This is a genomic window from Mycolicibacter kumamotonensis (assembly GCF_002086285.1).
Classification (GTDB): Bacteria; Actinomycetota; Actinomycetes; order Mycobacteriales; family Mycobacteriaceae; genus Mycobacterium; species Mycobacterium kumamotonense.
Genome location: NZ_MVHU01000025.1, coordinates 1 through 54,773, shown reverse-complemented (window position 1 = coordinate 54,773; position 54,773 = coordinate 1). Strand labels below are relative to the sequence as shown.

Below are 54,773 nucleotides of genomic sequence, written 5' to 3'. Positions count from 1 at the left end.
GTTCGGCAGCGTCGACATCCTGGTCAACAACGCCGGCACCAATCCCGCGTTCGGTCCCCTGATCGACCAGGATCACGCCCAGTTCGCCAAGATCTTCGACATCAACCTGTGGGGGCCGCTGCTGTGGACGTCGTGCGCGGTCAAGTCGTGGATGGGTGAGCACGGCGGCACCGTGATCAACACCGCGTCTATAGGCGGGATGAGTTTCGGGCCGCTGATGGGAATGTACAACGCCACCAAGGCTGCGCTGATCCACGTCACCAAGCAACTGGCGTTGGAACTCTCGCCCGGCGTGCGGGTCAACGCTATCTGCCCGGGCGTGGTGCGCACCAAGATGGCCGAGGTGCTCTGGAAGGAACATGAGCAGGCGCTGTCGACGACGACACCGCTGGGCCGGATCGGCGAGCCGGTCGACGTGGCCGGCGCCGTCGCGTTCCTGGTGTCGGATGCCGCGAGCTGGATCACCGGGCAGACCCTGGTGATCGACGGCGGTCAAATCCTCGGCGACGCAACGGGATACAGGGCGGGCTTCGGTGGCTGACGTTGTCGGTGTCGATTCGGCGATGGTGGCGCGCTGGATCGCGCAGCTGGGTATTCCGGTCGCCCGCCCACTGACATTCGAGCGGATCGGGATCGGGCAGTCGAATCTGACCTACCTGGTTTCCGACGCGGCCGATCACCGCTGGGTGCTGCGCCGCCCGCCGCTGGGAAAGTTGCTGGCCTCCGCCCACGACATCGCCCGCGAGGCCCGCATTCTTACCGCCCTGGAGGACACCGAGGTGCCCACCCCGCGGGTGTACGGGCTGACTCACGACCCCGACGGCACCCCGCTGCTGCTGATGGAGTTCATCGACGGGGTGGTGCTGGACCGGATGCCGGTGGCGGAATCGTTGAGTCTGGAGCGGCGCCGGCAGATCGGGCTGTCAATGCCCAAGACACTGGCCAAGATTCACGCCGTCGACATCAAGGCCGTGGGCCTCGATGACCTGGCCAGTCACAAGCCGTACGCCCAGCGTCAGCTCAAACGCTGGGCCGGTCAGTGGGAGAAGTCCAAGACGCGGGAGCTGCCGGCACTCGACGACCTGACCCGGCGGCTGGTTGCAGCGGCTCCACCGCAGCAGGAACTCACCCTGGTGCACGGCGACTTTCACCTGCGCAACGTGATCACTTCGCCGCGCAGCGGTGACGTGGTCGCCGTGCTGGACTGGGAGCTGTCCACTCTCGGCGACCCGCTGGCCGACATGGGCAGCCTATTGGGCTACTGGCCGCGGCCGGGCGAGGAGGACATCGCCGGAGAGTTCGTCATCAGCACGCTCGACGGCTTCCCGGAGCGCGACGAGTTGGCCCGGGTCTACCTGGAAGAGACCGGCCGCGACGCCGCGAGTCTGCAGTACTGGCATGCTCTGGGGCTGTGGAAGCTCGCGATCATCGCCGAGGGGATCGTCCGGCGGGTGCTGGAGAATCCGGCGAACAAGGCCGCCGCCGGCACCCCGATCACCGCATGGATCGACGCGATCGTCAACCGGGCCCGCGAGGTGGCCGAGGAAGCGGGCATCTGAGACCGGAGCCCGACCTCGTCGACGGGGTACCGCGCAGGCGGATAGTGGTGGCGTCGCTGATCGGCACCACCATCGAGTTCTACGACTTCTACGTCTATGCGGCCGCGGCGGTCACCGTGTTCCCGCACCTGTTCTTCCCGCCGGGGAACGCGAGCGCGGCGCTGCTGGCGTCGCTGGCAACGTTCGGCCTGGCGTTTGTGGCCAGACCCGTGGGGTCGATCCTGTTCGGCCACTTCGGCGATCGGCTGGGCCGCAAGACCACGCTGGTGGCCTCGTTGCTGGTCATGGGTGTTGCGACGTTCTTGATCGGGCTGCTGCCGACCTACCACCACATCGGCGTCGCGGCACCGGTGTTGCTGGCGGTCCTGCGGTTCAGCCAGGGTTTGGCCCTCGGCGGCGAATGGAGCGGAGCGGCCTTGCTGGCCACCGAGACCGCCAAGCCCGGCAGGCGGGCCTCGGCGGGAATCTGGCCTCAGTTGGGGGCGCCGTTGGGTTTTCTGCTCGCCACCGCGATCTTCCTCTTCTTGCTGCGATGGCCGGGGCAGTTCCTCACCTGGGGCTGGCGGATTCCGTTCCTGCTGAGCGCGGTGATGGTGGCCGTTGGACTCTATGTCCGGGTACGGCTTACCGAGACACCGGTCTTCGCGCAGGCGATCGAGAGCGGCCAGCGCGTCCACGCGCCGATCGCGAGCGTGATCCGGGGCAGTTGGCGCCAGTTGATCATCGGGACCCTGGTGATGGTGGCGACGTACACGCTGTTCTACACCGTGACCACCTGGACGCTGAGCTACGGCACCGCCAAGCGCCCGCCCGAGGGCGCCGGGCTGGGGTACAGCTACGCCGAATTCCTGGGCCTGCAACTGGTGGCGGTGGCCTTCTTCGTGGTCGTGCTGCCGGTGTCGGGAGCGTTGGCCGACCGATTCGGCCGGCGCCCGGTGCTGCTGGTGTTCACCGCCGGAATCATGGGGTACGGAACGACCTTCGGTGCCTTCTTAGACCCGAACGGATCCACCGGCGCGATACTGGCCTTTCTGGTCATCGGGATGACGTTGATGGGCTTGGCATTCGGCCCGATGAGCGCCGTCCTGCCCGAGCTGTTCCCGACCAACGTCCGCTACACCGGCTCCGGCGTCTCCTACAACGCGGCGAGCATCTTGGGGGCGGCGGTGGCGCCGTTCATCGCCACCTGGCTCGCCGCCGAGCACGGGGTGCGCTGGGTGGGCGGCTATTTGTCGGCTGCGGCCGCGCTGTCCTTCGCAGCGCTGCTGGTGATGCGCGAGACCCGCGACACCGCGCTGGAAACGGTCACCATCGCCGACCACCTCGGCGATGCCCTGCACCCCGGCTGACCGGGCCACCGAGGCGCAGACGCCTAGCCCAGCGCGCTGCCGAACACCTGCCGCATCGCCGCCCAGTGCCGGGCCGCGGCGTCGGCGTCATAGGGCGGGTTGTCCGGGACGGCGAAGCCGTGCTGGGCCGGATAGAACTCGACGGTGTGCTCGACACCTGCCGCGGACAGCGCCTCGTCCAGGATTGCGGCCTGTTTCTTGGTGAACGAACCGTCGTTCTCTGCGCCGGCCACGTAGATCGTGGCGCGTATCTTCTCGGCCAGCAGGTGTGGGCTGTCGGGTGCGTCGGTGACCAGGCCGCCGCCGTGGAAGGACGCCGCCGCCGCCACCCGATCGGGAAGGCGCCCGGCCACCACCACCGAGGTGCGCCCACCCATGCAGTAGCCGCAGACGCCGAACTTCGCACCGCGCACTTCGGGCCGGCCGGCCAGATAGTCGAAGAACGCCGCCGCGTCGGTCGCCATCCGGTCGAAGGTGACGCTGCCCAGCATCGACATGAGCCGGCCCCGCTCCTTGGTGTCGCTGAACGCTGTGGCCATGTCGAACGGCGCCCACTGGCCGTGCCGGTAGTACATATCCGGCAGCAGCACCGCGTAGCCGGAAGCGGCGAGCTCGGCGGCCATCTCGGCGAACGTCTGCCGAACCCCGCCGGCGTCGGGATACATCACCACCCCGGGCCAGGGGCCGGGGCCCTCCGGAGTGAACAGCTGCACCGGGCAGCTGCCGTCGGGCGTGGTGATGAGGTCGGTTGTTGCGGGCATGGCTTCCGTTGTACTCCGTCGCCGCGGCGCTAGGCTGGGCGGCGTGCCGATCGCCACACCCTATGAGGATCTCCTGGCCCTGGTGCTCGAGCGTGGGACCGCGAAGGCCGACCGCACCGGCACCGGCACCCGCAGCCTGTTCGGCCACCAGCTGCGCTACGACCTGTCGGCGGGATTCCCGCTGATCACCACCAAGAAGGTGCACGTCCGCTCGGTGGTCTACGAGCTGCTGTGGTTTCTGCGCGGCGACTCCAACATCGCCTGGTTGCAGGAACACGGCGTCACGATCTGGGACGAATGGGCTTCGGCGACCGGCGATCTCGGTCCGGTGTACGGAGTGCAGTGGCGCTCCTGGCCGGCCCCGACCGGGGAGCACATCGACCAGATCGCGCGCGCGGTGGAGTTGCTGCGCACCGATCCGGATTCGCGCCGCATCATCGTCTCGGCATGGAACGTCGGTGAACTGGACAAGATGGCGCTGGCGCCGTGCCACGCCCTGTTCCAGTTCTACGTCGCCGACGGGCGGCTGTCCTGCCAGCTCTACCAGCGCAGCGCCGACCTGTTTCTCGGGGTACCGTTCAACATCGCCAGCTATGCGCTGCTCACCCACATGATGGCCGCGCAGGCCGGGCTGGGCATCGGGGAGCTCGTCTGGACCGGTGGGGACTGCCACATCTACGACAACCACGTCGAACAGGTGCGCCAGCAGCTGTCCCGAGAACCGCGCCCCTACCCGAAACTGCTCTTGACGCAACGGGATTCGATCTTCGACTACACCTTCGACGACATTGCGATCGTCGACTATGATCCGCACCCGGCGATCAAGGCGCCCGTGGCGGTATGAGCGCGCTCGCGTTGATCTGGGCCCAATCGGTGTCCGGGGTCATCGGGCGCGCCGGCGGCATCCCGTGGCGGTTGCCCGAGGACCAAGCGCGATTCAAGGAACTCACGCTGGGGCATCGGGTGGTGATGGGCCGGCTGACCTGGGAATCCCTGCCGGCCGCCGTGCGGCCACTGCCGGGACGCACCAATGTGGTGGTGACCCGCGACCCGGACTACCGCGCCGACGGTGCCGGGGTGGTTTCGACGCTGGACGCGGCGCTGACCGACGCCGAGACCTGGGTGATCGGTGGCGCGCAGATCTACGCGCTGGCGCTGCCGCTGGCCACCCGCTGCGAGGTGACCGAGGTCGAGATCGACCTGCCCCGTCAAGACGCGGACGCGGTCGCGCCGGTGCTCGACGAGTCCTGGAAAGGCACCTCGGGGCCCTGGCTCACCAGCGAGGGCGGCTTACGGTACCGGTTCCACAGCTACCGCCGCTGATGGTGACGCTGAGCGCGGCGCAGGCGCGCCGGATCGCCGTTGCTGCACAGGGATTCGGAGCGCCAAAACCAACCGCTGCGGTGAACCGGGCGCATCTGAAGCGCCTGATATCCCGCATCCAAGTGCTGCAACTGGACTCGGTGTCGGTGGCCGTGCGTGCCCACTACGCCCCGGTGTTCAGCCGGTTGGGGCCCTATGACCGCACCGTGCTGGATCGCGCCGCGTGGAGTCACAGCGATCGCTCGCCGCGGCTGCTGGTCGAGTACTGGGCGCACGAGGCGGCCCTGATGGCGGTCGATGACTGGCCGCTGATGCGCTGGCGGATGCGGCAGTACACCCACGGTCGGTGGGGCAACGTGCCGCCCAACCCGCGACTGGCCGACGGCATCGTCGCCGCGGTCGCCGAACTCGGGCCGGCAACAGCCGGGCAGATCGAGGCGCACCTTGCGGCCGGGCCCAAGCGCGGTAAGGGAACCTGGTGGAATCGCAGCGACACCAAATGGGTGGCTGAGGCGCTGTTCGCCGCCGGAGTGCTGACCACCGCCACCCGGGTCGGGTTCGCCCGGCACTACGACCTGGTGCACAACGTGCTGCCGCCGAACGTGCTGGGCCGCCAGGTCGACGACGCCGAGGCGGTGCAGGAACTGGTACTGCGGGCCGCCGGCGCCCTGGGGGTCGGCACCGAGGCCGACCTGCGCGACTATTTCCGGCTGTCGTCGCGGCAGGCAAAACCGGCGATCGCAATGCTGGTCGCCGCCGGCGAACTGGAACCGGTAGCGGTGGCCGGCTGGGACGCGCCGGCCTATCTACGTGCCGGGCAAGCGATTCCGCGGACCGATCGGGGGACTGCGCTGCTGTGCCCGTTCGACCCGCTGATCTTTTTCCGGCCCCGCACGCAGCGACTGTTCGACTTCCACTACCGGCTCGAGATCTACACCCCGGCGGCCCAGCGCAAGCACGGCTACTACGTGTGGCCGTTCCTGCTGGACGGACGGCTCGTGGGCCGGGTGGACCTCAAGGCCGACCGGGGCGCCGATGCCCTGCACGTCATCGCCGCGTTCGCCGAAGAGGGCGCCTCACCCCCACAGGTGGCGACCGCACTGCTCGCCGAGCTGGAGTCGATGGCCTCCTGGCTGGGTCTGGGCCAGGTGAGCGTGGGGGAACGGGGGAATCTGGTGAGGCAGCTGCGCCGGGCCGGGCTACGGCGATGAACCGTGCCCCGGCGGTCGTGCCCGGCTCATCGGTGCAGGTGCCGGCGGGCGTTGTGGGCGAATGCGGTGGCGCTTTCGCGGGCCGCGTGCGCCAGCTCGGTTCCGCGGTCCGCGGCGACCTCGGCCAGATGCGCTCCCCGCTCATCGGCCACCTCGAGTAACGGCCCGGCCTTCTCACTCACCCTCTCGGCGAGCTCGCGGCCGTGTTCGGCGCCGGCCTGCAGGCCCGCGCTCACCTTGTCGCCGACCGTGTCGAGCACCGCATCACCGGAGCTGGTGGGCAACGCCGTGGCCGCGCGTCGATAAGCGTGCCGGGCGGCGCGGCGAGCCCGCCAGCCCAGCGAGGGCTTTCCTGCGGTGTCGAAGGCCGCGATCATCAGCCCGCCGATCAGGCTGATGTCGGTCAGCAACGCCTGGCGCTGTTCGGCCCTGCGCTGCGCGTCAGGCTCCGTCCAGAACAGGTGGCCCCCGGCGCTGCCCGGAATGACGGTGCCCGCCAGCACCGCAGCGGCAACCCGCGGCAGCCTGCCGCTGGCCAGCAAGAGGCCACCGCCGATCTGGACCAGCGCGTTGGCTTTGGCGAACGTTTCGACGTCAGACGGCACCTTGGCCGCGATCTCGTCGGGCATCCCTTTGAGTCCCTCGAACGCCGGGCGCGCCGTCCGGCCGGCTTCCTGCGGCCGGCGCAACGCCTCGACACCCTGACCGATGAACGCCGCCGCGAGCAGCGGACGGGCAATTCTGCGCATCAACACGGGGCCTCCTGGAGATAGGGTGTCTTTCGGCGGCTATGGCACGGTGCCGGCGAGTCGGAACTCGCCGGCACCGCAACGCCGGTCGGCTTACTGTTCGGCACGCTCGCGGGCCTCATCCGCAGCGGCCTTGGCCCGGGCCTTTTCGGCCTCTGCCTCCTTGGCGGCCACCTCGCGCTGGGCCTCGGCCTTGTCCTGCTGCGCCTGGCCTTCTCGCTTGAGCGAGTCGTTTCCGGTCACGGTGCCGACGGCCTCCTTGGCCTTGCCCTTGACGTCTTCCACGACGCCTTTGATGCCGGCTTCGGGCCCGCTGTCCTGGTCACTCATGTGTGCCTCTCCTGTTCGACCAACCTGGGCCGACGCCTGGCGACGTGCCGGCTGTCCACCCAGCAGCGACCGGGGTGGCCGCCGATACGCCCGAATACCCGCCGGGCTTACAACGTAAACCTCGCACCGCCTGCAACCCGTTGCCCGGGAACCCAAAAGCGTTCGACCTCAACGGTGTTGGGGCAGAACACGGCGGTCGCGGCGGCACTTTCCAGATTTCGTTAACCTTGGCGATAACTGATCGGTGCCGCCCTCGACTGGCGTGCCGGTGCATAATCTGGTCGGAAACACGGGATGTGATCGCGTGCGGGGTTCGGTTTCGTTGGGTGTCGTCGTTGTGGGCTGCGTACTGGCCGCCGGTTGCGGCAACAGCGGGGGTACGGCAAAACCCAGCGCCGGTGCGCCCACACCGACCACCACGACCGCTACCATCGCGCCGGTCGCCGAAGACGGCCTGCGGGCCGTGCTGCTCACCCCCGACGAGATCAACCCGATCATGGGCGTGAGCGACATGAAGGCACACGCGCCCCACGATGTGCTGCCCGACGACAGCGCCACCATGCAGCCCGCCGAGTGCCTGGCCGTCGACGGAGTCGCGCAGGAACAGGTGTATGCGCGCAGCGGATTCAGCGCGGTGCGCGAGCAGAGTGTCAGCGACGGCGAAGACAACGCCCACTATGTCGATCAGGCGGCGGTGCTGTTCCCGACCGCCAAGCAAGCCCAGGCGTTCTTCGAGGCCTCCGCCAAGCAGTGGCCGCAGTGCCACGACTACACCCACACCCAGAGCGGCTCGGAGTGGACCGCCGGGGCGATATCGAACGTCGAGGGCGTGCTGAGCACCGTCGCGACCCAGCAGAACGCCGGTGAGTCGGCCTGGCAGGCCTGCGGGCGGGCGCTAACCGTGGCCAACAACGTCGTCGTCGACGTCAACACCTGCAGCACCGACCCGAAGGACTCCGCAATCCTCATAGCCCGGCAAATCGCCGCGAAAGTCCCGAACGGCTGACGCCGGGCCGGCACACCTTAAGGTGAGTGCCGTGGCCGAGACGGCGCCGCTGCGCGTGCAACTGATTGCCAAGACGGAGTTCACCCCGCCGCCGGACGTGGCGTGGAGCACCGACGCCGACGGCGGGCCGGCGCTGGTCGAGTTCGCCGGGCGCGCCTGCTACCAGAGCTGGTCCAAGCCCAACCCGCGAACCGCCACCAACGCCGGCTACCTGCGGCACATCATCGATGTCGGGCACTTCTCGGTGCTCGAGCACGCCGTCGTGAGCTTTTACATCACCGGAATCTCGCGGTCGGCCACCCACGAGCTGATCCGGCACCGGCACTTCTCCTTCTCCCAGCTGTCACAGCGCTACGTCCCCGAACCCGACTCGCGGATCGTGGTGCCCCCCGGCATGGAGGACGACCCCGAGCTGCGGCAGATCTTGACCGAGGCCGCTGACGCCAGCCGGGCCGCCTACACGCAGCTGCTGGCCCGGCTGGAAGCCAAATTCGCTGATCAGCCCAGTGCTGTCCTGCGGCGTAAACAGGCCCGCCAAGCCGCCCGCGCCGTGCTGCCCAACGCCACCGAGACCCGCATCGTGGTGACCGGCAACTATCGGGCGTGGCGGCACTTCATCGCGATGCGCGCCAGCGAACACGCCGACGTGGAGATTCGCCGGTTGGCCGTCGAGTGCCTGCGACAGCTCACCGATGTGGCCCCGGCGGCATTCGGGGACTTCCAGATCAGTGCCCTGGCCGACGGCACCGAAGTCGCGACCAGTCCGCTCGCCACCGAAGTCTGAGCAGCTTTGCGGCGCCAGGTAATCTTAGGGCCGTGAGCAGCAGCGGATTCGATGCCAGGGCGCAGCTGGGCACCGTGCTGACCGCCATGGTGACCCCCTTCGGCGCGGACGGTTCGGTGGACACCGACGCCGCGGTACGGCTGGCCAACCGCCTCGTCGACGCCGGCTGCGACGGCCTGGTGGTCTCCGGGACCACCGGCGAGTCGCCCACCACCGCCGACTACGAGAAGTTGACCCTGCTGCGTGCCGTGGTCGAGGCGGTCGGTGACCGGGCTCGCGTCATCGCCGGTGCCGGCAGCAACGACACCGAACACAGCGTCCGGCTCGCCGAAGCCTGTGCCGGGGTCGGCGCGCACGGCCTGCTGGTGGTGACGCCGTACTACTCGCGTCCGTCGCAGGCCGGACTGCTGGCGCACTTCACCGCCGTCGCCGACGCCAGCCCGCTGCCGGTGATGCTCTACGACATCCCGGCCCGCTCGGTGGTGCCGATCGCCCCGGACACCATATTCGAACTGGCGGAGCACCCGAACATCGTGGCGATCAAGGACGCCAAGGGCGACCTGCACGCCGCGGCGCAGATCATGGCCGAGACCGGGCTTGCCTACTACTCCGGTGACGATGCCCTGAACCTGCCGTGGCTGGCGATGGGCGCCACCGGGTTCGTCAGCGTCATCTCGCACTTCGTGGCCGGTCAGCTGCGCGACATGCTGGCCGCCTACGCCGCCGGCGACGTCGAGACCGCCCGCAAGATCAACGTCGCGATCGCTCCGCTGTCCAACGCGATGGCCCGGACCGGCGGGGTGACCTTCGTCAAGGCCGGTCTGCGGCTGCAGGGCTTCGACGCCGGCGACCCTCGGCTGCCGATGGTGCCCGCGACCGCGGCCGAGATCGACGAACTGGCCCTCGACATGCGCACCGCGTCGGTGCTCGGGTGAGCACGGGTGAATGAGGACCTCACACCGCCGGGACCGCTGACCGCCGGCGGACTGCGCGTCACCGCGCTCGGCGGCATCAACGAGATCGGTCGCAACATGACCGTGTTCGAGCACCTCGGCCGGTTGCTGATCATCGACTGCGGCGTGTTGTTCCCGGGCCACGACGAGCCCGGCGTCGACCTGATCCTGCCGGACCTGCGTCACATCGCCGAGCGGCTCGACGACGTCGAGGCGCTGGTGCTGACACACGCCCACGAGGACCACATCGGGGCCATTCCGTTCCTGCTCAAACTGCGGCCCGACATCCCGGTGGTCGGATCGAAGTTCACTTTGGCCCTGGTCGCCGCCAAATGCCGCGAACACCGCCTCAAGCCGGTGTTCGTTCAGGTCGCCGAGGGCCAGCGCAGCACCCACGGGGTGTTCGAGTGCGAATACTTCGCGGTGAACCACTCCATCCCGGATGCGCTGGCGATCGCGGTGCATACCGGCGCGGGCACGGTGCTGCACACCGGCGACATCAAACTCGATCAGCTGCCGCCGGACGGGCGCCCCACCGACCTGCCAGGCATGTCGCGCCTGGGCGACAAGGGGGTGGACCTGTTCCTGTGCGACTCGACCAACGCCGAGATTCCCGGTGTCGGGCCGAGCGAGAGCGAGGTGGGTCCCACCCTGCATCGGCTGATCCGTGGCGCCGAGGGCCGGGTGATCGTGGCGTGCTTCGCCTCGAATGTGGATCGGGTGCAACAGATCGTCGATGCAGCGGTCGCGCTGGGCCGCCGGGTGGCGTTCGTGGGCCGCTCGATGGTCCGCAACATGGGCATCGCCAAGGAGCTGGGCTTTCTGCGGGTGGCCGACACGGACCTGGTGGACATCGGGGCCGCCGAGATGATGGCGCCGGAGAAGGTGGTGCTGGTCACCACCGGAACCCAGGGCGAGCCGCTGTCGGCGCTGTCACGGATGTCGCGGGGCGAGCACCGCTCCATCACGTTGACCGCCGGTGATCTGGTGGTGCTGTCGTCGTCGCTGATCCCCGGCAACGAGGAGGCCGTCTACGGCGTGATGGATGCGCTGGCCAAGATCGGCGCCCGGGTGATCACCAACGCCGCGGCGCGGGTGCACGTCTCCGGGCACGCCTACGCCGGCGAACTGTTGTTCCTTTACAACGGGATCCGGCCCCGCAACGTGATGCCGGTGCACGGCACCTGGCGGATGCTGCGCGCCAATGCCGCACTGGCCGAACGCACCGGGGTGCCGCGCGAGTCGATCCTGTTGGCCGAGAACGGTGTCAGCGTCGACCTGGTCGGCGGGCAGGCGAGCATCGCCGGCGCAGTCCCGGTCGGCAAGATGTTCGTCGACGGGCTGGTGGACGGCGACGTCGGGGACGCGACGCTGGGGGAGCGGCTGATCCTGTCCAGCGGGTTCGTCGCGATAACCGTGGTGGTGCGTCGCGGGACCGGCAAGGCCGTGGCGCCGCCACATCTGCATTCGCGAGGCTTCTCCGAGGACCCCAAGGCGCTGGAACCGGCGGCACGAAGGGTGGAGGCGGAGCTGGAATCCCTTGCCGCCGAACGTGTTACCGATCCAACGCGGATCGCCCAGGCGGTCCGCCGGACGGTGGGCAAATGGGTCGGCGAGGTCTACCGTCGCCAGCCGATGATCGTGCCGACGGTCATCGAGATCTAACCGGTCAGCGCTTGTTGACGAATCCGGCGTCGACCGGTAGGGCGATACCGGTGATGTAGCGGGCGGCATCCGACACCAGCCAGGCCACCGCGTTGGCGATGTCGTCGGGTTGCAGCACCTGCACCGGCAACGCATTGCCCATGTCCGGCGGCGCCCCGGTGCGGGCCGTGAGGTCGGCGAGCCACTCTCGAGTGTGCTCGTTGTTGATCATCGGCGTGTCGACACCGGCCGGGTGCACCGAGTTGACCCGAATGTTCTGTGGCGCCAGCAGGTTCGCATAGACCCGCATCAGCCCGACGAGCCCGTGCTTGGCTGCGGTGTAGCCGATGGCTCCGGCGTCGTGGCTGCCGATGCCGGCGAGGCCGGCGACCGAACTGATCAGCACGATCGACCCGCCGTCATGGTGTGCGTTCAGGGCCGGGATCGCGGCCTCGATGGTGTGATACACGCCGGTGAGGTTGACGTCGATGACATCGCGCCAGCCGTCGGCGGCTGCCATCGGGGCGATTCCGGCGTTGGCCACCACGATGTCCAGCCGGCCGAATGCGTCGATACCGCCCTGCAGCGCCGCCGTGAGCGTGCTCTGGTCGCGGACGTCCGCCGTGGCGGCGACGATGCGCGCACCGGTGTCCTCGACCAGCTTGACGGTGGCGGCCAGATCCTCGTGGGTCGCCATCGGATAGGGCACGCTGGCGATCTGGTCGCACAGGTCGACCGCAATGATGTCGGCGCCGTCGGCGGCCAGGCGCAGGGCGTGGGCCCGGCCCTGGCCGCGTGCGGCACCGGTGATGAAGGCGACTTTGCCGTCCAGTGAACCCATCACTCGGCTCGTAGTTGGCCTTTGGCCGGGTCGCCGGCCGGCAGCGGCTGCAGCATCTTGATGTCGGGCGCCCCGGCCAGATGCTCCTTGAGGTTGCCGAACAGCTCGGCGACCGTCGGGGCCTGCGAGTGCGCCTGCAGCGCGTCGGCGTCCGCCCACTGCTCGATGAAGACGAAGGAGCCGTCGGTTTCGTGCACCGAGTAGAGCTGGCAGCCCGGCTCCTCGTGCACCTGTCCGACCGCTTTGGTGCAGATCTCTCGGGCGATGTCGACCGATTCGGGCTTGACGGCGAAGGTGGCGACGACGACTACCGGCATGAAGGTCTCCTTCTCAGGGCTTGCTGGGGCTCGGTGGCCGGGCCGGCCACGGCGGCTCTGTCACCGTACGCAGCACGTTGTGACCCGTGCCACGCGGGGGACCGCCCGGAAGCTGCTGCCGTGACCAGTGTGGCAGATGGTGCGAATGAGGGTATTGCGGTTAGGCTTGCGGCTATGGCTAGTAGGACGGCTAGTAAGGCCGGGTCGCGATCGGCTCCGCGAACTAGCAGGTCAAAGGCTGGTTCCCGCGCCAATTCCCGGCCGGGCCGCGCAGCGGCGGCGCGCCGCAAGCCCGCGCCGCGCCGGCAGCATTCGGGGTTGGCGGGGGCGGGCATGGCCTGTGGCCGGGCCGCCAGGGCCGCGTGGCTGATGGCCGCCAAGGCGGCCGGCGGCACCGCCCGGTCGGTGGGCCGCGCCCACGACATCGATCCCGGTCATCGGCGCGACGGCATCGCCCTGGCCCTGCTGGGCCTGGCGGTGGTGACGGCCGCCAGTTGCTGGCTGGACGCCGCGAGACCGGTCGGAGCCTGGATCGACACCGGCCTGCGCGCGGTGATCGGCGGGGCGGTGATACTGCTTCCGGTCCTTGCCGGCGTCGGCGCGGTCGCGCTGATGCGCACCGAGCCCGACCCGGAGAACCGGCCCCGGCTGATCCTCGGTGCGGCCATGGTGTCGCTGCCCATCCTGGGTCTGTGGCATCTGTGGGCCGGCTCGCCGCAGACACCCGACGGTCGTCTGCACGGCGCGGGTTTCGTCGGGTTCGCGATCGGCGGCCCGCTCGCCGACGGACTGACCGCCTGGATCGCCGCACCGCTGCTGTGCATCGGCGCGCTGTTCGGGGTGCTGCTGCTGACCGGGACGACGCTGCGTGAAGCGCCCGAGGCATTACGCGACCTGTTCACCACCCGCGGGTATGAGGACGACTACTACTACGACGACGATTACGACGACGGTTATGACGACGACTACGAGGGTGACGCCGTCGATGACGACCCCGCCGCCGGCGCCGGCGACGCGCCGGATTGGCAGTCGCGCACACCACTGGACAACTACCCGCTCGACGAGCCGGCCGCCGAGGCGCCGCCGGCGGCCAAGCCGGCCCGCCGCAAGCCCAAGCCCAAGGCGGCCAAACCGACCGACACCACGGTCGTATTGGACCGGGTGGTGGAGGGCCCCTACACGCTGCCGCCGCTGAGCCTGCTGGTGGCCGGCGACCCGCCGAAGACCCGTACCGCGGCCAACGACGCGATGACTGACGCGATCACCTCGGTACTCGAGCAGTTCAAGGTCGACGCCGCGGTCACCGGCTGCACCCGCGGCCCCACCGTCACCCGCTACGAGGTGGAGCTGGGCCCCGGGGTCAAGGTCGAGAAGATCACCGCCCTGCAACGCAACATCGCCTACGCGGTGGCCACCGAAAGCGTGCGGATGCTCGCACCGATCCCGGGCAAGTCCGCCGTCGGCATCGAGGTGCCCAACACCGACCGGGAGATGGTGCGGCTGGCCGATGTGCTCACCGCGCCGTCCACCCGCCGCGACCATCATCCGCTGGTGATCGGGCTGGGCAAGGACATCGAGGGCGACTTCATCAGCGCCAACCTGGCCAAGATGCCGCACCTTTTGGTGGCGGGCTCCACCGGCTCGGGCAAATCCAGCTTCGTCAACTCGATGCTGGTGTCGCTGCTGGCGCGGGCCACCCCGGAAGAGGTCAGGATGATCCTGATCGACCCGAAGATGGTGGAACTCACGCCGTATGAAGGCATTCCGCACCTGATCACCCCGATCATCACCTCACCGAAGAAGGCGGCGGCCGCGCTGGCCTGGCTGGTCGAGGAGATGGAGCAGCGTTACCAGGACATGCAGGCCTCCCGGGTGCGTCATATCGACGTCTTCAACGAGAAGGTGCGATCAGGGGAGATCACCGCGCCCTTGGGCAGCGAACGGGTGTACCGGCCCTATCCCTACATCCTGGCGATCGTCGACGAGCTCGCCGACCTGATGATGACCGCGCCGCGCGACGTCGAGGACGCGATCGTGCGGATCACCCAGAAGGCGCGGGCTGCCGGCATCCACCTGGTGCTGGCCACCCAGCGGCCGTCGGTCGACGTCGTCACCGGTCTGATCAAGACCAACGTGCCGTCTCGGCTGGCGTTCGCCACCTCGTCGCTGACCGACTCCCGGGTGATCCTGGACCAGGCCGGCGCGGAGAAGCTGATCGGGATGGGCGACGGGCTGTTCCTGCCGATGGGCGCCAACAAGCCGATCCGGCTGCAGGGCGCGTTCATCACCGACGAAGAGATCCACGCCGTCGTCACCGCCTGCAAGGACCAGGCCGAGCCCGAATACACCGAGGGCGTCACCGCCGCCAAGCCGACCGGTGAGCGCACCGACGTCGACCCCGACATCGGTGACGACATGGAAGTCTTCCTGCAGGCCGTCGAGCTGGTGGTGTCCAGCCAGTTCGGCTCCACCTCGATGCTGCAGCGCAAACTGCGGGTCGGCTTCGCCAAGGCGGGCCGGCTGATGGACCTGATGGAGACCCGCAGCATCGTCGGGCCGTCCGAGGGCTCCAAGGCCCGCCAGGTACTGGTCAAGCCCGACGAGCTGGCGGCCACCCTGATGGCCATCCGCGGCGGCGGCGAACCGGATACCGACGATGACGGCGATGACGGCGACTAGTTGTTGACCACCAGCGACAGGCCGTGCCGATCCCGGACCGGCCCGGCCTGCCGCGGCCGCCTGCTGCGGGCCAACAGGCGGTGCACGGCCGCCTCGATGCCGCGCGCGAGTTCGTCGGCGTGCGCGACGGCGCCGTAGTCGGCGAGGATGCCGAAGAACAGGCTGTCGCCGTAGCGCAGAATCGCCGCGCCGGTGCGCAACTGCAGCGCGACCGGCGGGATCGGATATACCGCCGAGACGTGGCGGCCCATGATCTGCAGCGGCCGGTCCGGCCCGGCCGCGGTGGCTGCCAGCGCCACCACGCTGCGTTGCGGCAACCGGGACAGCACGTTGGCCGCCCACGCGGTCACCGGGGCAGGGATCGCGCGGGCCACCGCCATCCACGCGTTACCGCGCTTGGCGGCCATCGTGGCCTCGGCCAGCCGGGCGTGGACCATCCGCAGACGCACCACCGGATGGTCCTCGTCGACCGGCAGGCGAGGCAGCAGCACCGCCTGGGGAATCGGCACCATGGTTCGCAGCGAATCGGCCCGCGGCCATTCGCCGCGGCGGAGCAAGATGTTGCGGTAACTCTCGGTGATCGCCGCCAGGGCGACATCGTCGACGGTGACCTGGAATGCCCGGCAGATCTGCTCGACCTCTCCGGCGCTGACCCGAGCACCGGTGTAACGGCGCCGACTCGTCAGCGGGCCGTTGAGCGGGGTGATCGGGCGCACCAGTCCGGTCGCGAATCGGGCAACACCGCGCAGGGTCTGCTCGGCCTGCATGGCCCCGATCATCGCGTCGACGGCGACCGAGGCCCCGGCCCGCAGCGCGCCGCGCCACCCGGTGTGCTCCCGGGACGGCTCGGGGCCACCCCCGCCGCCGTGAGTTATGCCCTCGTCGGAGAGCCCGGCCAGGATGTGGACGGTGGCGACCGCGTCGGCAATGCACGGGTGGACCTTGACCAGCAACGCCCAGCGGCCGCCGGACAGGCCGTCGATCACCCAGATCTCCCACAGCGGCCGGTCCCTGTCCAACCGCCATGACATCACCTCGGCCACCACGCTGAACAACTCGGCATCGGTACCGGGTCCTGGAACCGCGATGCGGCAGACATGGTTGGCGAGCTTGAAGTTGTGGTCGGCGACCCACTCGGCGGTCCGCAGGTCCAACACCCGGCGGCGCAGGCGCTGGGAGAAGCGGGGGCACGCGGCGATCCGCTCGCCCAGCACCGACACCAGCGCCTGGTGGTCGGGGATCGGCCCGTCCAGCACCGCCAGGGCGCCGATGCCCAGATGCGTGTGCCGGTCGGCGTCCTCCACGTGCAGCAAACTCGTGTCCAGGGGTGTCAGGTGCTCGGCCACGGCTACCTCCAGTTATCTGCAACTGTCAGTACCACTATCTCGTGTGCACGATGCCGGCGGCAGGGCCGGAAGTCCCTGGTTCTGCGCCCCCGGCCTCACCAGACACGCCCCGGACACGGACCGGACACGGACCAGACACCGGAGTTTTTTCGCAACCGGCGGGGGCGTAATCTCGCCACGTGGACTGGGCACGGCTATTCGCTTTCGACACACCGCCTTCGGAGATCATCGTCCGCGGCACCGTTATCTACATAGCGATTTACGCGTTGCTGCGGGTGGTGTTGAAACGTGAGGCGGGCACCAACGGCATCACCGATCTGATCGTCGTGGTGCTGATCGCCGATGCGGCGCAGAACGGGATGGCAGGCGGTTACCGGTCGGTCAGCGACGGCATCCTGTTGGTCGGGGTGATCATCGGCTGGTCCTACCTGCTGAACTGGATGGGGCATCGGTGGCCCGGCGTGGCCCGGGTACTGCGCCCGGGGCCGCTGCTGGTGATTCATGACGGTGTGCTGCTGCACGAGAACATGCGCAAGGAGATGATCACCGAGGCGCAGGTCCGCGAGCAGGCCCGCAAACAGGGGATTGCCGACCTCGCCGTCGTCCGCGAGGGCCGAATGGAATCCGACGGGCAGTTCAGCTTCCTGATCGGCGCGCCGCGCCGGGCCGCCGGTGTGAGCATCGATTAAAGGATCAGCAGCATCCGGGTGTTGCCCAGCGTGTTCGGCTTGACGTAGCTCAGGTCGAGGAATTCCGCCACCCCGACGTCGTAGGAGCGTTGCATCTCCGCGAACACCTCGGCGGTGACCGGAGTTCCATCGATCTCGGTGAAGCCATGCCGGGCGAAGAAGGCGGTCTCGAAGGTCAGCACGAACAATCGCTGCAACTGCAAGTCGCGGGCGACCTGAAGCAGGCGCTCGACGAGGGCATGCCCGATACCGCGGCCGGTCAGGTTGGGATCCACCGCGATGGTGCGCACCTCACCGAGGTCCGACCACAGCACGTGCAGGGCGCCGCAGCCCACCACGCGCTGCTCGGAGTCCTCGGCGACCCAGAACTCCTGGACCGCCTCATACAGCGTCACCAGGTTCTTCTCCAGCAGGATCTTGCCGGCGTAGATGTCGACCAGCTTCTTGATCGCCGGGACGTCGGAGGTCCGCGCGCGCCGAATCAGGGGCCGGTGGGCCGGTGGATCAGCCGCGAGGTGCACAGATGCACAGTATCGGTTTCTCGTTTTGGGCTGGGTAACGGATATTCTGTCTGCCGTGTCGGGGCAACCTCAAACCGGTCCGGCGGTGACGCGCGTCCCGGTGATCAACCTCGCGAACGCGCTGACCACCATGCGGCTGCTGTTGGTCCCGGTGTTTCTGCTGGCGCTGTTCGCCGATGACGGCCATGACGCCAAGACCCGCATCGCGGCGTTCGTCATCTTCGCGGTGGCCATCGTCACCGACCGGCTCGACGGTGCCCTGGCCCGCAACTACGGGATGGTGACCGAATTCGGCACCCTGGCCGACCCGATCGCCGACAAGGCACTGATCGGGGCCGCGTTGATCGGTCTGTCGATGCTCGGCGACCTGTGGTGGTGGGTGACGGTGCTGGTGCTGGCCCGAGAGATCGGGATCACGGTGCTGCGGTTCGCGGTGCTGCACCGCGGGGTGATCCCGGCCAGTCGGGGCGGAAAACTCAAGACGCTGGTGCAGGCGGTCGGGATCGGGCTGCTCGTTCTGCCGCTGACCGGCCCCTGGCTGGTGGCGGCCTGGGTGGTGATGACCGCCGCCGTGGTGCTGACGGTGGTGACCGGCGTGGATTACGTGATGTCGGCCGTCGCCGACCTCCGCGGGCCCGACCGCAGCTGACCGGCGCCGGGACCGGATAACACCGCCCCGGGAACCCGAACGGGCGTCGCGGGCGTTGACCTTGGTGAGTCTGTTTTCCCGGTTGACCCGATTTAAGGAGTGCACGATGACGACATTGCTGCGGGAATCGGTCGGCGAGGTGTTGCGTCAGGCCCGCACGGCACAGGGGCGCACGCTGCGTGAGGTCTCGGATTCTGCGCGGGTCAGCCTGGGTTATCTCTCGGAGGTCGAGCGGGGACGCAAGGAAGCGTCCAGCGAGTTGCTCAACGCGATCTGCGCGGCATTGCGGATCCCGTTGTCGGCGGTGCTCTTCGATGCGGGCAATCGGTTGGTGCGGGCCGAGCGGGCCGAGCGCAACACCGGGGTAACCCACATCGACGCCAGCACCAAGGTCGTCATCCCGCCGATCCGGGAGATGGCTTCGGCGTGACGGGCCCGATGGGTGCGACCGCCCCGAAGCCCGCGTGAACCCCCTCCCGATCACCGCTGACCCGATAAATTGATCAGCGGTAGGGGGCAGACGACAAACATCCGAACAACCAGACGGAGCTGACTGATGGCCAACCCGTTCGTCAAGGCGTGGAAGTACGTGATGGCGCTGTTCAACGCCAAGATCGACGAGCACGCCGATCCGAAGGTGCAGATCCAGCAGGCGATCGAGGAGGCGCAGCGCCAGCACCAGGCTCTCACCCAGCAGGCCGCGCAGGTGATCGGCAACCAGCGGCAGCTGGAGATGCGGCTCAACCGCCAGCTGGCCGACATCGAGAAGCTTCAGGTCAATGTGCGCCAGGCGCTGACGCTGGCCGACCAGGCCACCGCGTCGGGGGACAGCGCCAAGGCCACCGAATACACCAACGCCGCCGAGGCGTTCGCGGCCCAGCTGGTCACCGCCGAACAGAGCGTGGAAGACCTCAAAACCCTGCATGACCAGGCGCTGTCGGCGGCGATGCAGGCCAAGAAGGCCGTCGAACAGAACGCGATGGTGTTGCAGCAGAAGATCGCCGAGCGCACCAAGCTGCTCAGTCAGCTCGAACAGGCCAAGATGCAGGAGCAGGTCAGCGCGTCGCTGCGCTCGATGAGCGAGATCGCCGCGCCTGGTACCACCCCCAGCCTCGATGAGGTGCGCGACAAGATCGAACGCCGCTACGCCAATGCGGTCGGCGCCGCCGAGCTGGCACAGGGCTCGGTGCAGGGCCGGATGCTGGAGGTGGAACAGGCCGGCATCCAGATGGCCGGCCACTCCCGATTGGAACAGATCCGCGCGTCGATGCGCGGTGAGGCGCTGCCGGCCGGCGGCACCGCCGCGCCGAGTCAGCCCACGCCAGCGGCTCCGCAGTCAGGCGCCACCCCCACACACGAGAATCCGCTAGACCGGTAGTCGATGGCCGTGCGAGCCGGAGGCCTCAGAGGTCGTGGTCGGGGAGCCCTGATCCAGCGCGCCGTCGACCGTGCCAGCGAGGCCGCCGACCTCCTCGCCGACAAGCTGGGGGCGATGGCCGACCCGCGGGCCCGATTGCTGCGCAAGCGACGGTGGGCGCTGCGACTGGGGCTGTTCTTCGGCGCCGCATGCGGCTTCTGGATGCTGGTGACCGCCCTGCTGGCGTCGTGGGCCACGCCGGTGTGGGTCTTGTTGATCACCGGGCTGATCGCCGCCGGTGCCGCCGCCCCGGCCACGCTGCTGTTGCTGCGCTATCGCTGGCTGCGTTCGGTTCCGCTGCCGCCGGTGCGCACCGTGACCGCCCGCCGCCTGCCGCCGCCCGGATCGGCGGCGCGACCGGCGATATACGCACTGGGCGCCTCCGAACGCGGCATGGTGTCGCTGCTGGGCGTACTGGAACGCGGCCGGCTGTTGCCGGCCGATGAGATCGCCGGGCTGACCGCGGCTGTCAACGGGGCCGCGTCGACGATGGCGGCCACCGCCGCCCAGGTGGTGTCGATGGAGCGTGCCGTGCAGCACAGCGCGCAGTCGGGGGAGTACCTGGTGCCGACGATCAACGCGTTCACAGCACAGTTGAGTGCCGGCGTTCGTCAATACAACGAAATGGTCACCGCCGCAGCGCAATTGGTGGCGGCAGCAAATGACCGGTCGTCAACGACTTCTGGGGAACCGATGAATTCGCCGATGTCGCAACAGCGTTACCGCGAGGAGCTGACCAGCGCGACCGACCGCATGCTGGGCTGGGCTCAGGCGTTCGACGAACTCGCCGAGCTGCCGCGGGTCTAGATGTCGTCGGTTCGCTGATCCGCGGATTCGGGCCGCGGGCCGAAGCGTTCGATGTAAGACCGGTGGATGTGGGCGTCGCGCTCGCGCTTGCGTGCGTCGGCGAGTTCCGGGTCGAGGCCGTGCATCCGCAGCATGTGCCTGCGCCACACCTTGTTCAGCGCATGCGAGAACAGGATCGCCATGAACCAGATCGGAAACGTCATGCTCATGTGCGTCAGGAAGTCCGTCGGCAACAGCCAGAACGGGATCAGGATCAGCGTCGTCGGTACGGCGGTGCGCATGATCATGCGAACGGTGGCACCGGGTCCGGCCAGGTCGTTGCGGACCCAGTCGCGCAACTCCGGCGGCAGGGGACGCCCGTAGCAATACCGGAGGTATTGGATCGCATTGGGCCGCCGGGGCGCAGCCGCTCGGGTGTTCAACACGGTCTACATCGTAGGGCGCAGCGCGGGGAACACGGTCGCCGCGACCGCCCGCAGCGCTGCCTTGAACATATCGAAGAAGTCGAAGTAGTCGCGCCACAACGTGATTCGCCCATTGTGCACCTCGAACACCCCGCACACCCAGAACTGCAGCCGCAGCGGGCCCAGGGTCAGCGCGTCGGTGCGCTCGGTGAGCACCGCCGCGCCGTCGGCGGCGATACGGTGGATTTTCACGTCGAAGGACGCCCGGCCCGCCATCCGGCGGAACACCCCGATGGTGGCGCTGCGGCCGTAGATGGTCGGCAACCCGACGTTCTGGTACACCACGTCCTCGGCCAGGGCCGCGGCCGCGGTGTCGAGGTCATCGTCGGCGAGGGCGTCCAGGAACGTCTCCACCAGGCGGATGTTGTCGTCCGTCACGGTCTGCTGGCCAGTCGGTTCGGTCATGCCACCCAGCCTAGGCCCGACGGCCTGTGGCACGGTAGGCCGATGCGCATCGTGGTTGTCGCCGGGCCCGACCCCGGCCACGCATTTCCGGCGATCGCGTTGTGCCGGCGCTTCGTTGCCGCCGGGGACGCGCCGACGCTGCTGACCGGGGTGCACTGGCTCGACACCGCCCGCGCCGCCGGGGTGGACGCCGCGGAGCTGCTGGGCCTGGATGCCACGGCCGCCGACGACGATGCCGACGACGGGGCCAAACTCCATCAGCGGGCGGCCCGCATGGCCCAGCAGAACCGCGAGCAGCTGCGGGCGGTGGCGCCGGATCTGGTGGTCTCCGACGTCATCACCGCCTGCGGGGGAATGGCCGCCGAACTGCTCGGGATCCCCTGGGTCGAACTCAGCCCGCACCCGCTGTACCTGCCGTCCAGGGGGCTGCCGCCGATCGGCAGCGGGCTGGCGCCCGGCCGCGGGGTGCGCGGCCGGTTACGGGACACGGTGATGCGGTCGCTGACCGCCCGGTCGGTGCGATCCGGACTGCGGCAGCGCGCCGAGGCCCGGGCGGGTATCGGTCTGCCCGACCGCGACCCCGGGCCGCTGCGGCGACTGATCGCCACGCTGCCGGCCCTGGAGGTGCCCCGGCCGGACTGGCCCGCGGAGGCGGTCGTGGTCGGGCCGCTGCATTTCGAGCCCACCGAAGCGCTGCTCGCCGTCCCGCCGGGCGCCGGCCCGCTGGTGGTGGTGGCGCCCTCCACCGCGTCGACCGGGGCCGCCGGGCTGGCCGAACTGGCGTTGGAGCACTTGGTGCCCGGCGAGACGCTGCCGTCGGGCGCCCGGATCGCGGTGTCGCGGCTGACCGGCCCCGAGGTGACCCTGCCGCCCTGGGCCGTCGCCGGGCTGGGGCGCCAGGACGAACTGCTGACCCGCGCCGACCTGGTCATCTGCGGCGGCGGGCACGGCATGGTGGCCAAGTCCCTGCTGGCCGGGCTGCCACTGGTGGTGGTGCCGGGCGGGGGCGACCAATGGGAGATCGCCAACCGCGTGGTGCGCCAGGGCAGCGGCCGGCTGATCCGGCCCCTGAGTCCGGCGGCGCTGATCGAGGAGGTGGGCGCCGTGCTGGCGTCCCCGAGCTACCGCGACGCCGCGCGACGCGCCGCCGAGGGGGCCGCCGACGTCGCCGACCCGGTGCGGGTGTGCCACGAGGCGCTGTCGCGCGCTGGGTAGGTTGGGACGCGTGCGCCTGACCGAATTCCACGAGCGGGTCACGCTGCGCTTCGGTGCGGCTTACGGCGCCACGGTGCTGACCGATCACGTGCTGGGCGCGGTGGGCGGACGGACCGCCGCTCAGGCGATCGAGGACGGGGTGGAGCCCCGCGATGTGTGGTGGGCGCTGTGCGCGGACTTCGACGTGCCGCGCGATCAGTGGTGAGAGTGATCCTGCGGGCTCGTGATGCTGCGGACCAGGGCGACGGCCAGATCCGAGCAGAGCGCCGCCAGTTCGGTGGTGGATTCGACGGGGTTGGCCAGCCAGGCCTCGATGATCTGATTGACGCCGCCGACGATGAACAGGGCGCCGCGGCGTAACTCCGCGGGCGGCGGAACCTCGCCGTCGAGGACGCCGGGAGCGTGCTCGACGACCGAGTCGGTGATCAGGTCGAGGATGCGTGCGCGGTGCTCGTTGAGTCCGGGTACGGCAGACAGGTCGCTGGTGGCGATGCGGTGGATGTAGGGGTCGGCGGCGATGAGGTCGAGGAAGGCCGTCAGCGCGGAGCGCAGTTTGTCCGAGAGCGTGCCGGGATCACCGACGCCGGCGGTGACCATCGCTTCGAGCAGTTGGTCGCGGACGTCGTCGGAGACCGCGAACAGCAGCGCATCCCGGTTGGGGAACTGCTCGTAGAAGTAGCGGGGGATCAGCCCCGCGGCGGTACAGACACCGCGGACGGTGACCTCGCCGATCCCGGATTCACCCCAGATCCGGCGGCCGGCGGCGAGCAGCTTGGCGCGGCGTTCGGCACGGCGGTCGACCGCGCTGATGCCGCCGTAGTCGCGCACTACCCCCGGGCGTTTCATTGACATCACCCTACCTGCGACCTATGTTTGGAACACAGGTGTTATCCAAATAGCGTTGGAGGCTTATCTGATGAACTCGCCGGTGGTTGATGTCCCGACCCGCCATCCGGACACGCCCGGCTCGATTCCGGCCAGCATTCGGGTGCTGGCCGCGGCGTTGGGGATCGGCAAGCCCTCACCGGAGCGGTGGCGCCAGATCGGTGCGGACCTGACCGCCGGCGACGAGCCGATGCGGCGGCTGGTGCAGTGGATGTCGGAGACCGGGTCCAGCGAGACGCGGCCGATGTTCGACCGGATCCTCGCCCACGGCCTGGCCTCGATGCCCGACGCCCCGGAACCGCTGCGCGAGTTCTTCTCCGAGTTCGAGCCGATCCCGGACTGGGTCGACATGGACCGGGTCCGCCGCGGTCAGCGGGCGCTGCGCCGAGGCGGCGCTGACGGCACCTACATCGCCCGGGACGTGTCCTTCCTGGGCGGCTATCAGTTCTCCTCGTTCAACAAGACCCTGCTGCGCACCGGTGTGCTGGAAAAGGGCTCCAACAAGCGGTTCGCCGAGACGCTGCAGTGGGCGATGGATGTCACCGGCGCGGGAGGGCTCGAACCGCTCGGCGCCGGCTATCAGGCCACCATCCGGGTCCGGCTGATCCACGAGTACGTGCGCCGGCACGTGGCCGCCCTGCCGGACTGGCGCAGCGACGAATGGGGCCTGCCGGTCAACCAGACCGACATGGCCGCCACCCTGGTGGGGGCGCTGATCGCGCCGCCGGCTGCCGGGCTGGGGCTGGGCATCGTGCTGTCGCCGGGTGAACTCGAGGACATCGCGCATCTGACGCGCTACGTCGGCTGGCTGATGGGTGTTCGCGACGACTGGCTGCCGGGCAGCTTCCGCGACGGCGTCCGCATCCTCTACCAGACCTTGGGTGCGCTCTCCGAGCCCGACGAGTCGACCAAGCAACTGGCGGTCCCGATGGCAGACGACCCGCTGGAGTGGCACTTCGGTGCCATGGCCGGTGTGCGGCGTCGGATAGCGCGGTCGGCGCACCTGTCGGTGACCGGCAGCTTCCTGGGGCCGCGCACGATGCGCAAGCTGGGCCTGCCCGCCTTCGTGCTGCCGTGGTACCCGCTGGTGCGGATGCCGGTGAACCTCGTCCGCAGCGCCGCGGCGCTGCTGCTGCCCGGCGGGCTGGACCGGGCGGCCCAGCGCGGGCGCCGTGAGCAGGAGGAGTTCATGCGCATCATGATGGGCGACGAGGACACCGCCATCGGGGCGTCGGCGCACGTCATGCGGGTGGCCTAGCCGGGGGCGCAGGCACCGCCGAAAGTCCGACACGCCGACACGCCGCGTGTCGTACTTGATTCGAACATCCGTTCGCCTACTGTGGGGAGAGTTCGCCGGGCTGTCGGACCCTGTCGTTAGCGTCACGGCCAACCGACCGAGAACCGGTCAACCGAACACCGAACCACAGGGAGAGGCATCATGGCGCAAGCGCCCGATCGCGAAAAAGCACTCGAGCTGGCGATGGCCCAGATCGACAAGAACTTCGGCAAAGGCTCGGTGATGCGCCTCGGCGACGAGGTGCGTCAACCGATCTCGGTCATCCCGACCGGCTCGATCGCCCTGGATGTGGCGCTGGGCATCGGCGGTCTGCCCCGGGGCCGGGTCGTCGAGATCTACGGCCCGGAGTCCTCCGGTAAGACCACCGTGGCACTGCACGCGGTGGCCAACGCCCAGGCCGCCGGCGGGATCGCAGCGTTCATCGACGCCGAGCACGCGCTGGACCCCGAGTACGCCAAGAAACTCGGCGTGGACACCGATTCGCTGCTGGTGTCTCAGCCCGACACCGGTGAGCAGGCGCTGGAGATCGCCGACACGCTGATCCGCTCCGGCGCGCTGGACATTCTGGTCATCGACTCGGTGGCGGCCCTGGTTCCGCGCGCGGAGATCGAAGGCGAGATGGGGGACAGCCACGTCGGTCTGCAGGCCCGGCTGATGAGCCAGGCACTGCGGAAAATGACTGGCGCGCTGAATAATTCGGGCACCACCGCGATCTTCATCAACCAGCTGCGGGAAAAAATCGGAGTGATGTTCGGGTGCATGAACTATTCCACCCGGGTGACCCTTGCCGACGGCAGTACCGAGAAGATCGGCAAGATCGTCAACAACAAGATGGACGTGGAGGTGTTGTCCTACGACCCCATCGCCGACCAGTTGGTGCCGCGCAAGGTCGTGAACTGGTTCGACAACGGGCCTGCCGAGAAGTTCCTGCAGTTCACCGTCGAGAAGTCCGGCGGTAACGGCAAATCGCAGTTCGCCGCGACGCCCAACCACCTGATCCGCACCCCGGGCGGCTGGACCGAGGCCGGCGAACTGATCGCCGGCGACCGGGTCCTGGCTGCTGAACCGCACCTGCTCAGCGACCAGCAATTCCAGGTCGTCCTCGGTTCACTGATGGGTGATGGAAACCTCTCACCCAATCGGCGTGACCGAAACGGCGTCCGGTTCCGGTTGGGACACGGCGCCAAGCAGCTGGAATACCTGCAGTGGAAGACCGCGCTGATGGGCAACATCGGTCACTCAAAGCGGGAGAACGCTGCGGGTTCGCACTTCGTCGATTTCACTCCGCTTCCCGAACTGGGCGAACTGCAGCGCGCGGTGTACCTCGGGGATGGCAAGAAGTTCTTCTCCGAGGACTACCTCAAGGCGCTCACCCCGTTGGCGCTGGCCATCTGGTACATGGATGATGGCTCATTCTCGCTGCGCTCCAAGGGATTGCAGGAACGTACCACCGGTGGTAGCGGACGGATCGAAATCTGCGTGGAGGCCATGTCGGAAGGCACCCGAACCCGGCTGTGCGACTACCTGCGCGACACTCACGGGCTGGATGTGCGGCTGCGGTTGTCCGGATCGGCCGGCAAGGCGGTGTTGGTGTTCTCCACCGCCGCCACGGCCAAGTTCCAGGAATTGGTGGCGCCCTACATGGCACCGTCGATGGAGTACAAGCTGTTGCCGCGGTTCCGCGGTCAAGGCGCGTTGACGCCGCAGTTCGCCGAACCTACCCAGCATTTGGTGCCGGCTCGGGTGCTCGATGTCCATGTCAAGCCGCCGACTCGATCGATGCACCGTTTCGACATCGAGGTGGAAGGCAACCACAACTACTTCGTCGACGGAGTGATGGTACACAATTCTCCCGAAACGACCACGGGCGGAAAGGCTTTGAAGTTCTACGCGTCGGTTCGCCTGGACGTCCGGAGGATTGAGACGCTCAAGGACGGCACCGACGCGGTCGGTAACCGTACCCGGGTCAAGGTGGTCAAGAACAAAGTCAGCCCACCGTTCAAGCAGGCTGAGTTCGACATCCTGTATGGCCGGGGCATCAGCCGCGAGGGCTCGTTGATCGACATGGGCGTGGACCAGGGCTTCATCCGCAAGTCCGGTTCCTGGTTCACCTACGACGGTGAACAGCTCGGGCAGGGCAAGGAGAATGCCCGCAACTACCTGCTGGAGAACGTCGACGTGGCCAACGAGATCGAGAAGAAGATCAAAGAGAAGCTCGGCATCGGCGCCGTGCTGACCGATGGTTTGGCCGATGACGTCCTGCCCGCTCCCGTCGACTTCTGAGCCGGCCGAACCCAAGCGTGAGGAGCAGGCGAAGTCACTGTGCCTTCGCCTGCTCACCGCGCGGGCGCGTACCCGCGCCGAGCTCGCCGGTCAGCTGAGCAAACGGGGCTACCCCGACGACGTCAGCACCCGGGTGCTCGACCGGCTGGCCAAAGCGGGCCTGATCGACGACGCTGACTTCGCCGAGCAGTGGGTGCGCTCCCGGCGCGAACACGCGGGCAAGGGCCGCAAAGTGATCGCCGCCGAACTGCGCACCAAGGGCGTCGCCGACGACGTCATAGCCGAAGCGCTGGCCGGCATCGACGCCTGCGCCGAGCGGATGCGGGCCGAAGAGCTGGTGCGGATCAAACTCCGGCGGGAAACCCTCGGGGAGGACGACACCCGGGTGACCCGGCGACTGGTGGCGATGCTGGCCCGCCGCGGCTACAGCCCGTCGATGGCCTTTGACGTGGTCCGTGACGAGCTGGCCGCCGAACGGGAGCGCCGGCGGGTCTGAAACTCAGACCTCGTCGACCTCGTCTGCTTCGTCGCTGTCGGTGAAGACCTCCTTGGTCCGCTCGACGGCGTGCGTGGCGATCTCCACCGAATCCTGGACGATCGCGCTGACGCCGCCGGAGATATCCCCGCGGATGATGTCGCCGGCGTCCTCGACGATGTCGGAGGCCTTCTCGACGGCGTGGGCGGCGATGTCGCGGGCGGCGTTGAACGCGTCCTTGGGGGTGATAGCCATCAGAGTCTCCTGTCGTCGGCTGTTGCGTCCGACTCTAGACGCCGGATCACCGCCGCGCAGTGCCTAAACCACCTCGGCTCCCGGGGTGCCCTCCGGCTCGATGGTGGCCGCCTCCAACGGGTTGTGCCGCGAACGGCGCAGCCGGCGCTCCAGGCCGATCGCGCCCGCGGACAGCGCCAGATTTCCGGTGATCATCAGCGCCGCGATCACCAGCAGCGCGGGAAGGTAATTGCTGTACTGCGAGCCGACCACCGTGCCCTGACGCACCATCTCCACGAACGTGATCTGGTAGCCGATGGCGGTGTCCTTGAGCGCCACCACCAGTTGCGACACCAGCACCGGCAGCATGGCGGTGACGGCCTGGGGCAGCAGCACCAGGCGCATCGAGCCGGCCCAGTTCAATCCCAGGGCGGCCGCCGCCTCGGACTGCCCGCCGGGCAGGGCATGGACTCCGGCCCGCACGATCTCGGCGATGACGGCGCCGTTGTAGAGCGTCAGCCCGGTGACCACCCCGGCCAGGGCGATCTGCTGGGGCGGGAACGCGTCGAGCACGCCGTAGATGAAGTAGGCGAAGATCATCATGATCAGGACCGGGATCGCCCGGAAGAACTCCACCACCACCGCGCAGCTCAAGCGGACCGCCCTGACCCCCGACAATCGGCCGACACCCAGGCCGACACCCAGCACCAGCGCCAGCCCGATCGCCCAGGCCGCTGCGGTCAGTGTGCCCGCCACTCCGGGCAGCACGTAGGTCCGCCATAGGTCGGCGGTCAGAAACGGTGCCCACTTCTCGGCGGTCAGCTGGCCCTTGGCGGACAGCCGGTCATACACCACCCAGCCCAGCAGCGCCGCGGCCAGCACCGTCGCCGCCGACATGGCGCGGTGGCGGGCTCGGGCCCGCGGTCCGGGCGCGTCGAAGAGCACCGTCGCCCGCGACGCCGGCTTCATCGCGTCACCGCCCAGCGCCGGCCCAGGTATCCGAACAGCAGGCCCAGCGGCAGAGTCAGCACGACGAAACCGGCGGCGAAGATCGCGCCCACCGCGATCAGCGCCGCGGTGTTCTCCGTCATCGTCTTCATCAGCAGCGCCGCTTCGGCCACCCCGATCGCTGAGGCCAGCGTGGTGTTCTTCGTCAACGCGATCAGCACCGAGCCCAGCGGGATGATCACCGCCCGAAAAGCTTGGGGCAACAATATGATCCGCAGGTTCTGGCCGAAGCTGAACCCGAGTGACCGGGCGGCCTCGGCCTGTCCGATCCCGACGGTGTTGACCCCGGATCGCAGCGCCTCACACACGAACGACGCCGTGTAGACACCCAATCCGAGCACCGCGAGCCGAAAATTGCTGTCGTCGATCGACGTCGGCGACCGTGGGTCGGTCAGCGTCACCCCGAGTGTCTGGGCCAGACCGAACGAGCACAGCAGCAACAGCAGCGTCAGCGGGGTGTTGCGCACCAGGTGCACGTAGCCGGCGCCGAGCCAGCGCAGCACCGGAACCGGAGCCAACCGCATCGCCGCCAGTCCGGTGCCCAAGATCAGCGCCAAGGCCCCGGACAGCGCCGCCAATTCGACCGTGACGGTGAAAGCCTGCAGGATCTGACCGAGATACTCGGCGAACATCATCGCTCGATCGGCGGCGGGTCGGGCACCGCGAACTCGGCAGCGCCGAAGTTGTCGATGAACGCCGCCCGCCAGGAGCCGTCGTGTTCCATCTGCTCGATCGCGTCGTTGATCCGCCGCCGGAGGCTCTCGTTGCCCTTCTGCACGCCGATCCCGTACTTCTCTTCCGAAAACCGGTCGCCGACAAGCTTGAACGCCCCGGGGCTCTGCGCGGCATACCCGGCCAGGATCACGTCATCGGTGGTCACCGCATCGATCGCATTGTTGCGCAGGGCCTCCACGCACGCGGAGTAGGTGTCGTAGCGCTGCAGCTGCACGCCGGGATAGCGGTCTTTGATCCGTTGCGCGGGAGTGGATCCCGACACCGAACACAGCCTCTTGTGGCGTTGCAGCGATGCCGTGCCGGTGATATCGGTGTCGTCGGCCCGCACCAGCAAAGACTGTCCGGCCAGCAGGTAGGGGCCGGAGAAATCGACCTTTTGCCGCCGGGAATCGGTGATCGAATAGGTGGCGACCACGTAGTCGACCTGCCCGTTGCGCAGCAGCATCTCGCGTTGGCCGGACGGGGCTTCGATCCAGGCGATGCGTTCGGGCGGATATCCCAGCCGTCCCGCGACGTAGCGGGCCACGTCGACGTCGAACCCGCCGAGCGTGCCGTCGGGTCTTTTGACGCTCAACCCGGGTTGGTCGAACTTCACGCCGACGGTGATCTTGCCGGGGTCATGGGCGGTGCAGGCGACCGATAGGCCCGATCCCGCCGCCAGCACGACGCAGAGCCGTGCCAGCATCTGCAACCGCCGCGGCAGCAACATCAGTGGTCGAGGATCCGGGCGAGAAAGTCTTTGGCCCGGGCGGACTTGGGCTCGCCGAAGAACTCCGCCGGCGGGGCGTCCTCGACGACGGCGCCATCGGCCATGAACACCACCCGATCGGCGGCGCGGCGCGCGAAGCCCATCTCATGGGTCACGACCACCATGGTCATCCCGTCGTCGGCCAGCGAACTCATCACCGCCAGCACCTCGCTGATCATCTCCGGGTCCAGCGCACTGGTCGGCTCGTCGAACAACATCACCTTGGGGTTCATCGCCAGCGAGCGCGCGATCGCCACCCGCTGCTGCTGCCCGCCGGACAATTGGGCGGGGTGCTTGCCGGCCTGATCGGCCACCCCGACCCGTTCCAGCAGCGCCATCGCCTGGCGCTGCGCCTCGACCCTCGGGGTCTTGTGCACCTTCATCGGTGCCAGTGTGACGTTGTCGAGGATCGTCTTGTGCGGAAACAGGTTGAACGCCTGGAACACCATCCCGACCTGCGCCCGCAACCGCGCCAGCGACGCGCCCTCGGCCGGCAGCGGCTGGCCGTCGATGGCGATGGTGCCCGAATCCACGGTCTCGAGCCGGTTGATGGTGCGGCACAGGGTGGACTTGCCGGAGCCCGACGGGCCCAAAATCGCCACCACCTCGCCCCGGGCGACGTCGAGATTGACGTCCTTGAGCACGTGCAGGCCGCCGAAGTACTTGTTGACGTCCCGGATGGCGATCATCGGCACCGGATCCGGCCCGCCGCTGGTCATGGCATCCGACCCTACCGATGACGGGACCGCCGCCATATCCGGTCTTCGCAATCCGATCGGTCCGCGCCGCACCGGCCGCCGTAGCATAGTCCGGGTGAGTTCGCCGGTGATTTCCGAACAGGTGCGCACCTACGAGGTGCGCACCTACGGCTGTCAGATGAATGTTCACGACTCCGAACGCATCGCCGGCATGTTGGAGCAGGCCGGTTATCGCCGCGCCGCCGCGGGCGCCGACGCCGACGTGGTGGTGTTCAACACCTGCGCGGTGCGCGAGAACGCCGACAACAAGCTCTACGGCAACCTGAGTCACCTGGCGCCGCACAAGCGCAGCAACCCGGACATGCAGATCGCCGTCGGCGGCTGCCTGGCCCAGAAGGACAAGGACGGCGTGCTGAGCCGGGCGCCGTGGGTCGACGTGGTGTTCGGCACCCACAACCTGGGCTCGCTGCCGGTGTTGCTGGAGCGGGCCCGGCACAACCGGCAAGCCCAGGTCGAGATCGTCGAATCGCTGCGGGAGTTCCCGTCGTCGTTGCCGGCCGCGCGGGAATCGGCTTACGCGGCCTGGGTTTCCATCTCCGTCGGCTGCAACAACAGCTGCACCTTCTGCATCGTGCCGTCGCTGCGGGGCCGCGAGGTGGACCGCAGCCCGCAGGACATTCTCGCCGAAGTCGCCGCGCTGGCCGAGCAGGGCGTCATCGAGGTGACGCTGCTGGGGCAGAACGTCAACGCCTACGGGGTCTCGTTCGCCGACCCGGCGCTGCCGCGCGACCGCGGCGCATTCGCATCACTGCTGCGGGCCTGCGGGGACATCGAGGGTCTGGAACGGGTCCGCTTCACCTCCCCGCACCCGGCCGAGTTCACCGACGACGTCATCGAGGCGATGGCCCAGACCCCCAACGTCTGTCCCACACTGCACATGCCGCTGCAGTCCGGCTCGGACACCGTCCTGCGGGCGATGCGCCGCTCCTACCGGGCCGAGCGCTACCTGGGCATTCTCGACCGGGTGCGGGCGGCGATCCCGGACGCGGCGATCACCACCGACTTGATCGTCGGGTTCCCGGGCGAGACCGAACGCGACTTCGCCGACACCCTCGAGGTGGTACGGGCCGCGCGGTTCTCGGCCGCGTTCACCTTCCAGTACTCCAAGCGTCCCGGCACCCCCGCCGCCGAGCTGCCCGACCAGCTGCCCAAAGAGGTGGTCCAGCAACGCTACGAACGTCTGGTGGAGCTTCAGGAGGAGATCTCGCTGCAGGAGAACCGGGCGCAGATCGGCCGCACCGTCGAGGTGCTCGTCGCGGTCGGGGAGGGGCGCAAAGACGCGCAGACGGCGCGGATGAGCGGCCGCGCCCGCGACGGCCGGTTGGTGCACTTCACCCCGGGCGAGGCGCAGGTGCGTCCCGGCGACGTGGTGACCACGACGGTGACCGGCGCGGCGCCGCACCACCTGCTGGCCGACGGGCCGCTGCACAGTCACCGCCGCACCAGGGCCGGCGACATCGCGGCCGGACCCCCGCCCGGTGTCGGGCTGGGCATGCCGAAGATGCCGGGGGCGGCGCGGTGAGCGACCAGCCCGACAACGCCGGGCACTACAGTGACTTCGAGGCCTACCGGGCCGATATCGAAGCCGCGGAGCGCCGCGTTGCCAGCGAAATCGACCCCGGGGGTAGGGGTTTGGTCGTCGCGATCTGCGTGTTCGTGCTGCTGGCGTCGTTCCTGGCGCCACACACCGGGGCGGTGCGCGGCTGGGATGTGCTGTTCGCCGCCAACGGAGCCGACGACGCCCTGGTGGGTCTGCCGTCGCGGCTGTTCATGTGGCTGGCGCTGTTGTTCGGTGTCGGGTTCTCGATGCTGGCGCTGCTACTCCGGCGCTGGGCGGTGGCCTGGGTGGCCCTGGCCGGTTCGGCGGTGGGCAGCGTGGCGGGGCTGCTGGCCGTGTGGTCGCGCCAGACCGTCGCGGCCGGCCATCCCGGACCGGGGTTCGGCCTGATCCTGGCCTGGATCACCCTGATCGTGCTGACTTTTCACTGGGCCCGGCTGGTGTGGTCACGCACCGCGGTGCAGCTGGCCGCCGAGGAGCAGCGCCGCCGCAGCACCGCACAGCGTCAGGTGCTGGGCCTGCTGGACGAGCTCAGGCCTCCCGAGGACCGACCGCCGGGCGAGTAGCCGCCGGCGCGCTTCTGCCCTCGCGGCTGCCCCGGTAGGCCCGGGCGCGTAGTCCCGCGAGCCATCGGGGACGCAGGTGCACATCCGGAGGCGTGTTCACGACCGGGTCGAACGACACGTCATGGCCCTGATCGAGGCCCGTGAGCACCAGGTGGGCCAGCGGGCGAAACCCCGCGGTGCCGTGGGCCTGGTCGAGTTCGAAGCAGACCTCGTCTCGCTCGATCCGGTTGCCGATGCTGCCCAGCGCCAATCCGTAGCCGGGGATCGGTGTGGTCAGCCGCGCTCGCAGCCACCACACGTCGCCCTGATAGTCCAGCGGCATGAGCGTGGTCATCGTCAGCCCGGCCCACGACGCGACGGGGCGCAGTCCCACGGCCCGGCCGAGCGGCCCGGAACCCGCCGACACCAGCAGGATGTCCCAGGGCCCGTGCGGGGCCGGCACCCGCAGGGCCAGGCCGATCGCGTCGGGCAGCGCCCCCGGGGTTCCCGCGCCCTTGGAGATCCGGGCGGCCACCGCCGAGGATTCCACCGGCAGGCCCTCCGCAGTGGGTGCGACCCGCTCCAGGAAGCCGATCGCCAGCACACCGGCGGGATGGAAGAACCGGCGGTACAGGGCCGCGGCGCCCCAGCGGAACAGCTGTGCGGCCGGGTCCATCAGCGCCGCGGCACGTCGCCGCGCCACCCGCCGGTCTCCGCGGGCTGGCTCTCGATGAAGTCCTTGAACCGCTCGAGGTCGGCGTGCACACGGTGGTCGAGCAGGTTCAGCTTGTCGGCGACGTTCTCCAGGACCCCCTCCGGGTCGATGTCCATCTGGGTGGTCACCCGGGTGGTGTTCTCGTCGATCTTGTGGAACGTGACCACGCCGCCGTGACGGGGACCGTTCTCCGACCGCCAGGCCACCCGCTCCTCGGGGTGCTGTTCGGTGATGGTCGCGTCGAACTCGCGGGTCGCGGGCCCCACCTTGATCGTCCAGTGCAGGTGCGTGTCGTCGCGCTGCTCGATGCGCTCAACGCCGTCCATGAACTGCGGGAACGACTCGAACTGGGTCCATTGGTTGTAGACCGTCCGGATCGGACGCTTGACGTCGAGTGCCGCGGTGATATTGCTGGCCATACCTACCCCCCGTGAGATTGGTCGTTGTCACGGAGGGGTTAACCCGACATGCCCGGCCGCCAAACATCGGCCGGGTCAGCGCCGGTTGAGCGCCTGTTCGGCGGCCTGGGCCCATTGCCGCCACTGCTCGGCGCTGGCGGTGGCCTCCGCGGCCTCCTTCTCCCGCCCCGCGGCCTGGGCCTTGCGTGCTTGACGTTCGAATTGCTCAGCGCGGGTACGGAACTGGGCGGCGCGGGCTTCGGCCTCCGGATCCACCCCGGAGGCGTCCGCGGCGGCGCCGGCGTCCCGCACCTTCTTCTCCACCGCCCGCAGTCGCCGCTCCAGTTCGGCGGAGCGCTCCCGGGGCACCTTGCCGATCGCGTCCCATTTGGTGACGATCGAGCGCAGCGCGGCGCGCGCGGCATGCTGGTTGGCCGGGTCGATCCGCTCCGCCTCGGCCAGCAGCGCCTCCTTCGCCGTGGCATTGGTGACCAGTTCGGCGTCGCGTTCGGCGTTGGCGGCGTTGCGCGCCGTGAAGAAGGTGTCCTGCGCGGCCTTGAACCGCTGCCACAGCGCCTCGTCGACGTCCCGGCTGGCCCGCCCGGCCGCCTTCCAGGTGTTGAGCAACTCCCGGAACGCGGCACTGGTGGCCGCCCAGTCGGTCGAGCCCGCCAGCTCCTCCGCGCGCCGGCACAATCGTTCTTTCTCCTCGCGCGCCCCGGCCCGCCCCCGGTCGAGTTCGGCGAAGTGCGACCCGCGACGCCGGTTGAAGGTGTCCCGGGCCGCCGCGTACCGCTTCCACAGGGCGTCGTCGGTCTTACGGTCCAGACCGGTGATCGTGCGCCACTCCTCGAGGATGGTTCGCAGCCGGTCACCGGCGGCTTTCCACTGCGTGGAATTGGCGGCCAGCTCCTCTGCCTCGGCGGCCAGCGCCTCCTTGCGGGCCGTCGCCGCGGCCCGCTGCTCGTCGCGCTGGGCCCGGTTGGCGGCGGCGATGGCGTCGGCGTGCTCACTGACCGCGGCGATGCGTGCCGCCAGCGCGTCGACGTCACCGAGGACGCTGGCCGTGGGCAGTGACTCGGCCAGCGCCGTCGCGGACGCCTTGATCTTGCGAGCGTCGCCGCTTCCGGAGGCCAGCCGCTCCTCGAGCAGGGTGACCTCGGTGCTCAGGTCGTCGAATCGCCGGCCGAAGTGCGCGAACGCGGCCTCGCGGTCGCCGGCCTGCCAGGAGCCGATCTGCCGCTCACCGGCCGAGGTGACCAGCCATACGGTGCCGTCGTCGTCGACCCGGCCGAATCGGTGCGGATCGCCGGTCGGGGGAGCGGCGATCACCGGGCCGGGCCGAGCACCCGGTTTGGGGCCGGGACGGGGCCCCGGGCGTGGCCCCGGGCGTGGAGCGGGGGCGGACGAACCGCTGTCGATGGTCATCGCTGTCGTCACCTAACCCTTCGCGGGTAGACCCGCGCATCTGCCGCGCACCGCGGCGCCTTCGATCTGCCTAGAAACATTCAAGAGTATTCAAGCAGTTACCCGCCGTCCTGCGCGGCCATCTCGCCAGCAGCCGGGCCGACCCGGCTCCGGCCTGTATTCTTGCGCCGGTTGAGGGAGGCTCATGTCGACAGGCAATGTCATCGCGGCGCTGCTCGCTCTGTGCGCCGCGCTGGCGTCCGCGATCGGCGACGTGATTCGCCAGCGGTCCGCCCAGGAGATCACCGACCGGCAGGTCGGTCACCTGCAGTTGTTCTGGTTGTCGCTGCGCGACCCGCGCTGGTGGGGCGGCGGCGCCGCGGCGGTGGCCAACTACGCGCTGCAGGCGGTGGCACTGGCGGTGGGCTCGGTGATGCTGGTGACCGGGCTGCAGGTGACCGCGCTGCTGTTCGCGCTGCCGATGTACGCCTGGCTGACTCATCGCCGGGTCAGCAACTGGGAGTGGATGTGGGCCGTGGTGCTGGCCGCGGCGCTGGCGGTGGTGGTGGTCGTGGGTGACCCGACCGAGGGCAAGCAGCACGCGCCGGCGAGCACCTGGATCGCGGTGTCGGTGGTGGTGGTGACGTTGTTGCTGGCCTGCGTGGTGGGTGCCCGCAGGCTGCGGGGCCGGCCGGCCGCCGCGGTGCTGCTGGCGGTGGTGGCCGGTACTTCGCTGGCGGTGTTCGCGTTGCTGACGAAAGTGCTCGTGGAGCTGATCAAGGCCGAAGGCCTGGAAGACGCGCTGGAGTCGCCCGTGGTGGTGCCGTGGCTGGTGGCGACGCTGGCCGGCATGATCTTCCAGCAGTCGGCGTTTCGGGCCGGCGCGCTGACCGCCTCGATGCCGACGATGATCGTGGCCAAACCGCTGGTGGCCAGTGCGCTGGGCGTGCTGCTGCTCAACGAGCACATTCAGGCCGGCGGGGTCGAGGATGCCGCGGTGATCATCGGGGTGGTGCTGATCGTCATCGCGACGGCGGCGCTGGCGCGCGGTGAGGCCGCCACCATCGTCGCCGAGGCCGGCGGCGCCGACCGGGCTGACCCGGTGCCCTCGCCGACGAGCAGCTAATTTGGTTTCGTGCTGGGCCCGATAGCGATCATGCCTTCGGCGCCGGTGCTGGTGCCCGAACTGGCCGGTGCCGCCACGGAGGCGGCCGAGCTGCGGGCCGCGGCGCTGGCCGCCGCGGGATCCCTGCCGCCACGCTGGCTGGCCCTCGGTGCCGGCGACACCGCGGTGCACGGCCCTGACAGTGCGGGCACCTTCGCGGGATTCGGCGCCGACGTGACCGTGCGCCTCTCACCGGGCGCCGACCGGACGGCCGACCTGCCGCTGTGCGCCTTGGTCGCCGGGTGGGTGCGCGGACGGATCGGGCCGGATGCCTCGGTGGTGGTGCACGCCCACAGCGAGCCGGCCGCCGCGGTGGCCGCCGGGCGGCGACTGCGCGCCGAGATCGACCGGTCACCGGAGCCGATCGGGGTGCTGGTGGTGGCCGACGGTGCCACCACCTTGACCGCGGCCGCACCGGGCGGGCATCACCCGGCCGACATCGACCGCCAGCGCGCCCTCGACGACGCCCTGGCCGCCGGCGACGCCGCCGCCCTGGCCGCATTGCCGCCGCAGATCGTCGGGCGGGCGGGTTTCGCGGCGCTGGCCGGACTGGCCGGGACCACACCCCGCAGCGCCACCCAGCTCTACCGTGACGCCCCCTACGGAGTCGGCTACTTCGTCGGAGTCTGGGAGCCGTGAGACCGATCGCCGTGGTCGGTCCCACCGGCACCGGCAAGTCGCAGCTCGCCCTGGAGCTCGCCGAAGCTCTGGGGGAATCGGGGACATCGGCGGAGATCGTCAACGCCGACGCCATGCAGCTCTACCGCGGCATGGACATCGGCACCGCCAAGCTGTCGCCGCAGGAGCGATGCGGCATCGCGCATCACCAACTCGACGTCCTCGACGTCACCGAGACCGCGACCGTCGCCCGCTACCAGCAGGCCGCCGCCGCCGATGTCGAGGCGATCGCCGGCCGCGGTGCGGTCCCGATCATCGTCGGCGGGTCGATGCTGTATCTGCAGGCACTGCTCGACGACTGGTCGTTTCCGGCCACGGATCCGGCGGTGCGGGCCCGCTACGAGCGACGGCTGTCCCAGGTCGGGGTGGCGGCGTTGCACGCCGAGCTGGCCGTTGCCGACCCGGCCGCCGCGGCGGCGATCCTGCCCACCGACGGCAGACGGATCGTGCGGGCGCTGGAGGTGGTCGAGCTGACCGGCCAGCCGTTCGCCGCGTCCGCGCCCACCATCGGCGCGCCCCGCTGGGGCACGGTGATCATCGGCCTGGACTGCGACACCACCCTGCTCGACGAACGACTGGCCGCCCGCACCGAGACGATGTTCGCCCGCGGACTGGTCTCAGAAGTTCAGACGCTGCTGGCGGCCGGGCTGCGCGACGGGGTCACCGCCGCCCGCGCGCTGGGCTACGCCCAGGTGATCGCCGCACTCGATGCCGGCGGCGGGGACCGCGAGCTGGCCGCGGCGCGCGAGCAGACCTTCATCGGCACCCGCCGCTATGTGCGCCGCCAACGTTCCTGGTTTCGCCGCGACCACCGCATCACCTGGTTGGACGGTGCCGCCGACGGTCTGCTCGACGCAGCGCTGACCGCGTGGCGGCAAGTATCCTGAGCGCATGCTCTTCGCCAAGGGACACGGCACCCAGAACGACTTCGTCGTCTTGCCGGATCTGGGCGTGGAACTGGACCTGACCCCCGCGGCGGTGGCCGCCCTGTGCGACCGGCACCGCGGCTTGGGCGCCGACGGGTTGTTGCGGGTGACCACCGCCGGTGCCGCGGCCGCCGCCGGAGTGCTCGGCCGGCTGCCCGAAGGGGTCTCCGCCGAGGACTGGTTCATGGACTACCGCAACGCCGACGGGTCGGTGGCCGAGATGTGCGGCAACGGGGTCCGGGTCTTCGCCCACTACCTGCGGGCCACCGGTCTGGAATCCCGCGACGAGTTCGTCATCGGCTCGCTGGCCGGGCCGCGCCCGGTGACCGTGCACCACGCCGACGAGGTGCGTGCCGAGGTCACCGTCGACATGGGTAAACCGAACCGGCTCGGCAGCGGAGGCCCGGCTTTCGAAGCCCTGGTCGGCGGGCGGCGATTCGCCGGGCTCGGGGTCGACGTCGGCAATCCGCACCTGGCGTGCGTGGATCCGGGGCTGTCGATCGCCGAGCTAGCGGCCCTGGATGTGGCCGCACCGGTCTCGTTCGACCGGGCCCAGTTTCCCGACGGGGTGAACGTGGAGATCCTGACCGCTGTCCACGACGGCGCGGTCGCGATGCGAGTGCACGAGCGCGGGGTCGGCGAGACCCGGTCCTGCGGCACCGGCACGGTGGCCGCGGCGGTGGCCGCGCTGGCCCACTCCGGTGCCTCGACCGGCACACTGCGCGTCGACATCCCGGGCGGGCAGGTCAGCGTCACCGTCACCGAGGCGACCAGCTACCTTCGCGGTCCGTCGGAACTGGTGGCGCGCGGGGACATCGCCTCGGGGTGGTGGGCGGCGCAGTGAGCTATCCCGAGTCCGGGCCACCACCGCCGAGCACCGGTGAGCTCGCCCTCGACGACCGCTCGGCGCTGCGCCGGGTCGCGGGGCTGTCCACCGAACTCGCCGACGTCTCCGAGGTCGAGTACCGCCAGCTGCGGCTGGAGCGGGTGGTGTTGGTCGGGGTGTGGACCGAGGGCAGCGCCGCCGAGGCCGACGCCAGCATGGTGGAGCTGGCGGCGCTGGCCGAAACCGCCGGCTCCGAGGTGCTCGAAGGGCTGATCCAGCGCCGGGATCGGCCCGACCCGTCGACCTACATCGGCTCCGGGAAAGCCGTCGAGCTGCGTGAGGTGGTGCTGGCGACCGGCGCCGACACCGTCATCTGCGACGGAGAGCTGTCTCCGGCGCAGCTGACCGCGCTGGAGAAGGCGGTCAAGGTCAAGGTGATCGACCGCACCGCGCTGATCCTGGACATCTTCGCCCAGCACGCCACCAGCGCCGAGGGCAAAGCGCAGGTGGCGCTGGCCCAGATGCAGTACATGCTGCCGCGGCTGCGCGGCTGGGGCGAGTCGATGTCGCGGCAGGCCGGTGGCCGGGCCGGCGGCAGCGGCGGCGGGGTGGGGTTGCGCGGCCCCGGTGAGACCAAGATCGAAACCGACCGGCGCCGCATCCGGGAGCGGATGGCCAAGCTGCGCCGTGAGATCAAGGCGATGAAACAGGTGCGCGACACCCAGCGCAGCCGCCGCCTGACCAGCGACGTGCCGTCGGTGGCGATCGTGGGCTACACCAACGCCGGCAAGTCCAGTCTGCTCAATGCACTCACCGGGGCCGGCGTGCTGGTCCAAGACGCGCTGTTCGCCACGCTGGAACCCACCACGCGCCGTGGACAATTCGATGACGAACGGCCCTTCGTGCTGACCGACACGGTCGGTTTCGTGCGCCATCTGCCCACCCAGTTGGTGGAGGCGTTCCGGTCCACACTGGAGGAGGTCGCCGACGCCGACCTGCTGGTGCATGTGGTCGACGGTTCCGACCCCGCACCGCTGGCCCAGATCAGCGCGGTGCGTCAGGTGATCTCCGAGGTGATCGCCGAGCGGGATGGCAAACCGGCGCCGGAACTGTTGGTGGTCAACAAGATTGACGCCGCCGGAGATCTGACGTTAGCTCAGCTGCGCCGTGCGCTGCCCGACGCGGTGTTCGTTTCGGCGCGCACCGGCGACGGTATCGACGCGCTGCGCCGCCGAATGGGACAACTGGTGGCGCCGGTCGACACCGCCGTGGACGTCGTCATCCCTTACGGCCGCGGCGATTTGGTGGCCCGAGTGCATGACCAGGGCAGGGTGCAGCACACCGAGCACGGCGAGGGCGGTACCCGGATCCGCGCCCGGGTCCCGGCCGCACTGGCGGCCAGCCTGCGCGAATTCGACCGCTGCTAGCCCGTTCGGCGTGTGATCGGTCACACGGTTTCGGGGTGTGCGCACGGGTGCGCTAGGCTGGAACCCAACACTGGTGTGAAGGAAGTGACGCCAGTACGTCGTGGAACGCTTACTCACCGCCGACCTCTGTGGTGAGAGGTGCGATCCAGCACAAGCTCTTCTCGCGGCGATCGATATTGCTCACCGGCAATCTCGCCACTTTGCGCTCAACCGATAGACCCCGTCGTCACGGCAGCCTGCGCAACCGATGCCTGAAAGGCACCGCATTCATGAACCCATCCTTTGCCTCCCTCGGCGTGCCCGCACCACTTGTGGCGGCGCTGAACGACAGCACAATCACCGAACCCTTCCCGATTCAGATCCGGACCCTGCCCGACACTCTGGCCGGTCGCGACGTGCTGGGCCGTGGCAAGACCGGCAGCGGTAAGACGCTGGCGTTCGCAATTCCGTTGGTAGCCAGGCTGGCCGGCGCCAAACGACGCCCGAACCGGCCGTCGGGCCTGGTGCTCGCGCCCACCCGGGAGCTGGCCACCCAGATCACCGCGACCGTCAAACCCCTTGCGGCGGCGTACGGCCTGCAGGTCACCACCATCTTCGGCGGAGTGGCGCAGAGCCGGCAGGAGACCGCACTGCGCGGCGGCGCCGACATCGTGGTGGCCTGCCCCGGGCGCCTCGAAGACTTGATGAAGCAGCGACTGATCAGCCTGGACGCGGTGCAGGTCACCGTGCTCGACGAAGCCGACCACATGGCCGACCTCGGCTTCCTGCCGGGTGTCACCCGGATTCTGGCCGCCACGCCCGCCGCCGGCCAGCGGCTGTTGTTCTCGGCCACCCTGGACAACGGGGTGGACAAGCTGGTGCGGCGTTTCCTGCATGACCCGGTCTCGCATTCGGTCGATGACATTGCCGCGCCGCCGCCGGCCATGACCCATCACGTGTTCCACGTCGCCGGGGCGCAGGACAAGAAGGATCTGGTGCACCGGCTGGCGTCTGGCACCGGCCGCCGAATCCTGTTCATGCGCACCAAACATCAGGCCCGCAAGCTCGCCCGGCAGCTGACTGAGGCCGGGATCCCGTCGGTCGACCTGCACGGCAACCTGTCTCAGCCCGCGCGGGACCGCAACCTGGCCGCGTTCAGCACCGGAGCCGCCCGGGTGCTGGTGGCCACCGACATCGCCGCGCGCGGCGTGCACGTCGATGAGGTGCAGCTGGTGGTCCACGTCGACCCGCCGGCCGAACACAAGGCCTACCTGCACCGCTCGGGCCGCACCGCACGCGCCGGCAGCGCCGGCGACGTGGTCACCGTGGTGCTGCCCGACCAGCGCAAGGACACCCAGGTGTTGCTGCGCCGGGCCGGGATCACCGTCGCTCCGCAACAGGTCAGCGCCGACTCCGTGCCGGTGCAGGCGCTGGTCGGCGACGTCGCACCGTTGCAGATGCCGAAGCCCAAGGTGGCCCCACCGGCGCGTTCGGCGTCGCCGCAGGCGCCGGGCCGGGCAGCGGGCGGCGGCGGGCGGCGCCGGCGTGGCGCGTCTCAGCGTCCCGCGCGGCGGGGCGGGCCGCGGCGTGCCGGGGCGGACGCGCGGTAGGTCCACACCGGCTCGGGCGCGTCAACCCGGACCGCAGGGCCTACCAACCATCCGGTTGGTCTATTGTCGTCGGAAAGAATCCGTCGATCCCGGAGGTCAGGCGATGAGCGCCGCAATCAAGTACCAGCGAACCCTGTTCGAGCCTGAGCACGAATTGTTCCGGGAGGCCTACCGGGCGTTTCTGGACCGCCACGTCGCGCCGCACCACGAGGAGTGGGAGAAGGCCAAGATCGTCGACCGCGGTGTCTGGCTCGAAGCCGGCAAGCAGGGCTTCTTGGGTATGGCGGTGCCCGAGGAGTACGGCGGCGGCGGCAACCCGGACTTCCGGTACAACACGATCCTCACCGAGGAGACCACCGCCGGGCGCTACAGCGGTATCGGGTTCAGCCTGCACAACGATGTCTGCGCGCCGTACCTGCTGGAACTGTGCAACGAGGAGCAGAAGCAGCGCTGGCTGCCCAAGTTCTGCACCGGTGAACTGATCACCGCGATCGCGATGACCGAACCCGGAACGGGCAGCGACCTGCAGGGCATCAAGACCCGGGCGGTCAAACAGGGCGACCACTACGTGCTCAACGGTTCCAAGACGTTCATCACCAACGGTATCCACTCCGACCTGGTGATCGTGGTCGCCCAAACCGACCCGGAGAAGGGCGCCCAGGGATTCAGCCTGTTGGTGGTGGAACGCGGCATGGAGGGCTTCGAGCGCGGACGCCACCTGGACAAGGTGGGGCTGGACGCCCAGGACACCGCCGAGCTGTCGTTCACCGACGTGCACGTGCCGGTCGAGAACCTGCTCGGCCAGGAGGGCATGGGCTTCATCTACCTGATGCAGAACCTGCCGCAGGAACGGATCTCGATCGCGATCATGGCCGCTGCGGCGATGCAGGCCACGCTCGAGCAGACCATCAGCTACACCAAGGAGCGCAAGGCGTTCGGCAAGCCGATCGGCAGCTTCCAGAACAGCCGGTTCCTGCTGGCCGAGCTGGCCACCGAGGCCACCGTGGTGCGGATGATGGTCGACGAGTTCATCCGGCTGCATCTGGATAAGCAGCTGACGGCGGAGCAGGCCGCGATGGCCAAGTGGTACAGCACCGAGAAGCAGGTCCACCTCATCGACCGTTGCCTGCAGCTGCACGGCGGCTACGGCTACATGCGCGAATACCCGATCGCCCGGGCCTACCTGGATGCGCGCGTGCAGACGATCTACGGCGGCACCACCGAGATCATGAAGGAGATCATCGGCCGCAGCCTGGGCGTCTAGTCCCGGGGAGATCGAGGCGCTGAGCTGCTCATTCAGCGGCCTCGGGTGCTCGTCTGCGGCAGCTGACTTGGGCATCGATTCGGCATCGGCTGGGTATCTGTTTCCGCAATATCGATGACTTCGCTTCGCAATACGGGTCGATTGCGGGAAAGTCTATGCCGGAAACGTTTGTGTCGATTGCGGTGCCTGGGAGGGCTGGTGACTAGTCGGAAAGATCGGTTCGGCAAGACGGCGGTGCGCATGGCGCTCAGCCTCGCGGCGACGGTCACCGTGCTCTTGTCGGTACAGACCGCGGCGGCGACGCCCGACAGCGACGCCCACGACGCCATCACCGCGGCATGGCAGGCGGCCGGCGGCGATGGTTCACCACTAGGTCCGCCCAAGGGCGACGTGCACCCGGCCGGCGTCGGATTCGCCCAGGACTTCACCGGTGGGACGATTTTCTTCACCCCGGAGACCGGCGCCAGGGCGCTCTTCGGCGCCATTCTCGACAAGTACGAGTCGATGGGCGGGGCAGCGACCAGCGACCTCGGTTTTCCCAACATCGACGAGGTGCCGGGGCTGGTCCCGGGCAGCCGCGTTGCGATCTTCTCCGGCCCCGACAACCCGGTGATCTTCTGGACACCAGACCACGGTGCCCATGTGGTGCGCGGCCCGATCAACGCCGGCTGGGACAAACTGGGCAGCTCCACCGGCCCGCTCGGCGTGCCGGTCGAGGACGAGAACTACGACGGTGCGGTGGTGACCCAGAAGTTCAGCGCCGGCACACTGTCGTTCGACGGTGCGACCAGGACGTTCACCACGGTGCCGCCGGAGCTGGCGGCGCAGCTGGCCGATCTGCAAGTTCAGCTCGACCCGACCGCGGCCATCGACCAGGCCTGGCGCACCGCCGGCGGCCCCTCGGGTTCGCTGGGGGCCAAGCAGGGCGACGAGTATGTGATCGGCACCGACGGGGTGGGCCAGGATTTCGCCCGCGGCAAGGTGTACTTCTCGCCGACCACCGGCGCTAACGCGCTCGAAGGCGACGTGTTGGCCAAGTACGAGTCCCTCGGCGGGCCGGCCGGCAGCGATCTGGGCTTCCCCCTCACCAGTACGGCCGACGGTGCCATTCCCGGCAGCAAGTTCAATTCCTTTGCCGCCGACGATGATCCGGTGATCTTCTTCAGTCCGGACAATGGCGCCTTCGTGGTGCGCAGCGCGATGAAGGCCGCCTGGGACAAACTCGACGGCGCGTCTGGAAAGCTGGGCGCCCCGGTGGGCGACCAGACCGTCGACGGGGACGTGGTCTCGCAGAAGTTCACCGGCGGCACGGTGTCTTGGAACCAGGCCACCAACGCCTTCAGCACCGAACCGGCCGACCTGGCGCAGGACCTGTCGGGCTTGCAGATTCCCGGGATGAACCTGCCCAGCCCCAGCACTTCCACCTCGCCGGGAGTAGCGAAGGAGACGCACTGGAACTGGCTGTGGGTGCTCATCCCGGTTGCCGTGCTGGTGGTGCTGGGGGCGCTGGCGGCCGCGGCGATGTGGTGGCAGCGGCGCCGGCCGGCTCCGGCCGCCGGGAGCGCGCCGGTCGCCATGCCCGCCCCGGTCAGTGACGACTACGACGACGATGACGAGCAGTGGGCCCACCACGAACCAGACCATGAGGGCACGGTCCGGCTGCCGAGTCGCTACGGCAGTTCGCCCTACGGGGCCGGCGAGGCGGAGGCTCCGGGTCAGTCGATTCCGGACGCGCCCTGGCTGCACTACGGCGAGTCCGACGCCGGCCTGCACGACGAAGCCGAACCCGACGACGATGACGACGCGGACACCGCGCCGACCCGGGTGGTCACCGAGGACGATCTGGGTACCGGCCGGCACGCGGTGGGTCACGGTGTTTCCGGCGCGGAATCGGGTGCTTTCGGGTCCGGGGCCTTCGGCGCCGGCCAGCGTCGCCGCGGGGGTGAAGAGTCGGCGCATCCGGTGATGCACCTACCGCTGGATGACCCCTACCAGCAGCCGGACGGTTACCCGATCAAGGCGAACATCGGTTCCGGGCTGTACTACACGCCGCAGAACGCCCTCTACGACGACACGCTCGCCGAGATCTGGTTCGCTACCGAGGACGCGGCCCGACTCAACGGATTCACCAGGGCCGGCTGATCACCACAGCGGCAGGGTATTTCGCTCGCCGTCCGGGCGCGGCCCGAAGATCCGCCGCTGATCTTCGGTGATCGCGACGTCGTCGATGCTGGACTCGCGGCGCCTCATCAAACCGTCGTCGGCGAACTCCCACAGTTCGTTGCCGTAGCTGCGCCACCACTGGCCGTCGGCGTCGCGGCTTTCGTACTGGTAGCGCACCGCGATCCGATTGCCGTGGTAGCACCACAGCTCCTTGCGCAGTGCGTAGTCGCGCTCACGTGCCCACTTGCGTCGCAAGAACGCCGCGATCTGGGCGCGACCGGTGATGTGCTCATCGCGGTTCCGCCATACCGAGTCCTCGGTGTAGGCCTGAGCCACCTGGTCGGGATCCCTTGTGTTCCAGGCGTCCTCGGCGGCTTGAACTTTGCGTAGCGCAGAGTCTTCGTCGAACGGCGGGCACGGAGGAAACATGCTGACCTACCTCGCTACGGGGTCAACCGGGCCAGGGCTTCGGCCGCGGAAACGATGTCATGGATGCGGTGGATGGTCTCGCCGGCGTAGAGCGCCGACCGTTCCACCATGGCCGCATCCATTCCGGCCAGCGGCAGCGCCGGGGTGTAGAACGGTAGCGCCGGCCGCTGCAGGGCCAGCAGCGTGTCCTGGGCGCCCACCGGCAGCAGCCGACCCAGCGGCGCGGTGATCCGATTCAGTGCGCGCACCGGCCGCGGCCCGAGTTCGTTTCGGGCGCACCATCGTTCGGTGAGTGCGTTCGGAACCACCCGGTGTGCCAGCGGCCAGCCCATCCCGAACAACATGGTGCGGATGGTCCGCTGGGCGCCCAGCACCTTGCGCTTGTAGGCGGGGTGGGCACCGGACTCCTCGGTGAGCAGAAAGCGGGTACCGGCGATCGCCCCTTGGGCCCCGGCGGCCAGCAGTGCCCGGACATCGTCGGCGCTGGCGACTCCGCCGGCTGCCAGCACCGGTGCAGCTCCCGCCGCCTCGAGCACCTCGGGCAGCGTCACCTCCAGCGGCCGCTCCGCCACCAGGTGGCCGCCCGCTTCGACGCCCTGCGCCACCAGTCCGTCGGCGCCGGCGGACAGCGCCTGGCGAGCCTGGGCGGTATCACCGGCGGTGCACAGCACCGGGATTCGCGCGTTGCGCAGCGCCGCGATCCACCGCGCCGGAGCGCCGTCGTGCAACACCACCAGGGCGGCACCGGCCGCGATGCACGCGTCGATGTGGGCGCGGCGGGTGAGCGGCACCAGCAGATTGGCTGCCACCGGCCGGCCACCGGCGAGTGCCACGGCACGGCGCAGCTCCTCGCCGAAGCTGCGCGGATCGCTCAGCCCGACGGTGCCCAGCCCGCCGGCCGCTGAAACCGCACCGGCCAACTCCGCCCCGGCCACGCCGCCGCCCATGCCGGCCTGCATGACCGGGACGCTCAGTCCCAGCGACTCCATCAGGCTCATCGTTGCCGACCTCGGTATCGACGGGCCCGGACCGTGACGCAGCAGCGCCGCTCGCACGGCGTCAGCGCCGCGCGCTGGGGCGGCTCGCCGGCCCCTTCCAGCATGCCCTGGATCAGGTCCAGGTTGAGCCCGCACACCGCCTCGGTGTATTGGCGGGCAAGCTGTTCGAAGGGACAGTTGCGCAGCTCGATGTCCCCGGCCGCGTTCACCACCGGCTCGTAGCCGAAGTCTTCGAGCGTGCTCACGATGCCCCGCTGAGCCGGGACGTCCCGACCGGCCCGGCGGGCCGCCGCCGAGATCGCCGAGCGCACGGTACCGGCGTCATCGGCGGCCATGGCGGTGACCAACAGATCGGCCAGCAACCGGTAGTTCCGCGGTGGCACGCTCACCGAAAGCTCGTCCCGGGTGCGCGCGTAACGCTTGGCGGGGCGTCCGGCGCCGGGCCCGGAACGGCCGGCCGGCCGGGCATAACTCACCGACAAGATCCCTGCCTTGGCCAGTTTGTCGAGGTGGTAGGCCGCCAGAGTGCGACTGATACCCGCGGCGGCCGCTGCGTCCTCGCGGGCCACCGGTTCGTCGGACGACGCGATGTACTGATAGAGCCGTTGCCGTACCGGATCATCTAAAGCGCTCAACCCGGCTAACGGATCCAGGCCACAGGGAGAGGTGCTCATTGCCCCAATGTAACACCAAAACATGTTGACAAATAGGATTGGATGCCGCCAATCTAAACGCAACGCTTGAGAATTCGATGGGGGAGAGTGAGATGTCGGTAGCCGCCTACGCCGACCTGCGGGTGGTAGATCGGCCGGTCCCGGACCTGGCCGCCGCCGAGCAGGCCGCCGCGGCATTCCTGCAGGCGCTGGGCATCTCCACCGACGACGAGAGCCTGCAGGACACGCCGCGCCGGATGGCGCGGGCCTACGCCGAGATGTTCACCCCGAAGCCGTTCGAAGCCACCACATTTCCCAACGACGAGGGCTACGACGAACTGGTCCTGGTCCGTGACATCCCGCTCCGGTCGGTCTGCGAGCACCACCTGTTGCCGTTCACCGGAACCGCCTGTGTGGGTTACCTTCCCGGCGATCGCATCCTCGGCCTGTCCAAGCTGGCCCGGGTCGTGGACTACTTCGCGTGCCGGCCGCAGGTGCAGGAACGACTCACCAAGCAGGTGGCCGACTGGCTCACCGACCACCTGCAGCCGCGTGCCGTGGGAGTCGTGATCCGCGCCGAGCACACCTGCATGACCTTGCGCGGGGTACACGCCACCGGTTCGACCACGGTGACCTCAACTCTGCTGGGCACGTTGCGAACCGACGCGCGCTCGCGTCAGGAGTTCTTCTCCCTGATTGGTATCGGCGGCGTCACCGGGTAGCCGCCGGATAAACCGTCAGACCTTGCGGATGACGGTGACGACCTTGCCCAGCACGACCGCGTCGTTGCCGGGGATGGGGTCGAAAACGGGATTGTGCGGCATCAGCCAGACCTGCCCGCCAGCCCGTTTGAAGGTCTTGACGGTGGCCTCACCGTCGATCATCGCGGCCACGATGTCACCGTTGTCGGCGACGTTCTGCTGGCGCACCACCACCCAGTCGCCATCGCAGATCGCGGCGTCCACCATCGACTCACCGACCACCTTGAGCAGGAACAGTTCTCCTTCGCCCACCAGTTCGCGGGGGAGCGGGAAGACATCCTCGACCGCCTCCTCGGCCAGAATCGGACCTCCGGCCGCGATCCGGCCCAGCACCGGAACGAAGGTGGGTTCGGGCAGCGCATCGGATCCGGCGAAGTCGGTGCGTGGCGCCGCCTCGGCGGCCTGGGCCGATTCCTCTGGTCCCCGGACGTCGACGGCGCGGGGCCGATTGGGGTCGCGGCGCAGATAGCCCTTGCGCTCCAGCGTGCGCAACTGATGCGCGACCGAGGAGGTCGAGGTCAGCCCGACGGCATCGCCGATCTCCCGGATGCTCGGCGGATAGCCCCGTTCGTTCACCGAGGCCCGGATGACGTTGAGGATGGTGCGCTGCCGGGCGGTAAGCGGTGAATCCGGTGCAGGTACAGGTGCAGGTCCGGGGGCCGCCGTCTTGCTGCTATCGCTCATAGCGGCGAATGTAGTCCCCTGCTCGCGATTAATCAAACATGTGTTCGAGGTGTGTCGCGCGGACGTTCGAAGCGCGCCCGGACTTGTCGGTGGTGTTCGCTAACGTATTCGACAACGAATCGATCACATGTTCGGACATCGAACATACAATCGATTAGTATTCGAACAGCCGAGCGAACAGCTCGCCGACGCCGAGTGAGGGAGAACCGCACATGATGCTCATCGACACGATCGCTCCGACGTTCGACCAGGCCGGGGCCGGACAGCGCCGGCCACGTCGGGATCCCGGCACGTCGGGGCGGGCGTGCGCGGTGCACACCCGCCCGGCACGGCTGGTGCGGACCCGGCCGGCCGGCGCACCGCTCGCGCATCGAGGCAGCGCCGTGCCGATGTCGCGGACGGCGCATCGCCGCCCGCAGCCCGTCAAACCCATCACCCCGGCGACCACGGTGGTGCTGGCGCTGATCGCCGCGGGGATCACGGTGTGGCTCGGGCTGATCGCCCAGTTCGGTGCGGTGATGGCCGGCGGCGGCGCACCCGCCGTGCCGGAACAACTGGGTGTGGTGCGGGTGCAGAGCGGCGAGAACCTGCAACACCTGGCGGCGCGGGTCGCGCCGGACGCACCGACCGCCCAGGTCGTCGACCGCATCCGGGAGCTCAACAGCCTGGAATCGGTGGCCTTGGACGCCGGCCAGACGCTGATCACACCGATCGGCTGACCGCCGGTGTCCGGTCGGCCCTGGCCGGCGTCGACTGCGGCGCGCCGCCCGGCACCCCCGCAGGTACGCTCACACTTGTCCCAGCGGTCCGGGTCGCCTCAGCGCGTGCAGGTGTCCGGCTCTCGGCACGGCGAAGGAGCGGCCATGCATTGCCCGTTTTGTCGCCATCCAGACTCCCGGGTGGTGGATTCCCGCGAAACCGACGAAGGCCAGGCGATTCGCCGCCGGCGCTCCTGCCCGGAATGTGGCCGCCGCTTCTCCACCGTGGAGACCGCGGTGCTGGCCGTAGTGAAACGCAGCGGTGTCACCGAGCCGTTTAGCCGGGAGAAGGTCATCAGCGGGGTGCGCCGGGCCTGTCAGGGCCGCGATGTCGACGATGATGCCCTGAACCTCTTGGCCCAACAAGTGGAGGACGCGGTGCGCGCGGCGGGCTCACCGGAGATACCCAGCCACGAGGTGGGTTTGGCGATTCTGGGTCCGCTGCGCGAACTCGACGAAGTGGCCTACCTACGGTTCGCCTCGGTGTATCGCTCGTTCTCGTCGGCGGCCGATTTCGAGCGCGAGATAGAGGCGTTGCGCGAACACCGCGAGATGCCCAGCACCGGTTGAGACTCGTGCGCCGTGGCGCGCACTACGCTGGCCCCATGGCACCCGACCTACACCCGAATCTTGTGGAGCTGGCACCGCTGTTGGGCACCTGGTCCGGCCGGGGCTCCGGGGTTTACCCCACGATCACGTCATTCGACTACCTCGAAGAGGTGGTGTTCTCCCATGTCGGCAAGCCGTTTCTGGTCTACGGCCAGAAGACCAAGTCGGCCGCCGACGGTCTGCCGCTGCACGCCGAGGCCGGGTACCTGCGAGTGCCGGAACCGGGCCGGATCGAGTGGGTGCTGGCCCACCCGAGCGGTATCACCGAGATCGAGGTGGGCAGCTACCGGCTGACCGCCGACGGCATCGAACTCGAGATGTCCGCCCCGACGATCGGTCTGGCGCCCACCGCCAAAGAGGTGACGGCACTGCGCCGTCACTACCGCCTCGCCGGCGACGAGTTGTCCTACACGTTGGACATGGGCGCCGTCGGGCAGCCGGCGCAGAACCATCTCACCGCCGCGCTGCGGCGAGCAGGCTAGGCCCGCCGCCACACCGCGGCCCGGTCACACCGTGTCGCCGTCGTCGCGGCGATCCTTCTTGGCCTCCTGGGCCAGGAACCGTTCGAACTCGGCGCCGAGTTCGTCGGCGCTGGGCAGATCCTCGTCGCGCGCCAGCAACGAGCGGTTCTCCTGGGCGGCGATGAACGCGTCGTACTGGCGTTCCAGTGCCGCCACCACCTGAGCCACCTCGGTGCTCGCCTGGACCTGTTCGTCGATCTTGGCCCGGATGTCGGCCGCGGCCTGGCTGAGTTCGGCGAGCGGCAACTGCAACGAGCCGCTCTGTGCCGCCTGCCGCAGCAGTGCCTCGGCCGCTTCGGGGTAATCGGTCTGGGACACATAGTGCGGCACATGCACGGTGAACCCGACCACTTCGTGGCCGTGCTGGGCCATCCGGTACTCCAACAGATTTGACGCGCTGCCCGGCACCTGGACCTCGGCGATCCACGGGGTGAAATCGCTGATCAGCTCCCGGTTGTTGGAGTGCGCGGTCAGCGTCACCGGCCGGGTGTGCGGGACGGCCATCGGGATGGTGCCCAACCCGATGGTCCGCCGGACCCCGAGCCGCTCGGCCAACAGCCGCACCGCGGTGATGAACCGCTCCCACTTGAGGTCCGGCTCCATGCCCGCCAGCAGAAGGAACGGCGTCCCCGCGGTGTCGCGCAGCGCATACAGGCTGAGCTCGGGCTCGGCGTAGTGGGTGAAATGGTCGGTCTTGAACGTCATGACCGGCCGGCGCGACCGGTAGTCGAGCAGGTCGTCGATGGCGAACGACGCCACCAGTTCACTGTCGAGGGTGGTCTTGAGGTGGCTGGCGGCCAGGCGGATCGCATGCCCGGCGTCGGAGAAGCCCTCCAGCGCGTGGATCAGCACCGGACCCGCGCCGTCCGGCGATGTCAGCTGCGGAGCCGGAACCTCCAGCTCGTACATACCGCCCTGCTCGGCCTGGTAGTGCCGGCCCCGGTCGGGACCGGTGTCCGGGTGGTCGGCCATTGCCTCGCCTCCTCCGTGTGCAGACGCACTGCACTGCCTAGTTTCCCCCACGTCGGGCCGCACCGAAAAACGATGCGCGTATGTGATCGAAAACGCGCGGGTGCGACGACCGCATTCCCTCATAGGATTCCCGTTCGGTCAGCGATGAAATCCCCGAGTCGGTGCCGCAGCTGCGCAACCGTTGCGGCTTCCCATTTTATTCGGCCCGTTCCGGGCCGTTGGCTCACAGTTGCCGGTTCATCCACAAAGTGGCCGGATACCCGACTCGGGCGCGCCCCGATGACGGTGGGCGTCGTCAACGTTGCTGCCATGACGACCAAGCAACCGGAATTCACCCTGAATCGTCCCGGAGCGCTGATTGCGGCGCTGCCGGCCATCCTCGGCTTCGTGCCGGAGAAGTCTTTGATTCTGGTCTCGGTAGACGGCGGCGACCTGGGCTCGGTGCTGCGGGTCGACCTCTCCGAGGAGCTCGCCGACAGCGTCGGCCACCTCGCCGACGTCGCCGCGGCGGCCGCCCCGGCGGCGGCGATCGCGGTGATCGTCGATGCCGGTGGGGCGCGCTGCCCGCTCTGCAACGACCAGCATCGCCGGCTGGTCGACGCCCTGTCGTCGGAGTTGTCGCGCAATGACATCGTGCTGCTCAGCGCGCACGTCGTAGACCGGGTGGCGCGCGGGGGCCGGTGGCACTGCGTCGACGGCTGCGGTGCGGGCGGCCCGGTCGAAGACCCGGAAGCGTCCCCGCTGGCCGCTGCCGCGGTGCTCGAGGGTCGGCGACTCTATCCTCGCCGCGCGGACCTGCAGGCGGTGATCGCCCCCGGCGACGCGGCGAGCAGTGCCGCGGTGGCAACGGTGATCGACGATTATGCGGCTGACCGCGCGGCCGCCGTAACCTCCGAGGGGTCCGACCGGGCCCGCCGTGATGTCGAAGCGATGCTGCAGGCCGTGGCCGCCCTGGGCGCCGGCCGGCAGCCGACCGAGCCGGAGCTGGCGCGGCTGGGGTGCTCGCTGACCGACGTGCTGGTCCGAGACACCCTGTGCGCGTTGGCAATCGGTGAACTCGCCGATGATGCTGAGATGTTGTGGTCGGTCCTGGCTCGTGTCTTGCCCGCGCCGTGGCGGTCTGAGGCGCTGGTCTTGCTGGCGTTCAGCGCCTACGCGCGCGGAGACGGGCCGCTGGCCGGGGTGTCGCTGGAGGCCGCATTGCGCTGTGTGCCCGGGCACCGAATGGCGGGCCTGCTCGACACTGCGCTGCAGTCGGGCTTGCGGCCGGACCGGATCCGGGGGTTGGCAGACACCGGATTCCGGCTGGCGTCACAGCTGGGGGTGCGGCTCCCGCCACGGCAGGAATTCGGTCAGCGGGCCGGTTGAAACGCCGGTCAGACCTTCTGGACCTTCACGGCGTGCGCCATCTCGTAGGGCAGGCTGACGTCGGTGTGGCCGGGCATCACGATGGTCACACCGTCGTCGGCGTCGGCCTCGACCGTCACCCGCGCGTTGGGGACCACACCGGCCTCCTTCAGCCGGGTGATCAAGTCGATGTCGCCTTGCACATGTTCGGTGAGCTGACGCACCACCACCGCCACCGGTGAGCCGGCCGGCAGTTCGGTCAGCCGCACCAGGTCGGCGTCCCAGGACCCGGAGTCCGCGCCGATACCGAGATCCAACAGACCGGGGATCGGGTTGCCGAACGGTGAGGTGGTGGGGTTGTCGAGCACCTGGACCAGGCGTCGCTCGACATCCTCGCTCATCACGTGCTCCCAACGGCAGGCCTCGGCGTGCACCTCTTCGAGCGGCAGTCCGATGATGTCGACGAGCAACCGCTCGGCCAGCCGGTGTTTGCGCATCACCGAGACGGCCAGGGCGCGGCCCTTCTCGGTGAGTTCGAGGTGACGGTCTCCGGCCACCCTCAGCAGGCCGTCGCGCTCCATCCGGGACACAGTCTGGCTGACGGTCGGCCCGCTTTGTTCGAGCCGCTCGGCAATCCGCGCACGCAGGGGGGTGACACCCTCTTCCTCAAGGTCGTAGATCGTCCTGAGGTACATCTCCGTGGTATCAACCAACTCATTCATTCCGCACCTTCCGTCGCAGCTGAGTCTACTTGGCAGGCCCGCGCGCGGTTAGCGACCAACGCCGAGTCGACCCGCACGACAGATGCGTCCGCCGGGGCCCCCCCCCCCGGGGGGGGGGCCGGGGGGGGGGGGGGGGGGGGGGGGGGGGGGGGGGGGCCCGGGGGGGGGGGGGCCCGGGGGGGGGCCGGGGGGGGGGGCGGGGGGGCGGGGGGGGGG

Annotated in this window: 60 protein-coding genes (1 of these 60 running past the window's edge); 36 read left to right on the top strand and 24 right to left on the bottom strand. The window is 69.3% G+C overall.

Annotated features, from left to right (window positions below; translation table 11 throughout):
- The 3 genes in view from BST28_RS16145 to BST28_RS16135 are tightly spaced (at most 22 nt apart) and all read left to right on the top strand, a layout consistent with a single transcriptional unit that may run on beyond the window.
- A protein-coding gene (locus BST28_RS16145; RefSeq protein ID WP_019736307.1) for an SDR family oxidoreductase crosses the window boundary here: on the top strand, positions 1-541 show its 3' portion. It extends 236 nt beyond the left edge of the window; 541 of the gene's 777 nt are visible here — the last part of the coding sequence; the start codon falls outside the window, past its left edge; the stop codon is at positions 539-541.
- Positions 542-563: 22 nt separating this feature from the next.
- Entirely contained in the window at positions 564-1,559 is a 996-nt protein-coding gene (locus BST28_RS16140) for a phosphotransferase family protein (protein ID WP_083081861.1), read from the top strand.
- Positions 1,502-2,908 carry an MFS transporter gene (locus BST28_RS16135; protein ID WP_207570113.1) on the top strand — a complete coding sequence of 469 codons (1,407 nt, stop codon included), beginning with the start codon at positions 1,502-1,504 and terminating at the stop codon, positions 2,906-2,908. Before BST28_RS16140 ends, BST28_RS16135 begins: the two co-directional genes overlap by 58 nt.
- Positions 2,909-2,931: 23 nt before the next feature.
- Here BST28_RS16135 and BST28_RS16130 read toward each other — a convergent pair whose 3' ends face one another.
- Positions 2,932-3,669, bottom strand: a complete 738-nt coding sequence (locus BST28_RS16130; RefSeq protein ID WP_019736310.1) for a dienelactone hydrolase family protein — start codon at positions 3,667-3,669, stop codon at positions 2,932-2,934.
- A gap of 43 nt (positions 3,670-3,712) precedes the next feature.
- Here BST28_RS16130 and BST28_RS16125 point away from each other — a divergent pair, with 43 nt between their 5' ends.
- The 3 genes from BST28_RS16125 to BST28_RS16115 are packed head-to-tail and all read left to right on the top strand — an operon-like array spanning position 3,713 to position 6,203.
- A complete protein-coding gene (locus tag BST28_RS16125) occupies positions 3,713-4,513 on the top strand; it encodes a thymidylate synthase (protein WP_083081848.1) in 801 nt (266 codons plus the stop codon).
- A complete protein-coding gene (locus BST28_RS16120) occupies positions 4,510-4,992 on the top strand; it encodes a dihydrofolate reductase (protein WP_019736312.1) in 483 nt (160 codons plus the stop codon). The genes BST28_RS16125 and BST28_RS16120 overlap by 4 nt, the downstream gene beginning before the upstream one ends.
- Positions 4,992-6,203: a winged helix-turn-helix domain-containing protein gene (locus BST28_RS16115; protein WP_065288267.1), complete on the top strand. Its 1,212-nt coding sequence runs from the start codon at positions 4,992-4,994 to the stop codon at positions 6,201-6,203. Before BST28_RS16120 ends, BST28_RS16115 begins: the two co-directional genes overlap by 1 nt.
- Before the next feature lie 26 nt (positions 6,204-6,229).
- On the opposite strand, the gene BST28_RS16110 is transcribed toward BST28_RS16115, so the two are convergent.
- Both BST28_RS16110 and mbp1 read right to left on the bottom strand, forming a co-directional pair.
- Entirely contained in the window at positions 6,230-6,952 is a 723-nt protein-coding gene (locus tag BST28_RS16110) for a DoxX family protein (protein WP_083081858.1), read from the bottom strand.
- Between the two features lie 93 nt (positions 6,953-7,045).
- The gene (gene mbp1 / locus BST28_RS16105; protein WP_019736315.1) at positions 7,046-7,282 is read right to left on the bottom strand and encodes a microaggregate-binding protein 1; all 237 of its coding nucleotides are present in this window, start codon (positions 7,280-7,282) and stop codon (positions 7,046-7,048) included.
- A 304-nt stretch (positions 7,283-7,586) separates the two neighbouring features.
- On the opposite strand from mbp1, the gene BST28_RS16100 reads away from it, so the two are divergent.
- The 4 genes from BST28_RS16100 to BST28_RS16085 are packed head-to-tail and all read left to right on the top strand — an operon-like array spanning position 7,587 to position 11,690.
- A complete protein-coding gene (locus BST28_RS16100; protein WP_043336015.1) occupies positions 7,587-8,288 on the top strand; it encodes a sensor domain-containing protein in 702 nt (233 codons plus the stop codon).
- 31 nt (positions 8,289-8,319) lie between these two features.
- Positions 8,320-9,072 (top strand): FAD-dependent thymidylate synthase, encoded by a 753-nt coding sequence (thyX, locus tag BST28_RS16095; RefSeq protein WP_019736317.1) that lies wholly within the window; start codon positions 8,320-8,322, stop codon positions 9,070-9,072.
- Between the two features lie 32 nt (positions 9,073-9,104).
- Positions 9,105-10,007: a 4-hydroxy-tetrahydrodipicolinate synthase gene (dapA, locus tag BST28_RS16090; RefSeq protein WP_065288266.1), complete on the top strand. Its 903-nt coding sequence runs from the start codon at positions 9,105-9,107 to the stop codon at positions 10,005-10,007.
- Positions 10,008-10,013: 6 nt separating this feature from the next.
- On the top strand, positions 10,014-11,690 hold the full coding sequence (locus BST28_RS16085) for a ribonuclease J (protein WP_019738593.1): 1,677 nt from the start codon (positions 10,014-10,016) through the stop codon (positions 11,688-11,690).
- A gap of 4 nt (positions 11,691-11,694) precedes the next feature.
- Here the strand turns inward: BST28_RS16085 and BST28_RS16080 are convergent, their stop codons facing one another.
- Positions 11,695-12,510, bottom strand: a complete 816-nt coding sequence (locus BST28_RS16080; protein WP_019738592.1) for a mycofactocin-coupled SDR family oxidoreductase — start codon at positions 12,508-12,510, stop codon at positions 11,695-11,697.
- A complete protein-coding gene (locus BST28_RS16075; RefSeq protein WP_065288264.1) occupies positions 12,510-12,827 on the bottom strand; it encodes a putative quinol monooxygenase in 318 nt (105 codons plus the stop codon). The genes BST28_RS16080 and BST28_RS16075 overlap by 1 nt, the downstream gene beginning before the upstream one ends.
- A gap of 174 nt (positions 12,828-13,001) precedes the next feature.
- On the opposite strand from BST28_RS16075, the gene BST28_RS16070 reads away from it, so the two are divergent.
- The gene (locus BST28_RS16070) at positions 13,002-15,506 is read left to right on the top strand and encodes an FtsK/SpoIIIE family DNA translocase (protein WP_170306798.1); all 2,505 of its coding nucleotides are present in this window, start codon (positions 13,002-13,004) and stop codon (positions 15,504-15,506) included.
- Here BST28_RS16070 and BST28_RS16065 read toward each other — a convergent pair.
- Entirely contained in the window at positions 15,503-16,852 is a 1,350-nt protein-coding gene (locus BST28_RS16065) for a wax ester/triacylglycerol synthase family O-acyltransferase (protein WP_083081843.1), read from the bottom strand. The genes BST28_RS16070 and BST28_RS16065 overlap by 4 nt on opposite strands.
- Positions 16,853-17,031: 179 nt before the next feature.
- On the opposite strand from BST28_RS16065, the gene BST28_RS16060 reads away from it, so the two are divergent.
- Complete coding sequence (locus tag BST28_RS16060; protein WP_019736785.1) at positions 17,032-17,541, top strand: DUF421 domain-containing protein; 510 nt, start codon at positions 17,032-17,034, stop codon at positions 17,539-17,541.
- On the opposite strand, the gene BST28_RS16055 is transcribed toward BST28_RS16060, so the two are convergent.
- Positions 17,538-18,062, bottom strand: a complete 525-nt coding sequence (locus BST28_RS16055; protein WP_019736784.1) for an amino-acid N-acetyltransferase — start codon at positions 18,060-18,062, stop codon at positions 17,538-17,540. The genes BST28_RS16060 and BST28_RS16055 overlap by 4 nt on opposite strands.
- A gap of 55 nt (positions 18,063-18,117) precedes the next feature.
- Between BST28_RS16055 and pgsA the strand changes: the two genes are divergently transcribed.
- The 4 genes from pgsA to pspM all read left to right on the top strand — a co-directional run bounded on the left by pgsA (position 18,118) and on the right by pspM (position 20,935).
- A complete protein-coding gene (gene pgsA / locus BST28_RS16050; protein WP_029249147.1) occupies positions 18,118-18,711 on the top strand; it encodes a CDP-diacylglycerol--glycerol-3-phosphate 3-phosphatidyltransferase in 594 nt (197 codons plus the stop codon).
- 106 nt (positions 18,712-18,817) lie between these two features.
- Positions 18,818-19,141, top strand: a complete 324-nt coding sequence (gene clgR / locus BST28_RS16045; protein WP_019736782.1) for a transcriptional regulator ClgR — start codon at positions 18,818-18,820, stop codon at positions 19,139-19,141.
- 126 nt (positions 19,142-19,267) lie between these two features.
- Positions 19,268-20,089, top strand: coding sequence for a phage shock protein PspA (pspA, locus tag BST28_RS16040; RefSeq protein ID WP_019736781.1), 822 nt, complete (start codon positions 19,268-19,270; stop codon positions 20,087-20,089).
- A gap of 3 nt (positions 20,090-20,092) precedes the next feature.
- On the top strand, positions 20,093-20,935 hold the full coding sequence (gene pspM, locus BST28_RS16035) for a phage shock envelope stress response protein PspM (RefSeq protein ID WP_083081841.1): 843 nt from the start codon (positions 20,093-20,095) through the stop codon (positions 20,933-20,935).
- Here pspM and BST28_RS16030 read toward each other — a convergent pair.
- On the bottom strand, positions 20,932-21,357 hold the full coding sequence (locus tag BST28_RS16030) for a DUF5313 domain-containing protein (RefSeq protein ID WP_029249146.1): 426 nt from the start codon (positions 21,355-21,357) through the stop codon (positions 20,932-20,934). The genes pspM and BST28_RS16030 overlap by 4 nt on opposite strands.
- 6 nt (positions 21,358-21,363) lie before the next feature.
- On the bottom strand, positions 21,364-21,804 hold the full coding sequence (locus BST28_RS16025; protein ID WP_019736778.1) for a limonene-1,2-epoxide hydrolase family protein: 441 nt from the start codon (positions 21,802-21,804) through the stop codon (positions 21,364-21,366).
- 42 nt (positions 21,805-21,846) lie between these two features.
- Between BST28_RS16025 and BST28_RS16020 the strand changes: the two genes are divergently transcribed.
- Positions 21,847-23,019 carry a glycosyltransferase gene (locus BST28_RS16020; protein WP_065288261.1) on the top strand — a complete coding sequence of 391 codons (1,173 nt, stop codon included), beginning with the start codon at positions 21,847-21,849 and terminating at the stop codon, positions 23,017-23,019.
- Between the two features lie 10 nt (positions 23,020-23,029).
- Complete coding sequence (locus BST28_RS16015) at positions 23,030-23,224, top strand: DUF3046 domain-containing protein (RefSeq protein WP_019735103.1); 195 nt, start codon at positions 23,030-23,032, stop codon at positions 23,222-23,224.
- Here the strand turns inward: BST28_RS16015 and BST28_RS16010 are convergent.
- The gene (locus tag BST28_RS16010) at positions 23,215-23,865 is read right to left on the bottom strand and encodes a TetR/AcrR family transcriptional regulator (protein WP_043334847.1); all 651 of its coding nucleotides are present in this window, start codon (positions 23,863-23,865) and stop codon (positions 23,215-23,217) included. The genes BST28_RS16015 and BST28_RS16010 overlap by 10 nt on opposite strands.
- A 70-nt stretch (positions 23,866-23,935) precedes the next feature.
- On the opposite strand from BST28_RS16010, the gene BST28_RS16005 reads away from it, so the two are divergent.
- The 3 genes from BST28_RS16005 (at position 23,936) to recX (ending at position 27,980) form a co-directional block, all read left to right on the top strand.
- Positions 23,936-25,162: an oxygenase MpaB family protein gene (locus tag BST28_RS16005; protein WP_019735101.1), complete on the top strand. Its 1,227-nt coding sequence runs from the start codon at positions 23,936-23,938 to the stop codon at positions 25,160-25,162.
- Positions 25,163-25,342: 180 nt separating this feature from the next.
- Positions 25,343-27,484: an intein-containing recombinase RecA gene (gene recA, locus BST28_RS16000; protein WP_019735100.1), complete on the top strand. Its 2,142-nt coding sequence runs from the start codon at positions 25,343-25,345 to the stop codon at positions 27,482-27,484.
- Positions 27,453-27,980, top strand: a complete 528-nt coding sequence (gene recX / locus BST28_RS15995) for a recombination regulator RecX (protein WP_019735099.1) — start codon at positions 27,453-27,455, stop codon at positions 27,978-27,980. The genes recA and recX overlap by 32 nt, the downstream gene beginning before the upstream one ends.
- Positions 27,981-27,983: 3 nt before the next feature.
- Here recX and BST28_RS15990 read toward each other — a convergent pair whose 3' ends face one another.
- The 5 genes from BST28_RS15990 to BST28_RS15970 all read right to left on the bottom strand — a co-directional run bounded on the left by BST28_RS15990 (position 27,984) and on the right by BST28_RS15970 (position 31,403).
- On the bottom strand, positions 27,984-28,214 hold the full coding sequence (locus tag BST28_RS15990; RefSeq protein WP_019735098.1) for an Rv1893 family protein: 231 nt from the start codon (positions 28,212-28,214) through the stop codon (positions 27,984-27,986).
- Between the two features lie 63 nt (positions 28,215-28,277).
- Positions 28,278-29,162, bottom strand: coding sequence for an amino acid ABC transporter permease (locus tag BST28_RS15985; RefSeq protein WP_083081838.1), 885 nt, complete (start codon positions 29,160-29,162; stop codon positions 28,278-28,280).
- Positions 29,159-29,836 (bottom strand): amino acid ABC transporter permease, encoded by a 678-nt coding sequence (locus tag BST28_RS15980; protein ID WP_019735213.1) that lies wholly within the window; start codon positions 29,834-29,836, stop codon positions 29,159-29,161. The genes BST28_RS15985 and BST28_RS15980 overlap by 4 nt, the downstream gene beginning before the upstream one ends.
- Positions 29,833-30,645 (bottom strand): glutamate ABC transporter substrate-binding protein, encoded by an 813-nt coding sequence (locus tag BST28_RS15975; protein ID WP_109510906.1) that lies wholly within the window; start codon positions 30,643-30,645, stop codon positions 29,833-29,835. Before BST28_RS15975 ends, BST28_RS15980 begins: the two co-directional genes overlap by 4 nt.
- Positions 30,645-31,403, bottom strand: coding sequence for an amino acid ABC transporter ATP-binding protein (locus BST28_RS15970; RefSeq protein WP_019735215.1), 759 nt, complete (start codon positions 31,401-31,403; stop codon positions 30,645-30,647). The genes BST28_RS15975 and BST28_RS15970 overlap by 1 nt, the downstream gene beginning before the upstream one ends.
- Between BST28_RS15970 and miaB the strand changes: the two genes are divergently transcribed.
- The gene (miaB, locus tag BST28_RS15965; protein ID WP_083081856.1) at positions 31,402-32,964 is read left to right on the top strand and encodes a tRNA (N6-isopentenyl adenosine(37)-C2)-methylthiotransferase MiaB; all 1,563 of its coding nucleotides are present in this window, start codon (positions 31,402-31,404) and stop codon (positions 32,962-32,964) included. The genes BST28_RS15970 and miaB overlap by 2 nt on opposite strands.
- Positions 32,961-33,566: an Rv2732c family membrane protein gene (locus BST28_RS15960; protein ID WP_083081836.1), complete on the top strand. Its 606-nt coding sequence runs from the start codon at positions 32,961-32,963 to the stop codon at positions 33,564-33,566. The genes miaB and BST28_RS15960 overlap by 4 nt, the downstream gene beginning before the upstream one ends.
- On the opposite strand, the gene BST28_RS15955 is transcribed toward BST28_RS15960, so the two are convergent.
- From BST28_RS15955 to BST28_RS15945, 3 genes are all read right to left on the bottom strand, one after another.
- A complete protein-coding gene (locus BST28_RS15955; protein WP_083081853.1) occupies positions 33,532-34,221 on the bottom strand; it encodes a phosphodiesterase in 690 nt (229 codons plus the stop codon). The genes BST28_RS15960 and BST28_RS15955 overlap by 35 nt on opposite strands.
- Complete coding sequence (locus BST28_RS15950) at positions 34,221-34,679, bottom strand: SRPBCC family protein (RefSeq protein ID WP_083081834.1); 459 nt, start codon at positions 34,677-34,679, stop codon at positions 34,221-34,223. Before BST28_RS15950 ends, BST28_RS15955 begins: the two co-directional genes overlap by 1 nt.
- Before the next feature lie 75 nt (positions 34,680-34,754).
- Positions 34,755-36,086, bottom strand: a complete 1,332-nt coding sequence (locus BST28_RS15945) for a DUF349 domain-containing protein (RefSeq protein WP_083081831.1) — start codon at positions 36,084-36,086, stop codon at positions 34,755-34,757.
- A 184-nt stretch (positions 36,087-36,270) separates the two neighbouring features.
- On the opposite strand from BST28_RS15945, the gene BST28_RS15940 reads away from it, so the two are divergent.
- The 8 genes from BST28_RS15940 (at position 36,271) to BST28_RS15905 (ending at position 46,082) form a co-directional block, all read left to right on the top strand.
- Positions 36,271-37,191 carry a DMT family transporter gene (locus tag BST28_RS15940; RefSeq protein WP_019735221.1) on the top strand — a complete coding sequence of 307 codons (921 nt, stop codon included), beginning with the start codon at positions 36,271-36,273 and terminating at the stop codon, positions 37,189-37,191.
- 9 nt (positions 37,192-37,200) lie between these two features.
- Positions 37,201-37,869, top strand: coding sequence for a class III extradiol ring-cleavage dioxygenase family protein (locus BST28_RS15935; protein ID WP_065288258.1), 669 nt, complete (start codon positions 37,201-37,203; stop codon positions 37,867-37,869).
- Positions 37,866-38,795 (top strand): tRNA (adenosine(37)-N6)-dimethylallyltransferase MiaA, encoded by a 930-nt coding sequence (gene miaA / locus BST28_RS15930; RefSeq protein ID WP_065288257.1) that lies wholly within the window; start codon positions 37,866-37,868, stop codon positions 38,793-38,795. The genes BST28_RS15935 and miaA overlap by 4 nt, the downstream gene beginning before the upstream one ends.
- 4 nt (positions 38,796-38,799) lie before the next feature.
- Positions 38,800-39,678, top strand: a complete 879-nt coding sequence (gene dapF, locus BST28_RS15925; RefSeq protein WP_019738258.1) for a diaminopimelate epimerase — start codon at positions 38,800-38,802, stop codon at positions 39,676-39,678.
- Entirely contained in the window at positions 39,675-41,087 is a 1,413-nt protein-coding gene (hflX, locus tag BST28_RS15920; protein WP_029249431.1) for a GTPase HflX, read from the top strand. Before dapF ends, hflX begins: the two co-directional genes overlap by 4 nt.
- Before the next feature lie 269 nt (positions 41,088-41,356).
- Entirely contained in the window at positions 41,357-42,676 is a 1,320-nt protein-coding gene (locus BST28_RS15915) for a DEAD/DEAH box helicase (RefSeq protein WP_065288256.1), read from the top strand.
- A gap of 103 nt (positions 42,677-42,779) precedes the next feature.
- Positions 42,780-43,940 (top strand): acyl-CoA dehydrogenase family protein, encoded by a 1,161-nt coding sequence (locus BST28_RS15910; protein WP_019738242.1) that lies wholly within the window; start codon positions 42,780-42,782, stop codon positions 43,938-43,940.
- 240 nt (positions 43,941-44,180) lie between these two features.
- On the top strand, positions 44,181-46,082 hold the full coding sequence (locus tag BST28_RS15905; RefSeq protein WP_065288255.1) for an LGFP repeat-containing protein: 1,902 nt from the start codon (positions 44,181-44,183) through the stop codon (positions 46,080-46,082).
- Here the strand turns inward: BST28_RS15905 and BST28_RS15900 are convergent, their stop codons facing one another.
- The 3 genes from BST28_RS15900 to BST28_RS15890 are packed head-to-tail and all read right to left on the bottom strand — an operon-like array spanning position 46,083 to position 48,204.
- A complete protein-coding gene (locus BST28_RS15900) occupies positions 46,083-46,532 on the bottom strand; it encodes a nuclear transport factor 2 family protein (protein WP_019738240.1) in 450 nt (149 codons plus the stop codon). It lies immediately after the preceding gene.
- A 14-nt stretch (positions 46,533-46,546) separates the two neighbouring features.
- Entirely contained in the window at positions 46,547-47,530 is a 984-nt protein-coding gene (locus tag BST28_RS15895; protein ID WP_019738239.1) for an NAD(P)H-dependent flavin oxidoreductase, read from the bottom strand.
- On the bottom strand, positions 47,527-48,204 hold the full coding sequence (locus BST28_RS15890; RefSeq protein WP_029249427.1) for a helix-turn-helix transcriptional regulator: 678 nt from the start codon (positions 48,202-48,204) through the stop codon (positions 47,527-47,529). Before BST28_RS15890 ends, BST28_RS15895 begins: the two co-directional genes overlap by 4 nt.
- Positions 48,205-48,296: 92 nt before the next feature.
- On the opposite strand from BST28_RS15890, the gene folE reads away from it, so the two are divergent.
- A complete protein-coding gene (gene folE / locus BST28_RS15885) occupies positions 48,297-48,905 on the top strand; it encodes a GTP cyclohydrolase I FolE (RefSeq protein ID WP_019738237.1) in 609 nt (202 codons plus the stop codon).
- Positions 48,906-48,920: 15 nt separating this feature from the next.
- Here the strand turns inward: folE and lexA are convergent, their stop codons facing one another.
- Positions 48,921-49,628: a transcriptional repressor LexA gene (lexA, locus tag BST28_RS15880; RefSeq protein WP_019738236.1), complete on the bottom strand. Its 708-nt coding sequence runs from the start codon at positions 49,626-49,628 to the stop codon at positions 48,921-48,923.
- A gap of 212 nt (positions 49,629-49,840) precedes the next feature.
- Here lexA and BST28_RS15875 point away from each other — a divergent pair, with 212 nt between their 5' ends.
- The 3 genes from BST28_RS15875 (at position 49,841) to BST28_RS15865 (ending at position 51,477) form a co-directional block, all read left to right on the top strand.
- Positions 49,841-50,347, top strand: a complete 507-nt coding sequence (locus tag BST28_RS15875; protein WP_065288253.1) for a LysM peptidoglycan-binding domain-containing protein — start codon at positions 49,841-49,843, stop codon at positions 50,345-50,347.
- 144 nt (positions 50,348-50,491) lie between these two features.
- A complete protein-coding gene (gene nrdR / locus BST28_RS15870) occupies positions 50,492-50,956 on the top strand; it encodes a transcriptional regulator NrdR (protein WP_019736946.1) in 465 nt (154 codons plus the stop codon).
- Between the two features lie 35 nt (positions 50,957-50,991).
- Positions 50,992-51,477, top strand: coding sequence for a peroxynitrite isomerase (locus BST28_RS15865; protein WP_019736945.1), 486 nt, complete (start codon positions 50,992-50,994; stop codon positions 51,475-51,477).
- A gap of 24 nt (positions 51,478-51,501) precedes the next feature.
- On the opposite strand, the gene BST28_RS15860 is transcribed toward BST28_RS15865, so the two are convergent.
- Positions 51,502-52,488 carry a proteasome assembly chaperone family protein gene (locus tag BST28_RS15860; protein ID WP_019736944.1) on the bottom strand — a complete coding sequence of 329 codons (987 nt, stop codon included), beginning with the start codon at positions 52,486-52,488 and terminating at the stop codon, positions 51,502-51,504.
- 309 nt (positions 52,489-52,797) lie between these two features.
- Between BST28_RS15860 and BST28_RS15855 the strand changes: the two genes are divergently transcribed.
- Positions 52,798-53,856, top strand: coding sequence for a DUF4192 domain-containing protein (locus tag BST28_RS15855; RefSeq protein ID WP_029249180.1), 1,059 nt, complete (start codon positions 52,798-52,800; stop codon positions 53,854-53,856).
- Positions 53,857-53,864: 8 nt separating this feature from the next.
- On the opposite strand, the gene BST28_RS15850 is transcribed toward BST28_RS15855, so the two are convergent.
- Positions 53,865-54,557 carry an iron-dependent transcriptional repressor DtxR gene (locus BST28_RS15850; RefSeq protein ID WP_019736942.1) on the bottom strand — a complete coding sequence of 231 codons (693 nt, stop codon included), beginning with the start codon at positions 54,555-54,557 and terminating at the stop codon, positions 53,865-53,867.
- Between the last annotated feature and the right edge of the window lie 216 nt (positions 54,558-54,773).

Excerpts from the sequence above, each read along its gene's own strand:
- recX (WP_019735099.1), top strand. The coding sequence starts at position 27,453 with ATGACGTCCTGCCCGCTCCCGTCGACTTCTGAGCCGGCCGAACCCAAG.
- BST28_RS16130 (WP_019736310.1), bottom strand. The coding sequence starts at position 3,669 with ATGCCCGCAACAACCGACCTCATCACCACGCCCGACGGCAGCTGCCCG.
- BST28_RS15875 (WP_065288253.1), top strand. The coding sequence starts at position 49,841 with ATGATGCTCATCGACACGATCGCTCCGACGTTCGACCAGGCCGGGGCC.
- BST28_RS15910 (WP_019738242.1), top strand. The coding sequence starts at position 42,780 with ATGAGCGCCGCAATCAAGTACCAGCGAACCCTGTTCGAGCCTGAGCAC.
- BST28_RS16070 (WP_170306798.1), top strand. The coding sequence starts at position 13,002 with ATGGCTAGTAGGACGGCTAGTAAGGCCGGGTCGCGATCGGCTCCGCGA.
- clgR (WP_019736782.1), top strand. The coding sequence starts at position 18,818 with ATGACGACATTGCTGCGGGAATCGGTCGGCGAGGTGTTGCGTCAGGCC.
- pspM (WP_083081841.1), top strand. The coding sequence starts at position 20,093 with ATGGCCGTGCGAGCCGGAGGCCTCAGAGGTCGTGGTCGGGGAGCCCTG.
- nrdR (WP_019736946.1), top strand. The coding sequence starts at position 50,492 with ATGCATTGCCCGTTTTGTCGCCATCCAGACTCCCGGGTGGTGGATTCC.
- BST28_RS15950 (WP_083081834.1), bottom strand. The coding sequence starts at position 34,679 with ATGGCCAGCAATATCACCGCGGCACTCGACGTCAAGCGTCCGATCCGG.
- BST28_RS16140 (WP_083081861.1), top strand. The coding sequence starts at position 564 with ATGGTGGCGCGCTGGATCGCGCAGCTGGGTATTCCGGTCGCCCGCCCA.
- BST28_RS16025 (WP_019736778.1), bottom strand. The coding sequence starts at position 21,804 with ATGACCGAACCGACTGGCCAGCAGACCGTGACGGACGACAACATCCGC.
- lexA (WP_019738236.1), bottom strand. The coding sequence starts at position 49,628 with ATGAGCGATAGCAGCAAGACGGCGGCCCCCGGACCTGCACCTGTACCT.
- BST28_RS15905 (WP_065288255.1), top strand. The coding sequence starts at position 44,181 with ATGGCGCTCAGCCTCGCGGCGACGGTCACCGTGCTCTTGTCGGTACAG.
- BST28_RS15900 (WP_019738240.1), bottom strand. The coding sequence starts at position 46,532 with ATGTTTCCTCCGTGCCCGCCGTTCGACGAAGACTCTGCGCTACGCAAA.
- BST28_RS15890 (WP_029249427.1), bottom strand. The coding sequence starts at position 48,204 with ATGAGCACCTCTCCCTGTGGCCTGGATCCGTTAGCCGGGTTGAGCGCT.
- miaB (WP_083081856.1), top strand. The coding sequence starts at position 31,402 with ATGGCATCCGACCCTACCGATGACGGGACCGCCGCCATATCCGGTCTT.
- pspA (WP_019736781.1), top strand. The coding sequence starts at position 19,268 with ATGGCCAACCCGTTCGTCAAGGCGTGGAAGTACGTGATGGCGCTGTTC.
- BST28_RS15915 (WP_065288256.1), top strand. The coding sequence starts at position 41,357 with ATGAACCCATCCTTTGCCTCCCTCGGCGTGCCCGCACCACTTGTGGCG.
- BST28_RS15975 (WP_109510906.1), bottom strand. The coding sequence starts at position 30,645 with ATGTTGCTGCCGCGGCGGTTGCAGATGCTGGCACGGCTCTGCGTCGTG.
- BST28_RS15940 (WP_019735221.1), top strand. The coding sequence starts at position 36,271 with ATGTCGACAGGCAATGTCATCGCGGCGCTGCTCGCTCTGTGCGCCGCG.
- BST28_RS16075 (WP_065288264.1), bottom strand. The coding sequence starts at position 12,827 with ATGCCGGTAGTCGTCGTCGCCACCTTCGCCGTCAAGCCCGAATCGGTC.
- BST28_RS15865 (WP_019736945.1), top strand. The coding sequence starts at position 50,992 with ATGGCACCCGACCTACACCCGAATCTTGTGGAGCTGGCACCGCTGTTG.
- folE (WP_019738237.1), top strand. The coding sequence starts at position 48,297 with ATGTCGGTAGCCGCCTACGCCGACCTGCGGGTGGTAGATCGGCCGGTC.
- BST28_RS16080 (WP_019738592.1), bottom strand. The coding sequence starts at position 12,510 with ATGGGTTCACTGGACGGCAAAGTCGCCTTCATCACCGGTGCCGCACGC.
- BST28_RS15985 (WP_083081838.1), bottom strand. The coding sequence starts at position 29,162 with ATGAAGCCGGCGTCGCGGGCGACGGTGCTCTTCGACGCGCCCGGACCG.
- BST28_RS16115 (WP_065288267.1), top strand. The coding sequence starts at position 4,992 with ATGGTGACGCTGAGCGCGGCGCAGGCGCGCCGGATCGCCGTTGCTGCA.
- BST28_RS15850 (WP_019736942.1), bottom strand. The coding sequence starts at position 54,557 with ATGAATGAGTTGGTTGATACCACGGAGATGTACCTCAGGACGATCTAC.
- mbp1 (WP_019736315.1), bottom strand. The coding sequence starts at position 7,282 with ATGAGTGACCAGGACAGCGGGCCCGAAGCCGGCATCAAAGGCGTCGTG.
- BST28_RS15860 (WP_019736944.1), bottom strand. The coding sequence starts at position 52,488 with ATGGCCGACCACCCGGACACCGGTCCCGACCGGGGCCGGCACTACCAG.
- BST28_RS16005 (WP_019735101.1), top strand. The coding sequence starts at position 23,936 with ATGAACTCGCCGGTGGTTGATGTCCCGACCCGCCATCCGGACACGCCC.
- BST28_RS15855 (WP_029249180.1), top strand. The coding sequence starts at position 52,798 with ATGACGACCAAGCAACCGGAATTCACCCTGAATCGTCCCGGAGCGCTG.
- BST28_RS15980 (WP_019735213.1), bottom strand. The coding sequence starts at position 29,836 with ATGATGTTCGCCGAGTATCTCGGTCAGATCCTGCAGGCTTTCACCGTC.
- BST28_RS16010 (WP_043334847.1), bottom strand. The coding sequence starts at position 23,865 with ATGAAACGCCCGGGGGTAGTGCGCGACTACGGCGGCATCAGCGCGGTC.
- BST28_RS16110 (WP_083081858.1), bottom strand. The coding sequence starts at position 6,952 with ATGCGCAGAATTGCCCGTCCGCTGCTCGCGGCGGCGTTCATCGGTCAG.
- BST28_RS15990 (WP_019735098.1), bottom strand. The coding sequence starts at position 28,214 with ATGGCTATCACCCCCAAGGACGCGTTCAACGCCGCCCGCGACATCGCC.
- recA (WP_019735100.1), top strand. The coding sequence starts at position 25,343 with ATGGCGCAAGCGCCCGATCGCGAAAAAGCACTCGAGCTGGCGATGGCC.
- dapF (WP_019738258.1), top strand. The coding sequence starts at position 38,800 with ATGCTCTTCGCCAAGGGACACGGCACCCAGAACGACTTCGTCGTCTTG.
- BST28_RS16135 (WP_207570113.1), top strand. The coding sequence starts at position 1,502 with ATGGATCGACGCGATCGTCAACCGGGCCCGCGAGGTGGCCGAGGAAGC.
- BST28_RS15945 (WP_083081831.1), bottom strand. The coding sequence starts at position 36,086 with ATGACCATCGACAGCGGTTCGTCCGCCCCCGCTCCACGCCCGGGGCCA.
- BST28_RS15895 (WP_019738239.1), bottom strand. The coding sequence starts at position 47,530 with ATGAGCCTGATGGAGTCGCTGGGACTGAGCGTCCCGGTCATGCAGGCC.
- BST28_RS16120 (WP_019736312.1), top strand. The coding sequence starts at position 4,510 with ATGAGCGCGCTCGCGTTGATCTGGGCCCAATCGGTGTCCGGGGTCATC.
- BST28_RS15955 (WP_083081853.1), bottom strand. The coding sequence starts at position 34,221 with ATGGACCCGGCCGCACAGCTGTTCCGCTGGGGCGCCGCGGCCCTGTAC.
- BST28_RS16020 (WP_065288261.1), top strand. The coding sequence starts at position 21,847 with ATGCGCATCGTGGTTGTCGCCGGGCCCGACCCCGGCCACGCATTTCCG.
- BST28_RS15970 (WP_019735215.1), bottom strand. The coding sequence starts at position 31,403 with ATGACCAGCGGCGGGCCGGATCCGGTGCCGATGATCGCCATCCGGGAC.